This is a genomic window from Nocardia nova NBRC 15556 (assembly GCF_001613005.1).
Classification (GTDB): Bacteria; Actinomycetota; Actinomycetes; order Mycobacteriales; family Mycobacteriaceae; genus Nocardia; species Nocardia nova.
The window spans coordinates 1-56,685 of record NZ_BDBN01000050.1 but is presented as its reverse complement, the minus strand read 5'-3'; the positions used below and the strand labels follow the sequence as shown (position 1 = coordinate 56,685).

The following is a 56,685-nucleotide window of genomic DNA, read 5'->3' as shown; positions in this document are numbered from 1 at the left end:
GTGCCGGGCATTCGGACGCAGCCGGCACGGAGCCGGATCGCTCACGATCGGGGGGCCCGCCATCGGGAAACTCGGCGGGCTCGGCATCCCGGTCGTGGGGATCTCGTTGCGCCGCAGGGGCGCTCGGCTGGTCGACGGGGATTTCGTCGGCGAACTCCCCCGATGGGCACGGCACGCGCGAATGATCGACGGCCCGCCTTGGAAAGCGCTTAACAGCCGCTGATGGTTCCGGGCAAACGGCTCGCTATCCCTCCTCGCGGCCTAGACCGGAAGCAGCCTGCTCACCACACCGGTCAGCTGGCGCGCCGACCGGCATTCGTGCATCTCGACGACCTCGGCGTAGCGGTTGGCCGCCGAATCGCCGGTGCCCCACATCTTTTCGGCCTCCGGATTCAGCCAGTGCGCGTGCTTGGCCACCTGGACGAGTTCCCGCAGCGTATTCAGCGCCGGATCGCGATAGTTGGTGCGGGCGTCGCCGAGGATCAGCAGGGAGGTACGGCTGGTCACCACATCCGGCCAGTCCTCGGCGAAACCGCGCAGCGCCGCACCGTAATCCGAATGCCCCTCGAATCCGACCACCTTCGTCTCGGTGAAGATGCGCCGGGTCACCTGATCCAGCGGTGTGACCTGATCGAAGATGTGGGTCACCTCGTCCACCTGGTCGACGAAGGCGAAGATCCGCACCCGCGAGAACTGCTCACGCAGCGAATCCACCAGCAGCATGGTGAAACTGGAGAATCCGGCGACCGACCCCGAGATATCGCACAGCAACACCAGATCCGGGCGACCGGGCCGGGGCTTCCGGGTCTGCAGCGTGATCGGCACCCCACCGGTCGACATGGATTTGCGCAGCGTCTTGCGCAGGTCGATCTCGCCGCGCCGGGACCGTCTGCGCCGGGCGGCGAGCCGGGAGGCCAGCACCCGGGCCAGCCGCTGCGAACCGCGCCGCAGTTCGGCCAGTTCGTTCTCCGAGATCCGCAGGAAGTCGGCATCCTCGGCCTGGCGCTGAACACCGTAGGTCGCCACCCGCTCGCGGCCCAGCCGCTCGGCTACGCGCCGCCGGGTCTCGGCCTCGACCGTGCCGCGAAACGCCTTGACCCGTTCCCGGGCGGCGCGGCGGGCGACCTCGGTGTCGAACTCCGAATTGTTCTGCCCGGCGGCCAATCCCGCGAGGATCTTGCTGATCAGCACCTCGGGCTGCACATCCTTCAGCGTTTGATACGCCGAGAACGACGGCCCGTTCGCCGACTGGTACTGCCCCATCTGCTCGACCATCTGCGCGGCCAGATTCTGCAGCTGCCGGGTCTGGTCCCCGGTCGGCTCGGCGGCCAGCATCTCGGCCAGCATGCGCCGCAATTCGAACAGGTCGATTTCACCGTCGTCGCGCCGCGGGAGCTCGATGTCCTCGGCGCCCGCGCGCTCCCCCAGTGCGGCGGGGAACCACAGCTCGAACAAGCCGTCGAAGGTGGCGCGCTGGGTGGGCCGGCGCAGCAGCGCACAGGCCAGGCCCTCGCGCAGCATCTCGCGATCCATCAGATCGACCACGGTGAGCACTCGGCCGGCGTCTACCGTTTCCGACGGGCCGACCGGAATTCCCCTGGCGCGCAAGGCTTCCACGAAGCCGACCACATGCCCGGACAGTCCGTGCGGCGCGGTCTCGCCGGGTTGCGGGGCACCCTGCGCCGCGGCCGCGGACCCACCCCGCAGCGCCGCGGACACCAGCGCGCGGGGGGTGGTGCGCTTACCGGACACGGCTCAGGCCAATTTCAGCTCGGCCAGGGCGCGCTGATGGTCGCTCTGGTGTTTGAGCACCACGCCGAGCGTCGCGCGCACGGTCTTGTCGTCGAGATCCTTCAGTCCCAGCGCGAGCAGCGTGCGGGCCCAGTCGATGGATTCGGCGACCGACGGCAACTTCTTCAACTGCATCCCGCGCAGCACGTGCACCACGCGAACAAGCTGTGCGGCCACCGCCGGTTTCAGCTCCGGCACCCGGCTCGCGAGGATGCGGCGCTCGAGTTCCTCGTCCGGGAAGTCGATGTGCAGGTAAAGGCAGCGGCGCTTCAGCGCCTCCGACAGTTCGCGGGTCGCGTTGGAGGTGAGCACCACGAACGGGCGGCGGGTCGCGGTGATCGTGCCGAGTTCGGGGACGGTGACGGCGAAGTCGCTCAGCACCTCCAGCATCAGGCCCTCGATCTCGACATCGGCCTTGTCCGCCTCGTCGATCAGCAGCACGGTGGGGTCGGTGCGCCGGATAGCGGTCAGCAGCGGGCGCTGGAGCAGGAATTCCTCGCTGAACACATCGGCTTTGGTGTCGGCCCAGGCGTTCCCCGAATCCGACCCACCGGAGGTCGCGGACTGGATGCGCAGAATCTGCTTGGCGTGGTTCCACTCGTAGAGGGCCCGCGCCTCGTCGATCCCCTCGTAGCACTGCAGGCGGACCAGTTCGGCATCGGCGACCTGGGCCACCGCGCGCGACAGTTCGGTCTTACCGACGCCGGCGGGTCCCTCGATCAGCAGCGGCTTGGCGAGCCGGTCGGCCAGGAACACCGAGGTGGCGGTGGCCTTGTCGGCCAGGTAGCCGGTGGTGGCCAAGCGGTCGATCACATCGTCGACCGAGGCGAAAATCGGCTCGTGCACGGTCGTCTGCACAGTTGGGCCCTCCTTCGGGAACAGCGCAGCCCACTGCAGGTATGCACCGTAAAGTCCAGCTGCTCACGACGGTACACACCCGCGGGCCGGGTTCGATACTGCGGTGCCGGCGAGACCACAGGCCCGACCGGCACCGACGGTCACGGCCGGGGACGGGTTCAGCTCGGCCGAATCTGGCCGTCGCCCCACACGATCCACTTGGTGGAGGTCAGCTCCGGCAGCGCCATCGGACCGCGGGCGTGCAGCTTCTGAGTGGAGATGCCGATCTCCGCGCCGAATCCGAACTGCTCGCCGTCGGTGAAGGCGGTGGAGGCGTTGACCATCACCGCGGCCGCGTCCACCCGGGCGGTGAACTCGCGGGCCGCCTTCAGATCGGCGGTCACGATGGCCTCGGTGTGGCCGGTACCCCACTCGTTGATGTGGTCGACCGCGGCGTCGAGACCGTCGACGACCTTGAGCGCGATATCCAGCGACAGATATTCGTCGGCCCAATCCTCCTCCGTCGCGGGAACCAGGCCGGGCAGATCGCCGTGGATGGTGACCTGAGCCCGTTCCAGCGCGTCGATCAGGCGCGGGACCGCGGTCTCGGCGATCGCGCGGTCGATGAGCACCGTCTCGGCGGTATTGCAGACGCTGGGCCGGCGGGTCTTGGAGTTCAGCAGAATCGATTCCGCCATCTCGAGATCGGCGGCGGCGTGCACGTAGACGTGGCAGTTGCCGGTGCCGGTTTCGATGGTGGGGACCCGCGCGTCGCGCACCACCGCGTTGATCAGCCCGGCGCCGCCGCGCGGGATGACCACGTCCACCAGGCCGCGGGCCTGAATCAAATGAGTGACGCTCGAGCGATCCTCACTCGGCAGCAGTTGGACCGCGTCGGCCGCAAGCCCCTGGGCGACAAGGGCTTCGCGCATGACCTCGACCAGGGCGGCATTCGATCGGGCCGCCGAGGAAGAGCCGCGCAGCAGGGCCGCGTTACCGGATTTCAACGCCAGGCCGAAGGCGTCGACGGTGACGTTCGGGCGGGCCTCGTAGACCATGCCGACCACGCCCAGCGGCACGCGCACCTGCCGGATCTCCAGGCCGTTGGCCAGCGTCGAACCGCGCAGCACCTCGCCGACCGGATCCGGCAGGCCGGCGACCTGACGCAACCCGGAGGCGATGCCGTCGATGCGCGGCTCGGTCAGCCGCAGGCGATCCAGCAGCGAGGCCGCGGTGCCGCCCGCCTCCGCGGTCGCGATGTCTTCGGCATTGGCGGCCAGGACGGCATCCTTCGCCGCGAGCAGCGCATCCGCCGCGGCGTGCAGGGCCGCATCCTTCTGCGCGGTCGTCAGCTGTGCCAGCGTCCGCGACGCCACCCGAGCCCGCCGCGCCGCCTCGTGCACCGCCTCGCGCACGGTATCCACTTCGCCGACAGTTCCAGCAGTCATGGTGAACAGCCTACTGACCGGGACGCGGACGCCGCCGCCGGATAACCACCGAACGCCCGCTGTGCGTCGGTGCCCGCCGCTACCGTGTCCTCATGGTCGCCACCATCCGGTTGTCGTCGGGTTCGGGTCGCTGGGTTCTGCTGGCCACGGTGCTGGGCTCGGGAATGGCGATGCTGGACGCGACCGTGGTCAATGTGGCACTCCCCCGCATCGGCGAGGAATTCGGCGCCTCGATGGCGGGCCTGCAGTGGACGGTCAACGCCTACACGCTCACGCTGGCCGGGCTGATTCTGCTCGGCGGCTCACTGGGCGACCGATTCGGGCGGCGGCGGATCTTCGTCGTCGGCGTGGTGTGGTTCGCGCTGGCCTCGGCGATCTGCGGTGCGGCCCAGGGTATTCCGATGCTCATCGCCGCCCGCGCGCTGCAGGGCGTGGGTGGCGCGCTGCTGACGCCCGGCTCACTGGCGATCATCCAGGCCTCTTTCGCGAAATCGGATCGCGCCCGCGCGGTGGGCGCGTGGTCCGGCCTCGGCGGAGTCGCCGGCGCGATCGGCCCCTTCCTGGGCGGATGGCTGGTCGGCGCGGCCGGATGGCGCTGGGTGTTCCTGCTGAACATTCCGCTGGCCGCGGTGGTGGTGCTGGTCGCGGTGCGGCATGTGCCGGAGACCTACGGTTCCGGCACGTCCGACGGCTCGGCGACCACCCGCCCGGCTCCCGAATCCGGCGGCCGGGCACACGAGGGCTTCGATGTGCTGGGGGCGTTCCTCGCGGCACTGTGCCTGGCAGGCATCACCTACGCACTGACCATGGCACCCGAACACGGGAGCAGCCGGGCGGCCGTGGTGGCGACGGCGGTGATCGGCGTGCTCGCCGGGGTGGCCTTCGTCGTCGTCGAGCGGCGGCGCTCGGCGGGGCACGACGCGCCCGGACACCACGGGCCGCCGCCGATGCTGCCGGTCGAGATCTTCGCCTCGCGGCAGTTCAGCGCGATCAACGCGGTCACCTTCGTGATGTACGGCGCGATGGGCGTGGTGTTCTTTCTGCTGGTGCTGACCCTGCAGGTGGTGGCCGGTTTCAGTCCGATGGCGGCCGGGACCGCGATGCTGCCCGCCACCGTGCTGATGCTGTTGTTCTCGGCCCGCTCGGGCGATCTGGCTCAGCGCATCGGACCGCGCATCCCGATCACCGCGGGTGTGCTGCTGGCCGCCGCCGGGATGTTGCTGATGATGCGGATCGGCACCGACGCCTCCTACGTCACCGATGTGCTGCCCGCCGCCCTGGTGTTCGGCCTCGGACTCACCCTGGCCGTCGCACCGCTGACCGCGACCGTGCTGGCGACGGCCGACGAACAGCACGCGGGGGTGGCCAGCGGCGTCAACAATGCCGTCGCCCGAGCGGCCGGATTGCTTGCGGTGGCGGCTGTCCCACCGCTCACCGGACTCACCGGTGCCGCCTACACCGACCCCGCCGCCTTCGAGCGCGGGTTCCACCAGGCCATGCTCATCTGCGCGATCGTGATGGCCGCGGCCGCGGCACTGACCGTGGTCACCGTCCGCGACGACGCGCTCGAGAGCGCTGGTCCCGAGGCCGCGCCGCAATGCAAGGTCAACTGCCCGGTCGCGGGGCCGCCCCTGGAGCCCCGGCATGCCGAATCCACGTCCGGCCCGGTCGAGAGCCAGGAGTGAGCCGCACGCACGGAACAGCCTGTGTCCGAACACTCTTCGCGGCCGCGTTGTCGCCGATTCCCGCGGATGATTCGATGGTGTCATGGCAGATATCGACAGGGTGGTGTCGGCGGAGCGTGAGGTCGCCGCGCCGGCCGGGCACATCTTCGAATTCATCGCCGATCCGGCGCAGCAGCCGCGATGGGACGGGAACGACAATCTCGACCGGGCGGAGATCGGGCAGCGCGTGCGGAGCGTGGGTGATGTCTTCGCGATGACACTCACCAACGGGAGTGTGCGCGAGAACCACGTGGTGGAATTCGAGGAGGGACGCCGGATCGCCTGGCTGCCCGCGGAATCCGGGCAGCGGCCGCCGGGACATCTGTGGCGCTGGGAGCTCGAACCCGTCGACGAGAGCCGGACCCTGGTGCGGCACACCTACGACTGGACGCGGCTGACCGACGAGGTCCGGCTGCCCAGGGCCCGGGCGACGACCTCGGACAAACTACTCGGGTCGCTCGACCGGCTGGCCGCGGCGGCGACGGCGGCCGACCACGCCTGACGGCGGCGACGTTCGAGCCCGCACCCGCCGCGGCGGGTTACGGTGCGTGCATGGCACGGATCGCAGTGGTCGGCAGTATCAACATGGATCTGGTGACTCGCACGCCGCGGCGGCCGCGGCCCGGTGAGACCGTCCTCGGCACCGCCTTCGATACGGTGCCCGGCGGAAAGGGCGCGAACCAGGCGATCGCCGCTCGGCGTGCGGGCGCGGCGGTCGATTTCGTCGGCGCGGTCGGAACCGACGTCTTCGGCGTCGAGTTGCGAAAAGTGCTCGAGGACAACGAGATCGGGACCGCCGGACTGCGCACCGTCGAGGGGGCCAGCGGGACCGCCACCATCGTGGTCGACGACGCCGGCGAGAATACGATCATCGTCGTCGGCGGAGCCAATGCGGAGCTGTCCGGGCTCACCGACGGTGATCGCGCCCTCGTCGGCGAGGCAAATATTCTGCTGTGCCAGCTGGAAATTCCGGTGGAGACCGTGCTCGGCGCCGCCCGCTGCGCACGTGAGCACGGCACTCTCGTTCTGCTCAATCCGTCCCCCGCGCGGTCACTGCCACCACAGCTGTGGGAGGCGGTCGACATCGCGGTGGTCAACGAGGGCGAAGCGGCGCAATTGGATTCGGAACTCCGCGCGGTCCCGCATGTGCTGACCACCCGCGGCGGCGAGGGCGCGCGCTATCGCGGCCCCGAGGGCGAGCTCGCTCATCCGGGCGTGCGGGTCGAGGTGGTCGACACCACCGGCGCCGGGGACACGTTCACCGGCGCATTGGCCGCACACTGGCACGAGGGCCCCGCGACCGCTCTGGCGTGGGCCTGCACCGCCGGCGCCCTGGCCACCACCGTCGTCGGCGCCACGGCGGCGATCCCCACCGCGGCGGCGATAGAGCGGGCACTCACTTCGCGGTGTGGCGAGCGATGAGTTCGGACATCTGGGCGCCCACCCGTTCCAGCGGTGCCATCGAACGTGTCGCCAGGGACAGGATCACCGCCCCCTCGAGCGCCGCGACCACCGTGGTGGCCAGCGATATCGCGAGATCCGGTGCGACGTCCTCGGTTTCGAGACGTTCGGCGAGGATGGTCTCCCATTCGGTGAAGGTCGCACCGGCGGCGTCGGCGGCTTCGGGCGCTTCCGACCGGCCCAGCGCGGCCGCGACGATCGGGCAGCCGGCGGTGAAGTCGCTCGCCGCGAGCTTCTCGCGCCACAGCGCCGGGAAGGCGCCGACACACGACGCCACGTCGGCCCCGGCGGTGATCGTGCGCAGCAGCGCGCTGTAGGTGGCACCGGCCGCGCGGGTCGCCTCCGCGATCAGTTCCGATTTACCACCGGGGAAGTTGAGGTACACCGAGCGGCGCGAGATGCCGCTGTGGTCGAGCAGCTGCGCGATGCCGGTGCCGGCCACACCGTTGCTGCGCATCAGATCCACGGCGCTGTCGATGAGCCGGTCGCGGGCTCCCATGATGCGACCCCTTTCCTCGTGCACCCTGCACGGTCCAGCCTACCGTTGCCCTAGACCGATCGGTGTACTACTGTGCCGACTATACCGATCGGTATACCTCATTTCCGATCCGCGCCCTGGAGGATAGGCATGACCGGACTGCACGACCCACTCCCCCTGCCCTGTGGCCAGGTACTGCCCAACCGGATCATGAAATCGGCGCTCAGCGAGGGGCTCGGCACCGCGGCACATGCTCCCGACGACCGGCTGGTCCGGCTGTATCGCCGCTGGGGAGCGGGCGGCTACGGCCTGATCGTCACCGGCAATGTGATGATCGACCGCACCCAGCTCGGCGAGCCGGGCAATGTGGTTATCGACGACGATCGCGATCTCGCCGCGCTGACGCGCTGGGCGAAGGCCGCCAAGGACGGCGGCACCCCGATCTGGATGCAGCTGAATCATCCCGGCCGCCAAGCCAATCCGCTGGCCACCCGGCAACGGCCGGTGGCGCCCTCGGCGATCGCGTCGGGAGTGCCGGGCCTGCCCACGCCGCGAGCGCTCACCGAGGCCGAGATCCACGATCTGATCCGGCGCTTCGCCGACGCGGCGCGGATCGCGGAATCGGCAGGCTTCGACGGGGTGCAGATTCACGGCGCCCACGGCTATCTGGTGTCGCAGTTCCTGTCCCCGCTGGCCAATCAGCGCACCGACGACTGGGGCGGTGACGGGCAGCGCCGCGCCCGCTTTCTGCTCGAGGTGGTCGGCGCGATTCGCGCGGCGGTCCAGCCGGGCTTCGCGGTGGCCGTCAAGCTGAATTCGGCGGATTTCCAGCGCGGTGGTTTCACCGAGGAGGAATCGCGGGAGGTGGTCCGGCAGTTGGCCCGGCAGCCGCTGGATCTGATCGAAATCAGCGGCGGCAGTTACGAATCCCCGGCGATGATGGGCCGGTCCCGCAGCGCGGCGGCGAGTACCCGAGCGCGGGAGGCCTACTTCCTGGAGTACGCGGAGACCGTGCGGCGGGTCGCGGCCGCGGTGCCGCTGGCGGTCACCGGCGGGTTCCGCAGCCGGACGGCGATGGGCGGTGCGGTCGACTCCGGCGCCTGCGATGTGGTCGGACTCGGCCGCCCCACCACGGTGTACCCGGCCGCTGCCGCCGACCTGCTCACCGGCGGGACCGAAGTCCTCCGCCCGCCGTCGATTTCGCTCGGCCTGCGCGGCCGGATCGCGCGCAGCGGTACGTTGCGCGCGGTCGACGGCGCCCTGGATCTGCAATGGCACACCGATCAGCTGCATCGCCTCGGCGCCGGGCTGGATCCGGATCCGGCCCGGTCACCGTGGTCGACCGCGATAACCATGCTGCGCCGCAACGGACTCGACGCTTTCCGATCCCGGCGCACGACAGCCGGCACCGACCGTAAGTCGACGAAGTTCCGGATCGAACGCGCCGTCGGCCGCTATCTGGTCAACCCCGGATTCGCCGCACTGGACCGGGTGGGTGTGCGGTCCACCTTCGCGACCGAACTGGAGACCATCGGCCGCAAATCCGGCCAGCCGCGCCGGGTCCCGGTATCGGTGCTGTTCGACGACGACGGCGCGTGGATCATCTGCCAGCACGGCATGCGGTCGGGCTGGGGCAACAATGTGCGCGCCGATCCTTCGGTGCGCCTGCGGCACAACGGAACCTGGCGCGCGGCCACGGCGGAGTTGCGCCCGGACGACGACGTGGTCGCCCGGGCCCGCGCCTTCGCCCCGCACCCGGCGCTCGCACCGCTGACCGCCGCCGGATTCGCCGCGTTGCAGACCGATCCGATCTCGGTGCGGGTCACGTTCACCGACGTGCAGGAACCAGACCTGTAACTACTGTGGTCGCCGGTTCGCCTCACCGCGTGCCGGCCGCCATACGGTGGTGACGGCCGCTCAGCCGCGCGCCCATTCGTGGCCCCAGTAGCTGTCGGCCGTCATCTCCTCCGCGACGTAGTCCTCGCCCACGAGCATTCCCTCGCAACCGAATTCGAGGTCCCAGCCGCCCGGGGTGCGGACGTAGAAGGAGATCATCTTGTCGTTGGTGTGGCGGCCGAGTGTCGAGGACAGGTGATAGCCCGCCTTGGTCACCCGGTCGAGAGCCCGGCCGACATCGTCGAGCGCATCGACCTCGACCATCACGTGCACGATCCCCGGACCGTCGCCACGGCCGCCCGGAATCAGCGCCAGGCTGTGGTGGCGGGGATTGACACCCATGAACCGGATCCAGATCGGATGTTCGGGGGGACCCACCCGGAACGAACCGCGCGAGGCGAAGTCCAGTACCTCGGTGTAGAACTGCCGCGCGGCCTCGATATCGGGCACCGGCAGGACGACGTGGCCGAGACCGAGATCGCCGGAGACGAAACGGTTTCCGTACTTTCCGACCACCGGGCTGTGATCGAGCAGAGGTCCGTGAAAGACCTCGACGGTGAATCCGGCCGGATCGGTGAAGCTGATCGCCTCCTCGACGTGACGCGCGGCGGATTCGGCCAGGGTGAGTTCGGTGACCTCGACACCGGCCGCGGTGAGCGTTTCGCGCACCAGCGTCAGCGAGCGCCGGTCGGCGACCTGCCAGCCGACGGCGATCACCTCGTCACGATCGCCCGGTACCAACTCCAGGCGGTAGGTGTGCTCGTCGGTGCGCAGATAGACCGACTCCGGATTCGGGCCCGACCCTTCGGCGAATCCGATGATGTCGAAGGCGAATTCACGCCACGCGGCGATATCGGCGATCCGCGCTCGGACATAACCGAGCGAGCTGACGGCGGCCATTTTCTCTCCTCGAAGAATGGGGTTCAGGAATAGCTGATCGAAACGTCGTCGGTGGCCGGTACCGCCTGACAGGCGAGCACGTAGCCCTCGGCGAGATCCTCCTCTTCGAGAACCTCGTTGCGGCGCATGGACACCTCGCCGGACACCACCCGGCACACACACGCGCTGCACGCGCCCTCGCGGCACGAATACGGCGCCTCGAGTCCCGCTGCCAGCAAGGTATCCAACAGGACCTGGCGTCGCGGCCACGCCATCCGGTGATGCTCGCCGTCGAGCTCGACCTCGACGTTCGCCGAGTCGGCGGGGTCGGCGTCGTCGCTCGCGGGGGGTGCGGCCTCGAACGGATTGCCGGTCAGGGAAACGAACTTCTCCATGTGCACGCGCCGCCGGTCGGCGCCGTGCGCGGCCATCGCGGCGGCGACGGCGTCCATGAACGGCCCCGGACCGCAGACGAACGTCTCGCGATCGGCCCAGTGCCGCACCAGCGCGGACAGTTGCGGCACACTCGGCAGGCCCTGCACCGATTCCAGCCAGTGCAGCACCTGCAGCCGATCCGGATGGGCCCCCGCGAGTTCCGCGAGTTCCGCGGCGAAGATGACCGACGATTCGTCGCGATTGGCGTACACGAGGGTGCAGTGGCCGCTGCCCTGCGCGAGCACCGATTTCAGGATCGACAACACCGGGGTGATGCCGCTGCCACCGGCGAACAGCAGCAGATCGGTGTCCAGCGAGGCCGGGGTGAACAGTCCGGCGGGCGGCAGCACCTGCAGGGTGTCACCGGCGACGGCGTTGTCGCACAACCAGTTCGACGCATATCCGGCCGCTGTGCGTTTGACGGTGACCTTCAGCGGCCCACCCTCGTGCGGTGCGCTCGACAGCGAGTAGCACCGGCTCACCGAACCGGTCAGCTCACTGGGGATGCGCACAGTGAGGAATTGCCCGGGCCGATAGCCGAACCGCTCGGCGTGTTCGGGCTGCGGCGCCAATTCGAGTGACACCGCGTCCGCGGTTTCGTGCACCACACGGACGATCTCGACCACGACCGGATCGGCCGGCGACCCGGCGGCCGCCACGACGCCGTCCGCGGATTCGCCACCGGTTGCCGAGTCACGAGGGCCGGCGTCCTCGCGCGACGTGCGCGGCTCACGCACGTCGAGTTCGATCGCGGCATCCATCGAGCACCACCACATCCATTCCTGTGCCGTTCATCCAGCTTCCTGCCCCTGTCATGCCACCGTCCGGCCGCGGGTGCGCACATCGACATCGCGGGTACTCACGCTCAACTGGCCCGACTGCACCGCCGCGTCGATGCTCTCGCGCAGGGCGGTGCAGGTGTGCGCATGCGTGCCCGGCTGCGACAGTTCGGTGCACGCGTGCATCGCCGACCGGCTCCACTGCACGCTCGTATGCTGCGGGCTGAACTTCTCCACCAGCACGCACGTTCCGCAGGATCGGCACGAAACCTCGTCCATCGCGATAACTCTCAGCCCGCCACGGCCTGTTCGGCCCGCTTGGCGAGGTTCTCGGCGACCTCGGCCTCCCAGGCGGTGACCGCGCGGGTGGTGTCGACCTCGAATTCGAAGCGCGCGGTCATCTCCTCCGAGATGTCGGCGACGTCGGTGTAGAACTGCTCGTACCATCGGCGCAGCTGATAGACCGGTCCGTCCTCCTCGCACAGCAGCGGATTGTTGATGCGCGACTTGCGCTTCCAGATCGCCGCGTCCTGTTCGAACCCCTTGCCGAGACCGCCGACGAAGGAGGCCGCGATCTGCTCGGCCCGCTCCGGCGAGACGCCCTGCGGCTTCTTCGCGATGGCCCCGTACTGCAGCACGAACCGGTTCTCGGTGATCGGGTAATGGCAGTTGATCAGGTAGCCCTCGACCGAGAGATCCGCGCTGTCGCTGCGCAGGTAGTCGATCATGTAGGAGGGCCCGTAGTAGGACGCCTCCGAATGCAGAGTGTTCTTGCCGCCCAACGCCTTCGCCGTCTCGCCCATCATGTCCTCGCGCGAGATGGAGGTCATGTACTGACTGGCGATGTGGCCCTCGAAGACGTTCTTGAAGAACGTCGGGAAGCCGTAGTGCACGTAGAAGAAGTGCGCCATGTCGACCACGTTGTCGACCACTTCCCGGCAGTTGGCCTCGACGATCATCGAGTTCCAGGTCCAGTCGGTCCATTCGTCGTCGAAGGCGGCGTCGATGCGCGGGATGGTGATGTCCGCGGGCGGCTGCTTGCCCTCCGGATCGTTCCAGACGAACAGCTGCTTGTTCTGCTCCAGCGTCGGCCACGCCTTGGTGCGCGCCAGCGGAGGCACCCGGCGCGCGTACGGGATTCCGGTGCATTTGCCCTTGCCGTTCCACCGCCAGTCGTGGAAGGGGCAGGCCAGCGAATCGCCCTTGACGGTGCCGTCGGCGAGATTGCCGCCCATATGCGGGCAGTAGGCGTTGAGGACGTTGAGCGTGCCGTCCTCGGCGGCGAACACGACCAGTTCGGTGCCGAAGGCGGCGACGGTGTGCGGCGTGCCGTCGCGGAAGGAGTCCGCCAGGCCCAGGCAGTGCCAGCCGCGGGCGAACCGGGTCGGCGGTGCGCCGGCGTCGATGACCCGCACTTCGCTGTCGCTGTTCATGATTCCTCCGTCTCGAATGCGATCGGCCTCGATTGCGATCGGCCTCGACTACCCGCCGGCCGAACCCGCCCCGGGTGATGACTCGATGCTCGCCATCGGGACGGGGGCCCGGCACGCGTAGTCCCACTGGCCGGGAGATCCGCTCCGGCCATCGGCAGTGACGGGACGCCTCGGCGGCGCGGGCGGGTACGCACCGGGCTCGTCACCACCGGCATGCCTGTGGACCCGCGTCAGTGCCCGTGCAGACGTTCGAACGAGGAGCGGTAGAACAGCAGCGGCGCCTGTTCGGAATGTTCGGCGAGTGCGGTGACTCGCGCGATCACGATGGTGTGGTCGCCGCCGTCCACCTCGCGATCCAGTTCGCAATCGATACTGGCCAGCGCACCGCTCAGCCGCGGCGACCCGTTTCCGGAGACCTCCCAGTCCACGCCGGCGAATTTGTCGGTGCCGCTGCGGGACAGCGCGCGGCAGATGTCGGCCTGATCGTGGGCGAGGATGTTCACGCAGAATCGTCCTACCTCGCGGATGCGCGGCCACGACGTCGAGGTCCGCGCGGGGAAGAAGCAGACCCGGGGCGGATCGAGGGACAGCGACGAGAACGACTGGCAGCTGAATCCGATCGGCTGGTCGCCGGACAGAGCGGTGATCACCGTGACCCCGGAGCAGAACCTGCTCAGCACGGATTTGAAGGTCGCCTCCGAGATCTCGTCCACCTGTACTACCGGCTCCACGGCCACTCCTTGTTTCGGACAGACATATAGCTGTAAGTCATGACACCAGGTCGGCCCCGGCGCCCGTCAACGGCCAGGTCCGGTGAACGGGAGAGATTTCGGTAGCACTTACGTAGTTCCACCGATTCGCGATCGGTGTGGTGGCAGCCACTGTGATAGGTGACACAAATGCCGAAACCGAACATGCCTAGTCGAAATACTTCTAGTCTGCATATGAGCCAACGGAGGTACATATGACCGTCACCGTGCTGCCCTCCGCGGAACGCACCACCACGGCCGCGCGTCACGCGACGACGGGCGCCAGGGCTCATCGCGCCGGTGCGCCGATTCCGGTGTCGATGATCGAGCGAATGACGTTGATCCTGGACGCCTTCGACGCGAACACCCCGACTCTGACACTGCTGGAACTGGTCGAGCGGACCGGACTTCCGCGCTCGACGGTCCACCGCATCCTGGATCAGATGATCCGGCTGCGCTGGCTGGCGCATTCCGCCGGCGGCTACCGCCTCGGCATGCGCACGCTCGAACTGGGCGGACTCACCGCGGACCACAACGAGATTCGCGATGCGGTGAGTCCGCTGCTGCACGAACTGTCGCAGCGGACGGGCATGGTGGGCCACCTGGCGGTGCTCGACGGTCGCGAGGTCGTCTACCTGGACAAGGCCGGCGGCCGGTTCGCCGCGGCGCTGCCGACCCGGCTCGGGGGCCGGATGCCCGCGCACGCAACGGCTTTGGGCAAGTCGATGCTGGCGGCGCTGGAACCCACCATCGCCGAGGCCGCCTTCCGCGGCCGGCTGCCCCGGCTCACTCCGCGCACCCTGGCCGAGCCCGACGCGCTGCATCGCGAACTCGGGCAGATCCGGTTGCGCCAAGGCGTGGCGATCGACCGCGAGGAGGCGATGGTCGGCATCGCGTGTGTGGCCGCGCCGCTGCGTGGCCGCGGCGCCCCACCGGCCGCACTCTCGCTCTCGGGACGGGCCGAGGCGATGAGTTACGACCGGCTGGCCCGGGTGGTCCTCGAGGTCGTGCACGAGGCCGGGCGAGCGCTGTTCCCGCACCGCACCCGCTGGCGCTGATTTCGGATCCGCATATGACTGGACGGTATAGTTCGGCGATGACATCTGGCACCGATCTGCCGACCACTTCGTGGGCCGTGCTCGGGATGCTTTCGCATGCGGACGAATTGTCCGGCTACGACCTGAAGAAGTGGGCGGACTGGAGTTTGCAGTTCTTCTACTGGAGCCCGTCGTTCAGCCAGATCTACGCCGAACTCAAACGCCTCGAGAAGCACGGGTACGTCACTTCGCGCACCGTGACCTCCGAGGACGGTGTGCGCGGCAAGCGGATGTACGCGATCACCACGAGCGGCCGGGATGCCGTGGCGCATTGGGTCAATCATTCACCGGTGGAAGCGCCGGTGCTGAAACACAGTGTGCTGCTGCGGGCCTGGCTCGGTCATCTGGCCGAGCCGGAGCGGCTGCGCGAAATCCTCACCGCGCATATCGATTACGCGGAGAAGATGCGCCGCCGCGCCGCCGCCGACGCCGAGGGGTCCGACGCCAACCCGGATTGGGCCTTTCCCAGTGCCGTGTTGCGGTGGTGCATCCGCCACTACGAGGCGGAGCGCCAACTGGCCGAGGATCTGCTCGACGACCTGGAGGCGTTGAACAAGCGCGGGCGGCTGCCCCGCAATCGCGAGGCGCCGCTCGCACCGCCGAAGTCGAAGTCTCGTCCCCGATAGCTTCACCGCGGGACACGCGGTACCTACCGGGTCCGTCGCTACACTCGCCGGATCCGGGCCAGCCAGGCGGCGGTATCCACGGTCCCGTTCTCGGCGACGTTCAGCCCGGCGACCTGATCGGCGACCACCGGGGTGACCCGGCCGCGATAGGACGCGGGCCGCAGATCCTCCAATTCCCAACCGGCGCCGAAGGATTCACGCAGCATCCGATCGCTGATGCGGGGCCCGAAGCCCGGGTCGGCGTCGGACAGCGCCAGGACGTGCACCAGACCGCCCGGAGCGCACAGGGTGTGCAGCGACCGGACGTAGGCGGCGCGGGTGCCGGGATCCTCGCGGAAGATGTGGAACAGGGCGCTGTCGACGATCGTGTCGAAGACGCCGAGTTCGGCGGCCGCGGCGGGATCGGCGCCGAGCCGGACGGCGTCGGCTACCCGGAAACGCGCCGCGGGCACCCCCTTCGCGGCGGCGTTGCGCCGCGCGTACTCGACGGCGCTCGGCGACAGGTCGAGACCCAGCACATCGTAGCCCAGGGCGGTGAGGGCGATGGTGTGCTCCCCCGCACCCGTTCCGACATCGAGCACCCGCCCCCGGATCAACCCCTCGCGTTCCACATCCACGATCGCGGGCTGCGGCTCACCGATCACCCAGGGAGCGGTGTCGTCGTCGTAGACGGTGTTCCAGAACTCTGCGGCCTGTGTCATGACCCCAGCGTGCATCCTCAACCGCACTCGAGGTCAACGCCGACGCCGGGTTCCGGAAAATCGACGTCCCCAGAATCTCACTGAGCGGAACCCTTCCTAGCGGGAGGCCTTTCGGAATATTTCTATTAGGCATACAGGAGGTGCACGATGACCGGTGAACTCGATTCCATCCAGAACGCACTCGACGCCTTGGCCGCCGGCCGGCCCGTCGTGGTGGTCGACGACGAGGATCGGGAGAACGAAGGTGATCTCGTACTGGCCGCGGAATTCGCGACCGCGCAGACCATCGGATTCCTGATCCGCCACACCAGCGGCGTGCTGTGCGTGCCGATGCCCGGCGCCGATCTCGACCGGCTCTCGCTCCCCCCGATGACGGCGGTCAACGAGGATCCCAAGGGCACCGCCTACACCGTATCGGTCGATGCGGCCGCGGGCGTCAGCACGGGTATCTCGGCGGCCGACCGCGCCCACACCATGCGGCTGCTGGCCGATCCGCGCACCACCCCCGCCGATCTCACCCGGCCCGGGCACGTCTTCCCGCTGCGGGCGCATCCGCGCGGCGTGCTGGGCCGCGCCGGGCACACCGAGGCGACCGTCGACCTGTTGCGCGCGGCCGGGTTACGGCCCGCGGGCGTGATCGCGGAGGTCGTCAACGACGACGGATCGATGGCCCGGCTGCCGCAGCTGCTGACCTTCGCGCGCGAGCACGAGCTGCCGATCATCTCCATCGCCGACCTCGTCGAGTACCGAAAGCACCGCGAGCACACCGTCACCCGGCTCGCGCAGACCCGGCTGCCCACCCGCTACGGCGATTTTCAGGTCTTCGGCTACCGCGACGCCGACTCCGGCACGCAACCGGTCGAACATCTCGCCCTGGTCTTCGGCGATCCGTCCGGAACCGACGTCCTGGCCCGGCTGCACTCGGAATGCCTGACCGGCGACGCGTTCGGCTCGCTGCGCTGCGATTGCGGTGAACAGCTCGACGCCGCCCTGCGCGCGGTGGCTGCCGAGGGACGCGGTGTCGTGGTGTATCTGCGGGGCCAGGAGGGCCGCGGCATCGGCCTGCTGAACAAGTTGCGCGCCTACGAACTGCAGGACGCGGGCGCCGACACCGTGGACGCGAACCTGCGTCTCGGCCTGCCGATCGATGCCCGCCGCTACGGCGCGGGCGCGCAGATCCTGAGCGATCTGGGTGTCGAATCGGTGCGGTTGCTCAGCAACAATCCAGACAAGCAGGCGGGCCTGCAAGCACACGGCATCGCGGTGACGCACCGGATTCCGCTGCAGACCGACCCGACCGAACACAACGTCCGCTACCTGCGCACCAAACGCGAGCGCATGCGCCACCAGCTGGCCGGGCTCGACGTCGCCTCCGCCGCGGCGAACTGACATATCTTGTGCCGCAACGGTTGTCGCCGAGATCAGAGCCGATGTTCGGCGAGCCAGCGCCGGCCGCGCGCCGCTGAGGCCCGCGACAGCCAGGCGTCCTGGACGATTTCGCGCAGTTCGTCGAGGTCGAGTTCACCGATGTGGGCCCCGCGCAGCAGCACCGACAGATGCCCGTCGAAATGAGCGGTGGTGAAGAACGGCGAATCCGGATCCTGAACGAGCGCACGCTTGTCCGACTGCGACGGCACCCAGAAGACGATCACGTCCGGGTACCGTTCGCCGGTGTCCGGATCGACGGCGTCCGGGCGCGGGGTGCGGAAGAAGATGAACGACTTGCCACCGACCTGGAAGACCGGATTGCCGCTGGACCCGCGCACCACGGTGACGTGCGGCATCGCCAGGGCGAGTGCTTCCACGTCCTCGATCCGCGCCCGGCGTGCCACCGTCGCTCAGTCCGCCAGCTGGGTGAGCAACTTGCGGGTGCGCTCGGCGGCCTGGCCGCCGACGAAGGGCGCGGCCACGAATTCCGTGGCACCGGCGGCGAACACCTTCTCGATGCGGGCGGCGACCTGCTCCTCGGTGCCGATGATCGCCAGATCGGCCGGCCCCTCGGCGCCCTCGCGATCCATCATGGCCCGATACGAGGGCAGCGAACCGTAGGCGGCGAAGACGGTCGCGGCCTTCTCCCGGCCGCGATCGATATCGTCGGTGACCAGCACCGGCAGCGAGCAGACCACCCGCGGCGCGGGCCGGCCGGCCTCGGCGGCAGCCGCGGTGATGGTCGGTGCGATGTGGTCGGCGATGGTCGCGGGGCCGGTCATCCACAGCACGGTGCCGTCGGTGCGGCGCGCGGCCAATTTCAGCATCTGGGTTCCCATCGCGGCCACGAGCACCGGGATCCGGCCGGTCTCCCCCGCGGTCAGGCCGAGGTTCGCGCTCAGGGTCTCGCCCTGGTACGACACCGGTTGTCCCTCGAGCAGCGGCCCGAGAATCGACAGGTACTCCTTCATGTGCCGGGCCGGACGGCCGAAGTCGTAGCCGAACATGTTCTCGATGACGATCTGATGCGACAGCCCGATCCCCAGGGTGAGCCGTCCGCGACCGACGGCGAGCGCGGTGGTGGCGGCCTGCTGGGCCAGGGCGCCCGGGTGCCGCGGATAGGTCGGCACCACGGCCGTGCCGAGTTCGATATTCGGCACCTTGCTGCCGGCGACGGCGAGCGCGGTCAGCGCGTCGAGACCGAAGATGTGCGACAGCCACGCCGATTCGAAACCCTCGTCGGCCACCTGCTGCAGTTCGTCGGTCAGGCGCACGAGCGCATCCGGTCCGGTCTGTTCGCTGAGCATGATGCCGATCCGCACTGCGGGCCTCCTGGGGACGAGGGGTCTGTGGGTCCGCGGCCCCGACGGACCGCGGGTCGAATATCGGTTCGCCGTCTCAGCCTATTCCCGTTTCCACCGTCCGCGGGCACGTGGGACCGACATCGCCGATGTGGTCCGCACGCGTTTCGATCACGATAGGGTTGGCGATCATGGCGCGGCGTGTCACCGGGAATCTTCCCGCCGAGGTCACCAGTTTCGTCGGCCGCCGCGACGAACTGGCCACCGCGAAACGGCTGCTGCCCGCGACCCGGGTGCTGACTCTGCTCGGCCCGGGCGGCGTGGGCAAGACGCGGCTGTCGCGACAGGTCGGCGCGGCGATGGCGCGCGCCTTCCCGGACGGGGTGTGGCTGGTCGAACTGGCCGATGTGCACGATCCCGATCTGGTCACCCTCAGCGTCGCCGAGGCGTTGGATCTGCGCGACGACACCACGGCGCCGCTGGACCGGCTCACCGAATTCCTCGCCAGCAAACGACTCCTGCTGATCCTGGACAACTGCGAACATCTCATCGACGCGTGCGCGACCCTGGTCGCCCATCTCGTCGCCGCCACCCCCGAGGTGCGGGTGCTGGCCACCAGCCGCGAGGTGCTGGGCATACCCGGTGAGCAGGTGATGCCGATTCCGCCGCTGTCGGTCGCCGACGTCGACAGCGATGCGATGCGGCTGCTGGTGGAGCGGGCGACCGCCGCGAATCCGGATTTCACCTTCACCCCCGCCAACCGCGACACCCTCGCCGCGATCTGCCAACGCCTCGACGGCATCCCGCTGGCGCTGGAACTGGCGGCATTGCGGTTCCGGGTATTCACGCCCGAGCAGATTCGCGACCGGCTCGACGACACCATGGACCTGCTCAGCGCCGGACCACGCACCGCACCGCAGCGTCAGCAGACCATCGAGGGTGCGATCCGCTGGAGCTACGAACTGTGCACACCCGCGGAACAGCAGCTGTGGCAACAGTTGTCGGTCTTCGCCGGCGGTTTCGACATCGAGGCCGCCGAGGCCGTGTGTCAGCTGCCACCGGGGCCACAGGGACTGCTCGACGCGCTGACCGGTCTGGTCGACAAGTCGGTGCTGCGATTGCGCTACGACGCTGCCGCGCCGCGCTATTCGATGCTGGAACCGATCCGGCAGTTCGGCCAGGACCGCCTCGTCGCGCACGGTGACGAGCGCCGGGTGCGGGCCCGCCACCGCGACCACTACCGCGGGCTGGCCCTGCGCGGGCAGACCGCGTACTGGAGTTCCGACGATCTGGCGTGGTTCCGCGAATTGGCGCGCGAACACGCCAATCTGCGCTCGGCCCTGCAATTCTCGATGCTCGACGCACCGCAGCTGGCGATGGAGACCGCGACCGTGCTGCGCCCGTTCTGGGAGCATTACCGGTTCCTCTCCGAGGGGTATCGGTGGCTGACCGACGCCCTGGCCCGGAATCCGGAACCGAGCTGGGAACGAGCGCGCGCACTGTCGTCGGCGGCCTCGTTGGCGGCACTGCTGTCGGATCGGGAGTCGGCGGCGCGGCTGGCGAGCGAATGCGTCACCGTCGCCACCGATCTGGGCGCGTCCGACATCCTCGCCGAGGCGGAACTGGACGCGGCACTGATCGATTTCACCGACGCCGATACCGCGGGTGCGCTGCGCCGCTCCGAGGAGGCGGTCCGGCTGGCCCGCGCCACCGAGCATCACGCCACCGAAATGGACAGTCTCGCTTTCGGTTTCATGTGCGCGACCCTGCTGGAGGAGCCCCGATCGACCGAGATGGCCCACGAATTCCAGGTGCTCACCCAGCGCTACGGCCCGCATATGCTGGGTGGGCTGGCGTTGTGGACGCTCGGCATCGATCAGTGGCGGCTCGGCGATCAGGACGCCGCCGACGACTACCTCGGACGCGCGATCGAGGAATTCGCGCTGTTCGACCGATGCGTATGGCTGGCTTCGGGTTTCGACGGCATGGCATGGTCGGCCGCCGCCCGTGGCGATGTGGAACGGTCGGCGCGGCTGATGGGCGCGGCCGAGACGCTGCAGCGCAGCACGGTGCGCCTGGCCCATACGATCACCAGCGCGGTGGGCGAAAAGGTGCGCGACGAGGTGCGGAACGCGCTGGGCGACAGCGGTTTCCGCGCCGCCTATGACGCGGGGGCCGCGATGACACTACCGGCGGCGATCGATTTCGCCCTGGGCCGCGGGCCCGCCGCCGAGGAACCACCGGCCCCGCCCGCGCGCCCCACGCCCGTCGACACCGCGGCACTGTCGCTGCTCACCCGCCGGGAGAAGGATGTGGCGCGGCTCGTCGCCGCCGGACACAGCAACAAACGCATCGCGGCCGATCTGGTGATCTCGGTGCGCACGGCCGAGACCCATGTCGAGCACATCCTGACCAAACTCGGCTTCACCTCACGGACCCAGATCGCGGGGTGGGCGCGCGATCACGGGTTGTAGCCGGCCACGACCTGCGGCCGGCGCGGCCCGGAGACGACGGTGGCCGCCGCACCCTCGTGGGGCGCGGCGGCCACCGCGGCGTCGGCGCGAAAGGATCAGCGCGCGTTCACAATCCGTTCCGCAGGAAATCGATCACGGCGCGATCGAACGGCCCACCGAATTGCCGAGCAGGTGCGCGGTGTCGATGCCGAGTTCGTCCAGCAGGCCCAGGACCGCGTCGACGGCGATCCGCAGATAGTTGCCGTCGTAGGTTTCGGGCCGTTCACTGGCGCCGAATCCCGGCTGATCCAGCACCAGGCAGCGGAAGTGCGGAGCCAGCGCCTCGAGATTGGCGCCGAAGTTGGCCCAGCCCGAACCCCGGCGCCGGAACCGTGCAACAGCACCAGCGGCGCACCGGAACCCGCCTCGTGGTACCGCAGTTTCACGCCGTCGACGGTGACCCAGCGGGTGGTCTCCTCGGCAGTGAAACCCATCAGACCATCCGCTCCGTGACCTCGACACCCATCTCACCCTGACCGTACATCGCCAGCGCTCGCTCGACATCGTTGATCACGTGCGCGTTGCCGGCGTGGGCGTCGCGCCAGTTGCGTTCGATCACATTGGGTTTGCGGATCGAGTGGCCGCCGGAGTTCTCGAACAGCAGATCGATCGCGTAGATCGCGCGTTCGGTGCCGCGCACCTGATCGCGGCGGGTGCGCAACCGGAGCTCGTACGGAATCTCCTCGCCCGCTTCGGCATAGCGCAGCTGCTCGGTGATATTGCGTTCCTGCTGCAGGATGGCCGCGTCGATCTCCGAAGCGGCACGTGCGATCCGCACCTGCGCGAACGGATCCTCGGCCACCTTCTGCCCGCCGTAGGACAGCCGGACCCGCTCGCGCTGACGCCGCAGATGCGACTCGTAGGCGCCCTGCGCGGCGCCGATGATCGGCGCGGTGATGGTGTTGGAAAACACGCTGGCGAACGAAATGCGGTACAGCGCAGCGGTGTTCACCTCCTGCCCGGGGCCCACGAGCGCGGACTGATCGGCGGCGCTGTACGCGCGATACGCCGGGATGAAGGCCTTCTCGACGATGATGTCGTTACTTCCGGTGCCCGACAGGCCCGATACATGCCAGACGTCCTCGATGCGGTAGTCGGTGCGCGGCACCAGCACCGTCAGGTAATCGGCTCCGCCCTGATCGTTCGGCACCACCGCGCCCAGGAACGCCCAGTCGGCATGATCGCAACCGGAGGAGAAACTCCACCGGCCACTCATCTCGAAGCCGCCGTCGACCGGAGTCAGCTTGCCGGTGGGCGCATACGACGAGGAGACCAGCGTGTCGGGATCCTCACCCCACACATCCTGCTGGGCGCGCGGGTCGAACAACGCCAGCTGCCACGGATGCGCACCCAGCACCGAGGCCACCCACGCGCTCGACGGGCAGACGGTCGCGATCGCGCGAATCACCTCGTAGAAGGCGACCGGCGACTCCTCCGCACCGCCGAAGCGGCTCGGCTGCAACATCCGGAACACGCCCGCCTCGGTCAGCGCGCGGATCGTCTCGGCAGGCACCCGCCGCTCCTGCTCGGCCGTCACCGCCCGTTCCCCGATCGCCGGGAGCAGGTCCCGCACCCGATCGAGCACCTTGTTCGCCATTGCCGGTGTTCCTCCCTGCCTCTGCGCTGTCACGCACTGGGTCGATGCCTCGACGGTAGGGGCGGGCTGGAGTGGCGGGCCCGAGAAGTCCCGATCATCGGAATGCAGGTGCCGAGACCCCGCCAGAGCGAAGCGCGGGCCGAAACCCAACTCCACTCAGCGAAACGCCGCGCCCGCTGACCGGGACTTCGCGCGGGCACCTTGCAATCCACTCGTCATGGTGTGTGAACGGCGTCACGTTCGTGGGTGGCGCACGCGAGGAGGAAGAGTCGATGCGGGTCCTGATCACCGGAGTCACCACACCCACCGGTCGCGCGGTGGCGCGCATGCTGGCGGCCGCCGGGCACGACGTCGCCGGAGCGGACCGGGTTCGGCACCGGTATGTGGATCCGCGGATCGAGGTGCATATCGCCGATCCCGGCAGTGCCGGCGCCTACCGCGGCATCGTGGACGGCTGCGACGTGGTGCTGGACGTTTCGGACGGACCGGTCGCGGCGGTTGCCGCCGCGGCGCAGGAGGCGGGTGCCCGGCTGGTAGTACTCGCCTCGCCCGAGCGGGAGAGCCTGGCGCGCACAGCCATTGCGGCCACCGGCGCGCGGGCGCTGCTGGTTCGTCCCGCCTTGGTGGCCGGTCGGCGCACCACGGAGGGAAGCCGCGCGGTGGTCCGGACACTGCTGAACGCGAGCGGCTCTCAGCGGATTCCGCTGGTGCACACCGACGACGTGGAACGCTTCCTGGTACTGGCTGCGATTTCCGATCGCATCGGCGCGGTGGACCTCGTTGCGCCCGAGCTTGTTTCCGGTTCACAGGCGCGGACGATGCTGCGGGAAGCCGGTCTGCGGATTCCGCCTCGCGTCCCGGGCACCGGCGGAGTTCGCCTGCGGGATCTCGACCCCGCTGCGGCACAGCATGATTGGGATTTCCGTTACGGCTGGACCGGCACCGAAGTGGTCGAGGACATGGCGCGTGGCCTGGTCGGCCGCCGCGCGCACGGCACCGGCTTCCGCGCCCGCCGCGGCGCGATCCCGCTGACCGACTATGTGATTCCCGCCCGCGCGAAGACTTCCGACGGGCATCCGCTGGAGGTGGCCGCGCCGCAGGGGCTGGAGGGCGAATTCGACGATCGCGTCGACCCGCGCATTCCCGTGCACACCGCCACCAACACCTCCGAGGCGCTGCCCGGCCCGATGAGCCCACTCACCATCGACCTGCAGGCGGGGGCCATCCGGCTCGCCAATGCCGCGATGGGTCAGATGATCGCCCTCGAGGGCATCGCCCTCGAGCATTGGACCAGCCGCGTCACCTCGGTGCTCGGCCACCACATCTTCATCAACGCCTCGATCGGCGTCCTCGCCGCTGACAATATGCCGGGCTGGGACGAGGACAGCATCCGCCGCGACGTGTACGGCGCCATCCCGCCCGAGGTCCCGTTGCAGCCCCAGGGCCGTCCGCCGATGCCGACCGGACTGGGCAGCACCTGGGGGACGGCCAAGGCCACCGGCCGGGTGCTGGCGACGGCACTGCGCTTCGGCACCACCACCGAAACGATCAACGCCGCCTCACATCGGGAGGCACTGTCCCGCAACGACATCGAGAAGCTGACCGATGCCCGGCTGCATGCGCGGGCACTGCTGTGGCGGGATCGGCTCAATCAGTCGTGGGCGGCGGCCTCCATCGGCGTCATGCTGGTCGGCGCCGCGACCGCCATGCACGCACGCGGCAAAGACGACCCGGACGTTCCGATCGATGTGAACCGCCTCGAATCGGCGCGACCGATGCTGGCGGTGGAACGGCTGGCCGCGGTCTGCCGCGCGGAACCCGCCGTGCACGAGGCCGCCCGGGCGGGCGACGTCGCCCTGGCCCGCAGCCGCTCGCCGCGCTTCGCGCAGGCCTTGGACGCCGAGCTGGCGGTAGTCGGCCATCGCGGGCCGGGCGAATGCGAATTTCTCAACCCGACCTTCGGCGACCGCCCCGAGTTGCTGGTCACCGCCGCGGCCCGGGCCGCGGAACTCCCGGCGCCGAAGCGCGACGCGGTCGCCGAGCCGACCGCCCGCACCGCGCGGATGGCCGTCGGCGCCACGGTCTCGCGGGAACGTGTCCGCGATGCGGTGGTGCGGTATACGAACTGCCTGCGCATGGCGGCCCGCGAGCTGGCGGCGCGCCTGGTCGACCGGCACGAACTCAACAATGTCGACGACGCCTGGTTCCTCACGCTGGACGAATTGCTGTGGGCCCCGGCGGATCTGAAGGATCGCGTGGCACGCCGACGCGAAGAGCGGGTGCGGCTGCAGGCGGTGCGGATGCCGGATCTGGTGGTCGGCCGCTGGGAACCGCAGCCGGTCTCGGGTGCGCTCGCCGTCGGCGAGAGCCTCACCGGCACCGGAGTGAGCGCCGGTGTCGTGGAGGGCACGGTGAAACTGGTGCTGAGCTCCGACGACGATATCGAGCCCGGCGACATCCTGGTCGCCTCTGTCACCGATACCGGCCATACCGCGATGTTCGCCTACGCCGCCGCGGTGGTCACCGATATCGGCGGCTCGGCCTCGCATGCGGCCATCGTGGCCCGCGAGTTCGGCATTCCGTGCGTGGTGGACACCAAGACCGCCAGCACGGGTCTGTCCGACGGTCAGCGGGTTCGGGTCGACGGCGCCGCCGGAACCGTGACGCTACTGGCCGACGCCGACGCCTGAGGCTCGCCGAAACGACGCCGCGCGAACGAATCCCGCGGCTCAGGACGTGGTCCGTCGTCGATCCGGCGGACCTCGAGGAAAGGAACACCACCCGTGCCGATTTCGCATGTCCTGCGGGGGTCGGTGGCCGGTTTGGCCGCCGCGCTCATCGCCGTCCTCCCCGCCGCGACCACCCCGGCGTTCGCCGCGCCGCCACTGGTCCACACCTCGCCGGCCACCTCGGATCAGCAACAGTCCCTGGGCATTTCCGCACCCAACGCCCGCGATATCGGTGGCTATCCGACGCAGCACGGAGGCGGGAAGATTCGGTTCGGCCTGGTCTACCGCTCCGACGCGCTCAACCGGCTGACACCGGCGGATCAGCAGAAGCTGGCCTCGCTGCAGATCGGCAAGGCCATCGACTTCCGCAGCCCGAACGAGATGAAGGCCGCCCCGGATCAGCTGCCGTCGTCGATCCCCTACAGCGCGCAGTCGGTCTGGGATCCGAACAACGATTTCTATCTCATGGTGTCGAGCATCATCGCCGGCGGACCGCAGGTGCAGCAGGACAAGCTCGGCGACGGGAAGGCCGCGCAGATCATGCGCGACTACTACCGCTGGCTGGTCACCGACGGTTCGGCCCGGGCGCAGTTCGCTTCGGCGCTGAAGGAGATCGCGAACTCCCCGAATGCGGTGCTCTACCATTGCACCTCCGGTAAGGACCGCACCGGCTGGATGACCGCGATCCTGATGTCGGCGCTGGATGTGCCCAAGGGCCAGATCTACAAGGACTACCTGGCGTCCAACGACTATCTGGCCGCGAGCAACAAGGCACAGATGGATGCGCTGGTGCAGCGGGGTCTGGTCACCGATCCGTCGCTGTTCGAACCGATTCTGGGTGTCCAGGCCGATTATCTGGACGCCTCCTTCGACCAGGTCCAGCAGTCCTACGGCTCCTTCGATCGGTTCCTGTCCGACGGCTTGGGCGTGGACTCGGCGACGGTCGACGCCCTGAAGGCCAAGTTGCTGGACAAGCCGGGCCGCTGAGCCCACCCGCACCCGACCACCGGCACGCCGCGCTCACCGTCGAGCGCGGCGTCCCGCCGAGGAGAGGCAGACCATGCCGGATCACGCGGTGACGCCACGATCGTCGACCGAGATCACCCGCTACGACCTGGACACCGACGTGCTGGTCGTCGGATACGGATGCGCCGGTGCCGCAGCGGCATTCGAAGCCGCGCGCACGGGAGCGCGAGTCCTGGTGCTCGATCGCGCGGGCGGTCCGGGCGGCTCGTCGGCGATGTCGGGCGGTGAGATCTACCTCGGCGGGGGCACCCCGATCCAAACCGCCTGCGGCTTCGACGACACCCCGGCCGATATGGCCGCCTACCTGACCGCCGCCCTCGGCCCCGGCGCCGACACCGCGAAGATCGCCGACTACTGCGAGCACAGTGTCGAGCATTTCCACTGGCTGGTCGACCGCGGCGTGCCGTTCGCACCGTCGCTCTGGGATGCCCCGGCGTGGGTGCCGCCCACCGACGACGGCCTGATGTGGCTCGGCGAGAACAGCTGGCCCTTCACCGAGATCGCCCGTCCCGCCCCGCGCGGGCATCGGCCCACCGCCAACGACTTCGGCGGTCGCCTGCTGATGCAATGCCTCAGCGCGGCGACCGAATCGGCCGGTGTGACATCCCTTTTCGACACCGCCGCCACCGCGCTGATTCTCGCCGGCGACGGCACGGTCACCGGCGTGGTCGCCCGGCAGTACGGCCGCGAACTGACGATTCGAGTCCGGCGCGGATGTGTCCTCACCACCGGCGGATTCGTCGACAACGACGAGATGCTCGCCGCGCACGCCCCGCTGCTGCTCGGCCATACCAAGGTCAGCGCCGGTACCGACGACGGCAGCGGCATCCGCATGGCGCAGGCCGCGGGTGCGGCGGTGCGGCACATGTCGACGGGGCAGGTGGGGATTTCCCTGATTCCCGGACTGGCAGCGCGCGGAATCGTGGTGAACGACAAGGGACAGCGCTTCGTCAACGAGGACACCTATCCGGGCCGCATCGGCCAGGCGGCGTTGTTCACGCAGGGTATGCGGGTGTGGGTGGTGGTCGACGAGGAAGCGTTCGAGGCCGTGCCGGAAGAACAACGCTGGGGTGTGCAGCCGACCCATCTGGCCGAAACCGCCGACGAACTCGGCGCCGCGATGGATCTGCCGCCGGGCGCATTGGCGGCCACACTGTGCCGCTACAACGAATTCGCCGCTGCCGGAACGGATCCCGACCAACACAAGGCGGCGCGGTGGTTACGTCCGCTGCGCGCCCCGCTGGCGGCCATCGATGTGCGCGCCGGCATTCGCCCGCCCGCCGAAGCCGGCGACCGCCGCGGCACCGGCGCCTCGGTGTTCACGCTCGGCGGTTTGCACACCGACAGGCACGGCCGGGTCCTGGATATCGATGGCGCCGTCATGCCCGGACTGTTCGCCGCCGGCCGCGCGGCGGTCAATCTGCACGGGCAGGGATATATCAGCGGGACGTCGCTCGGTGACGGGACGTTCTTCGGCCGCCGCGCGGGAATTGCCGCGGCGCAGGGTTAGTCACGATCATCGGACCCCTGCGCTGCCGGCGCACCGGTCTACGCCTGTTGCGCCGCCACGACCACCTCGTGCCGATTGCTCCGGTGCGACCGACGGTATTCGCTCGGTGACACACCCACCTCACGCCCGAAGTGGGCGCGCAGATTCGCCGCACTGCCCAGGCCACAGCGCTCGGCCACCACGTCGACGGCGAGGTCGGTGGTTTCCAGCAATTCTCGCGCTCGGATGATGCGCTGGGTGAGCAGCCAGCGCAGCGGGGTCGTGCCCAGTTCGGCATGGAATCGCCGGGCCAGGGTGCGCTCGCTGAGTCCGCTGTGCCGGGCCAGGTCACCGACGGTCAGTACGGTGTCGAGCCGGGTGAGCGCCCACTGCAGGGTCGCGGCCACGCCCGGATCGGCCGCGTCGACCGGCACCGGATTCCGCAGATACTGCGCCTGCCCGCCCGCGCGGTGCGGCGGCACCACCAGTCCGCGCGCGGCGGCATTGGCGACGCGGGAGCCGAGGTCCTTGCGGATCAGGTGGATACACAGATCCATCCCGGCCATGGTTCCCGCGCTGGTGAGAATCTGCCCGTCGTCGATGTAGAGCACGCTCGCGTCGACATCGAGGTGCGGATACCGTTCCAGCAGGGCCGGGACATGCTTCCAGTGTGTGGTCATGCGACGCCCGTCGAGCAGACCGGCCGCCGCGAGAACGAAAGCGCCCGAACACAATGCGGCGATGCGCGCTCCCGCCTCGTAGGCCGCGCGCACGGCCGCCACCAATTCGGCGGGTGGCTCCGCGCGCACGTTCGGGGTCGCCGGGACGACCACGGTGTCGGCCGCGATCAGATCGTCGTAGTCGTAATCGGTCAGCGTGACGAACGGATCGCGCAGCGTCGCATGCCGGGTGCCGCGGGGGCCGCACATGCGCAGTCGATACCACTGCTCGGCGTCGACCCCGGGCGGCGGTTCGAAGAACACCTGGTACGGGATCGCGACCTCGAACACCGGCTGACCCGGCGCCACCGCGACCGCCACTGTTCCGGCGTGTCCGGATTCGCGCATCACCTCGGCAGTCATGTCGGAAATCTAGCGCATGTTGGCGAATCTGCCACTCGATCCGATGGTTCTGCGACTGAATAGTTGCATACATGACAATTACGGCCAATGTTCGCGCGGATACGCCGATCACCCGATCGCCGCGGCGGTGGCGGATTCTGGCGGTGGCGAGCGTCGCGCAATTTCTCGCGATTCTCGACCTCTTCGCAGTCACCGTCGCCTTCCCGACCCTGCAGACCTCCTTCGCCGGCGCCTCTCCGAACACCGTGTCGTGGGTGCTCAACGCCTACACGATCGTGATGGCCGCACTGCTGGTTCCCGCGGGCCGTCTGGCCGACGACACCGGCCGCCGACGTGGATTCCTCATCGGGATGACACTTTTCGGCGTGGCCTCGATCGGCTGCGCGGTCGCGCCGACACTGGTGGTCTTGATCGCCGCGCGGGTCGTGCAGGCCGCGGCGGCGGCGCTGCTGGTTCCGACCGGCCTCGGACTCGTGTTGCCCTCCTTCGACGTTCGTGAACATCCGACGGTGATGGGGATCTGGACCGCGATCGCCGCGGCGGGCGCCAGTAGCGGCCCGGTGATCGGCGGTCTGCTGCTCGAATGGGGGTGGCGGTGGATCTTCTGGCTGAACGTGCCGATCACGATGGCGGCGCTCGCTGTCGGATGGCGGGTACTGCCCGACATCCGGGCGCGGGTGCGGCGCCGGCTCGACCTGCTCGGCGCCGCACTGATTCTCGGCGCCACCGCGGCACTGACGACCGTCTTCGTTCAAGCCGCAGCGTGGGGCTACGGGTCGGCGGCCACGGTCGCGACACTGGCCGCAGCGGTCGCACTCGCGGCGGCCTTCACCTACCACGTGCGACACCATCCCGATCCGGTGGTGAGCCCGGCTGTGTTGCGGCACAGCATGTTTCGCATCGCCACCCTCGGCGTGTTCTGCTACTACCTGGCCTTCGCGGCCCTCTTGCTCTCGGGCACCCTGTATCTCACCGCGCAGTGGCACTACTCCGAACTGGGAGCCAGCCTGGGGATCGCACCGATTCCGATCAGCTGCCTGCTGGTGTCACCACTGTCCGGCCGCCTCGTCGCTCGCATCGGCGCCCGTGCCTCCGCCGCGCTGGGTGGGCTCGCCATCGCGGCGGGCGCGGGGTGGTGGATCGCTCTGAGCGCTTGCGGCGCTTCGTATCCGCTGGTCTTCCTGCCGGGAGCCGTGCTCGCGGGCGTCAGTACGGCCCTGCTGCAACCGCCGCTGTTCGGCGCCTCGTCGTTGCTGCCGCCGGATCAACTGTCCCTGGGTTCGGGCACGTTGATGATGGCGCGCCAGACCGCGTCGGCACTCGGCGTCGCCGTGCTGACCGCGATCCTCACCCGCACCGCGGGCTACGACCTCGCCGATTTCCGCGCCGGCTGGCTCTATATGGCGGCGATGGGATTGCTGGCCGCGGCAGCGGGGTGGGCGTTCCGTCCGCGCACATGACCGGATCCGACAGTGATCCGTCGTTGCGATCGCCACGGGGCAACCCAGAGGATGGGAGCCATGTCATCGAAGCATCGTGTGGTTATCGCGGCCTTTCCGGACGTGGATCTGCTCGACGTCACCGGACCGGCGGAGGTGTTCGCACTAGCCAATCGGGAGAGCGGCGGTAGCGCCGACTACGAGGTGTTACTGGCGGGACCGGAGGGAGGTGTGGTGCGCACCTCGGCCGGCATCCGGCTGGTCACCGATCTGGCCTTCGACGACATCGACTCGGGCGTGGACACTCTCATCGTGCCGGGCGCGGTGGATCCGGCGCCGTCCGGCCCGCTCGCCCGCGTCGACGACGAGGTGGTTCGCTGGCTGCGCGAGGTCGCGCCGCGCACCGGCCGGATCGCCTCGGTCTGTGTGGGTGCGCATCTGCTGGCGGCCGCCGGACTGCTGGACGGGAAAACGGCCACCACCCATTGGTCGACGGCCGGACAGCTGGCCGCGGACCATCCGGCGGTCGTGGTGGATCCGGATCCGATCTTCGTGCGTGCGGGCCGGGTGTGGACCGGCGCCGGAATCAGTGCCTGCCTGGATCTCGCCATGGCGCTGGTCGCCGACGACCACGGCGAGGATCTGGCGTTGTCGGTGGCCCGCCAACTCGTCGTCTACCTGCGCCGGCAGGGCGGCCAGAGTCAGTTCAGCGTGCCGTTGAGCCGTCCGTCACCGGCCCGCCGCGATATCGAACAACTGCGTACCTACATCGCGGAAAATCTCGACGACGATTTGTCCGCCGCCGCACTGGCGAGCCGAATGTGCCTGAGCGAGCGGCATTTCGCGCGGGTGTTCCGGCAGGAGATGGGGCTCACCGTGGCCGCCTACGTCGAAGCCGCGCGCGTCGAGTCGGCCCGGCGGTTGCTGGAAACCAGCGACTTCCCGCTATCGCGCGTAGCCCGGTCCGCCGGACTGGGTTCGGTGGAGACCCTGCACCGGGCGTTCCTGCGACGGCTGGGTACCAACCCCGGCGCGTACCGCCGGCGGTTCCGCACCTCCGCCTGATCTTCCCTGCGACGACCGGACCGGGCGACCGCCCGGCCCGGCGCTCCGTCATGCCCGAAAAAGACTGTCCTCCAAGGAAAGAAGGTAGTCATGACCGCCGTCGCGACTGACATCATGGACCGATGGCGATCGGAACCGTGAAATTCTTCCGTCCGGCGAAGGGTTGGGGCGCGATCGCCGCGGCGGAAACTCCCGGACGGCTGCGACGCCTGGGTGCACTTCAGCGCTATCGAGGGCGAGGGCTTTCGAGAGCTGGCCGCGGGCGATCGCGTGGAATTCGACTACGAGTCCGCACAACAGGACCGCTTTCGATACCGGGCCACGTGGGTGCGGCGCATCGACGTGGACGGTCACCGCAGGTCAGCGGAGGGTTAGCCGGGGTTCAGACCCGGCCAGCCGTAGTGCGGTCGGCCGGTGACGGCGCCGGCGCGGGCCATCGGCGGGTTCGGTGCGGGGACGGCCGGGGTCCGGGCGCCGAGTTGCCGGCGCATCTCGTCCATGTCGAGCCAGCGGATCTGCTGGATGACCTCTTCCAGTTGGGCGGCGGTCCGGAAGCCCGGATCGGAGTAGACGAGCAAGCCCTCGCGGAAGGCGACGAGGGTCGGCAAGCTGGTGATCTGGGCGGCGGCGGTAAGGGCCTGCTCGGCCTCGGTGTCCACGGTGGCGTGCACGATCTCCGGGTGCGCGGCCGCGGATTCGGCGAAGATCGGAGCGAAGCGGGTACACCAGCCGCACCAGGAGGCCCAGAAGTCGACGAGCACGATCGCATGGCTCGCGATCACCTGCTCGAAGTTCTGCTGGGTCAACGGTTGGGTGGGCATGGGTTCCTCCCGGCGTCGGCCATCGTCGATTCCGGATTCTCCCATGGATCGCCGGTCACAGCAGGGTTCGAGCCGGCGGCTCATCGAGCGCTGTCGGGCGGCGGCCCGGCTGAGTATCGTGGAGTCATGGGTATGGGCGACCACCCGCAACGAACACCGCTCTACGGCGTGGTGCTGCTGTTGGGCGTTCTGTTCCTGGGTATCTGGGTGCACGAGCTGCCGTATGTCGGCCTGCAGGTCCTGGCCTACATCCTGCTCATCATGATTGCCGCACCCGCCTTCGTGATGACCTTCCGCGACTATTCGCGGTGAGGGCCTTCACCACCCGGTGACCAGAGCGGCTCGCAACATCGTCAGCTCCTCGGCCGTCAGCCCGTGCTCGCGCAGCCAGCGGGCGGCACCGCCGTGGTCGCGGCGCAGGTCGTCGAGGAACCGCAGCATCACGGCCGCTTCGACAGCCAGGATCCCGGTGCTCGTCGGCGGCAGCCCCGCATAGGAGTTCAGCGCGTCGAGCCGGTTGCGGACCCGCGTCATCCGCTCGTTGGTGAGGGCGTAGTCCGCGGCGATCACCTCCGGCGCCACCCCCACCGCATCGAGCAGTACCGCCGCCAATACTCCGGTGCGATCCTTACCTGCCGCGCAATGGAATACGACCGCCTGCCGGTTGGCATCGGCGACCAGCCGCGCCGCGGCGACGATCTCCTCCGGACTGCCGGCGAGCAGCTGTCCGTACAGCTGCGCCAGATCCACGCGGGTCTTGTCCGGCACCAGATCCCGTGCGGCGAGCGAGGATTGCGCCGATTTGCGGACCGGAAGGTTCACCTTCTCGATCGCCGCGGTGGCCAGGAGGCCGTAGCCTTCCCGCTCCACCTCGTCGGGTAGCCGCAGGTCGATCAGGGTGCGCATCCCGACCGAGCCCAGGAGCAACGCCACATCCGCCTCGGTCGCTTGCTGCAGGGTGCTCGACCGCAGCGCCACGCCGAATCGCGTCGTACCGCCGCCGACCGGCAGCCCGCCGAGATCGCGGACGTTGTCGATTTCCTCGAAGTCGACCCAGCGCCGGGTCGCGTCGAATTCCCGGACGATCGGATTACTCGGCACGGCCGGCCGCCGCTTCGTCGGCACGGCTGAGTCCGCACAACCCGATCAGATCTTCGTGCAGTTCGAACCACACGGTGTGATAGCTGTCCATGATCGGCCGCGCCACCCAGGCGTGGTCACCGTCGGCGATCCGCTCGACGGCCGTCTCCAGCCGTTCGCGGTACCGGGCCAGCCGCGGCGCGATCGATCCCAGCCGCTCGGCCAGCGGCCGCACCCGGGTGTGCAGGTCGGTGAGCCGGTCCAGCACCGCCGCATCGTATTCGGCGTCGCCGTGGTCGTTGGGTGTGGCCGCATCCTTCGTCTGCCATGCGGTCACGATCTGCTTCAGCTCCGCGTTGACCACGCAGAAGTCCTCGTAGGCGGCGGTCATGGCGGCGGTGTCGACCCCGCCGCGTTCGGCGGTCAGCAACTCGGCCAGGCGATTTCGCCCATCGGGTGTCAACCGCACACCCGCGGGCGTGTCGGCGCACAAACCGCCGGCCACCAGATCCGCGCAGCGCGCGCTCACCTCGTCCGCGTCGCCGCCCAGGCTCGCGGCCACCGCGTCACCGCGCACCCGGCCCTTCACCCCGATCAGCCGCAGCAGTTCCAGTTCACTCACGGTTCGGACAACAGCTTCTGCCACAACGACTTCCGCGTCACCGGCGAGCGTCCCCGCGAGTTCATCGGGTGCCGCATTCGCCCATTCAGCGAGCCTGCGCACATCGTCGAGGACCGCGCCGTCCACATCTCCACCGGCGACCTCGCCCGCCCACACCACGCCGGCGCCGCCGTCGACGGTGACAGTGCGCCCCGCGAGCGCGTCCACGACACCCGGGCCGCATCCGACGACACACGGCCGCCCGAGTTCCCGGCTCACCAGAGCGGCATGCGAGGTGGTACCACCCAATTCGGTGACCACCGCACGGGCCGCGATCATGCCGGGCAGATCATCGGGACTGGTCGTCGGCCGGACGAGGACGACGTCCTCCCCCGCCGCCGCGCGCGCCTCGGCCTCGTCGGGGTCCGCGACCGCGACACCGAAAGCCAAACCAGGACAGGCCGATTCGCCGCGAGCCAGCGCTTCGCCCGCACCCGCCGCCGTGGTCGCGGGCTGCAGGACGACGCGAATCTGGTCGGCTCCGACCCGCCGCAGTGCCTCCTCCGGGGTGATCAGCCCTTCCTCCGCCATCGCCACAGCGGCCCGCACCGCCGCCCGCGCCGAACGCTTCGCCGGACGCGACTGCAGCATCCACAGCGTGCCCGATTCCACGGTGAATTCGATGTCCTGGATATCGCGCCCGTCGCGTTCGAGCAGGTCCGCGGCGGCGATCAGCCGGTCGTGCACCTGTGGCTGGGTGGCGGCGAGGTCGCTCAGCGGCCGCGGCGTGGTGCGGCCGGACACCACATCCTCGCCCTGCCCACCGACCAGCCATTCCCCGTAGGCCGGCCCGTCACCGGTGTTCGGGTTGCGGCTGAACAGCACGCCCGTGCCGGACGCGTCGTCGAGGTTGCCGAACACCATCGCCTGCACGGTGACCGCGGTGCCGAGGTCGTCGGACACGCCGCGGTTGCGTCGATACGCCTTGGCGCGCACCGAATCCCACGACCGGAACACCGCGGTGATCGCCGCGCGCAGCTGTTCCCACGGGTCCGCCGGCACCACGCCCTCGGGCGTCTGCAGCACCGTCTCGCGATATTGCGCCCGGAAGCGCCGATGCGTGTCGGCGGCATAGCCGGCGCTGCCGGTCGCCGCGGCGAGCGCCTGTTCGACGCCGTCGTTGATGCCGAGGTTGAGAACGGTGTCCATCATGCCGGGCATGCTCACGGCCGCGCCCGAGCGCACGGATACCAGTAGCGGTCGGCGGATCGAGCCGAAGGTGCGGCCGGTGCCGTGTTCGAGCATGGCGACGCCGTCGCAGACCGCACGCCAGATATCGTCGGCGATCGCGCCCCGCTCGGTGAAATCACGCCACGCGTCGGTGGTGAGCACGAATGCCGGGGGCACCGGCAACCCGAGCCCGCTCATGTGGTTGATACTCCAGGCCTTGCCACCTATCCGGTCCCGCGACAACGGGCAGTTGCCGTCCAGTCCGACGACGGTCTCGGATCGTTGGGCCAGCTCCGCACCCGCGGTCATGTCACTCCTTCGGTCCATCCATCGAGGCATCGAACCCCCTGCCGCCCCGGTCATCCTTCGAGAGTGCCGCCGACCGGCTCGGGCCAGTAGCGATGGTCCCGCTCAGTGGATGCCGGACCCGCCGGTGCGCGCGCGATACCACTGACCGGGACTCGCGGTGTGCGAACGGCCTGTGCGGCACCTGCCTGCGGCACCATGGGCCGTGGACCGCCCGACCGGCGGCCGGCGAGGTGTGTTCGACAGGGTATATCCGGACAGCGATGGTGTGCGAAGAGATGACGGCGGAGCCGGAATTTCCGACAGCGTGGACGACGATCCCGGCTCTGGTATCCGAACAGGCACGCCGGAACGGGTCGACCGTCGCGATCGTCGAGGGCCGGACCCGCCTCACCTACGCCGAACTCCACGTCGAGGCGTCGCGGGTGACCCGTGCGGCGATGGCCTGCGGCGTGGCCGCCGGGGATCGCGTCGCGATCTGGGCGCCCAACAGTGCGCGCTGGATCGTGACGGCACTGGGCCTGCTCGGCGCGGGGGCCACCCTGGTCCCGATCGGCACCCGGCTGCGCGGACCGGAAGCGGCGGACATTCTGCGCCGCACCCGATGCCGTGGGCTGTTCACGGTGCGCGGATTTCTGGGAATCGACTATCCGAGCCTGCTCACGGATCAGGGCGTCCTGCCGATCCTGGATTTCACGGTCCTGCTGTCCGACACGCGCACGACGGACAGCGCCGGCGCCGCGCCCGAGATCGCCTACTCCCGCCGCACAGTGGCGGATCGACAGACAGCCGACGATGTGCTCGCATCCGCCGGAGCATCGGGGTCGCATCGGGACTCCGCCGGAACCGGTGCCCAGTCGTCCCCGGCCGGGCGCCGGTCGGGCAGCGCACCGACCGGCTGGCCGGAGTTCCTGGCCGAAGCCGAGCGAATCCCGTTGTCGGACGCGCGGTCCCGCACCGACGCGGTATCTGCGGAAGCAGTCTCCGACATTCTGTTCACCTCCGGCACGACCGGCAGGCCCAAGGGAGTCCTGACGACCCATCGGCAAACCCTGGCCGTGCTGGATCGGTGGGCGAGCGCGGTCACCTTGCGCCACGGTGATCGCTGCCTGCTGGTCAATCCGTTCTCGCACACCTTCGGATACAAGGCGGGCATCGTCGCCTGCCTGTTGCGGGCGGCCACCATGTTTCCGGTGGCGGTGTTCGATCCACGATCCGCGGCGGATCTCATGACGGCCGAGCGAATCACCGTACTCGCCGGCCCGCCGACGGTGTTCACCGATCTGCTCGCGGTGGAGCGGTCCTACCCGGAGCTGCGACTGGCCGGCACCGGCGGCACGGCGATCCCGGCGGAGCTGATCGCCCGGATGCGCGCCGACCTCGGCGCCGATCAGGTGTTCACCGCCTACGGTCTCACCGAATCCGTCGGCGTGGTCGCGGTCTGCCCGCCCGGCACGGATATCGAGCGCTCCGCCCACACCGTGGGTAAAGCTCTGCCGGGCAGCGAAATTCGCATCCTGGGTACCGATGGTCGCGAGGTGCCGGTCGGTACGCCGGGCCGGATCGTGGTGCGCGGCCCGAATGTGATGGACGGATATCTCGACGACGCGGACGCCACTGCCGCCGCGGTCGATCCGCGGGGCTGGCTGCATACCGGTGACGTCGGCGCTCTCGACTCCGACGGTTATCTGCGGGTCACCGATCGGCTCGAGGATATGTTCATCGTCGGCGGTTTCAACGTCTCTCCGGCCGAGGTCGAACAGACGTTGCGCGGCTTTCCGGGGATCGCGGAGGTCGCGGTCGTCGGCGTACCCGACGAGCGCCTCGGAGAGGTCGGCGCCGCCTTCGTGGTGCCCTCCGGGACGGCGCCGTTCGACGCGGACGATCTGCTCGCGTGGTGTCGCACCCGGTTGGCCGGATACAAGATTCCGCGCACGGTGCGGATCCTCGACCGGTTGCCTCGCACTCCCGCGGGAAAGGTGCACAAGCGCCGATTACGTTGCGCGCAATGATGTTCGCGGCCGGGCCGGTGATCGCCGGCCCGGCCGCGAGTGGGCTACTTGCCAACTTCGTTGCGCATCTGCGCGGTGAGGATCTTCTGATATCCGGAACCGAAGATCCGCGGCAGCAGGTCGATCATCCGGGCGTCGTTGCCGATCAGCACCTTCGCCTTGTCCTTGCGAATGCCGTCGACGATCGCCTTGGCGGCCTGCTCCGGACTGGTCTTGGCGAGCCGGTCGAAGTTGGCGGCCAGCGCATCGCGGTCCCGGGTGGCGCCCGCGCGCGCCTTCCACGCGATCTCGGTCCGAATCATGCCGGGATGGACGCAGCTCACCGCGACGTTGTGCCCGGCGATCTTCATCTCCTGGCGCAACGCGTCGGTGAAGCCCCGGATCGCGAACTTCGTCGCGTTGTAGGCACCCTGGGTCGGGCACGCGGCCAGGCCGAACATACTCGACACATTGACGATCGCGCCGTCACCGGACGCGATCACGTGCGGAAGAAAGGCTTTCGTCCCGTAGGCCACGCCCCAGAAGTTGATGTTGACGATCCATTCGAAATCGTCCCAGCTGACCTCTTCGGTGCTGGCGGTCAGCGACACACCCGCGTTGTTGACCACGATGTTCACCCCACCGAAATCGCCGGCCACCTGGTCGGCGTGGGCGTACACCGCGTCGCGGTCGGTGACGTCGAGACGGTAGGCGCGAGCGTGTGCGCCCTTCTTCTCACACAGTGCGGCGGTCTCGGCGACATTGTCGATATTGCGGCCGGACAGGGCCAGGCGCGCGCCGTGGCCGGCCAGCTCCAATGCCACCGCACGGCCGATGCCGGCGCCGGCGCCGGTGATCACGGCGGTCTTACCTGCGAAATTCTTCACCGCGGAAATCCTTTGTGTCAGTGGGAGGTGAATCCGCCGTCGGCGACGAATTCCGAACCGGTGCTGTAACCGGACTCGTCGGAAATGAGGAACAGCACGAGATTCGCCAATTCCTCGGGAGTGCCGGGACGCGCCAACGGCTGATCGTGGAACATCGAATTCGACCGCGCCGAATCGGTGGTCATTTCGGTCATCACCACACCCGGATGCACCGAGTTGACGCGAATTCCCATGGGGCCGAACTCTTGTGCCGCGGTTTTGGTCATGCCGCGCACCGCCCATTTGGAGGCGGTGTAACCGAGGATGTTGGAGAAGCCGATGATCCCGCCGACCGAGGAGATGTTCACGATCGACCCGCCACCGGCCCGCCGCATCGATCCGACAACGGCCTTCATACCCAGGAAGACACCGACCTGATTGACGTCGATCACCTTGCGGTAGTCGGCTTCGGCGAGGGTTTCGATCGGATCCACATGCACGATGCCGGCATTGTTGACCAGGCCCGAGACGGGTCCGAACGCCGATTCCGCCTGCGCGACAACGTCGTTCCACGCGGCTTCGTCGGTCACGTCGTGGGTGAGGAACAGCGCCGCCTCGCCCAGTCGTGCGGCGGTCTGCTTGCCCTCCTCCGCCAGCACATCGGTGATCACGACGGAGGCGCCTTCGGAGACGAGCCGCTGCGCGAACGCCGCGCCCATTCCCCGGGCTGCGCCGGTGACGACGACCGTTTTACCGTCGATCCTGCCCATGGTCACTCCTGTCCCGTGCGTGCGGCGGGCTTGCGGCCGTTGGTCACCCGCTTCGAGGCCGATGCGGCGGCCGCGGTCTGCGGTTCGCGGGCGTCGGCGAGATGGTTGGCGGCGATGTACCCGAAGACCATGGCGGGCCCGATCGTCGCGCCCGCGCCCGCGTAGTCGTTACCCATGACCGACGCCGAATTGTTGCCCGCCGCATACAAACCCGCGATCGGCGCGTTCTGTCCGTCGAGCACGCGGGCATATTCGTCGGTGCACAGCCCGCCCTTGGTGCCCAGGTCGCCGGGCACCATTTCCACGGCGTAGAACGGCCCTCGCTCGAGCGGGGCCAGACAGGGATTCGGCTGCACGGTGGGATCGCCGTAATACCGGTCGTAGGCGGAATCGCCGCGACCGTAATCCTCGTCGCGCCCGCTGCGGGCGAAACCGTTGAAGCGCTGCACCGTGGCCGCCAACGCCGCCGCGGGAACGCCGATCTTGTTCGCCAGCTGCTCGAGGGTATCGGCCTGGGTGATGATTCCGGCGTCGAGATACTTCCGCGGAATCGGGCGCTTCGGGAAATTGCCGAGGAACAGATACCGGTCCCGGAAGGTCTGATCCATGATGAAGTACGCCGGGATGTGGTCCACCCCTGCGGCCTGCTGCTCGTACATGGTGTGCACGACATTCACATACGGCGCCGACTCGTTGACGAACCGTTCCCCGGCGTGATTGACCATGATGCCGCCGGGTTGCGCGCGTTCGGCGAGGCAGAAGAACGGCGGCCCCTCGGGGTTGCGCACCGAGGGTCCCCACCACGCGTCGTCCATGAGATCGACCGCGCCGCCCGCCTTCTGGCCCGCGACGATGCCCTCGCCGACGTTCTCGGTGGCGCCGACCGTCCAATCGGTGGACTGCGGCCCGGAGATGTACTGCTTGCGCATCTCCAGGTTGTGTTCGAAACCGCCCGCCGCCAGCACCACACCACGACGCGCCTTGATCAGCACCGGAACGCCCTGGTGTTCGGCGCGCACCCCGACCACCGCGCCGGCCTCGGCGACCAGCTCGGTCAGCGGGGTGTTCAGCCACACCGGCACCCCGGCGTCGCGCAGTGACAGCCACAGCCGCGCGGCCAGGGCCTTGCCCAGGCTCAGCGGCAGCCGGCCGCGCAGCTTGTTCGCCACGGCCTGCGCCCCCACCTTCATCGCGGTGCGCTTACCCGCCCAGGTACGGGCGATCATGTTCAGATCGTGGAAGTCGCTGACGGTGAAGGCGATTCCCTTCGGCCCCGACATGGTGGGCTGGTTGATCTTGTGCAGATCACCACCGAGCAGCCGGCCGTCGATCGGAGCCGGTTCGATGCTGCGTCCCTGAGCCAGCCCGCCCGGGAATTCGGGGTGGTAGTCGGAGTAGCCGCGGTCGTAGACGAACTGCCAGTACTTGCTGCGCGCCCCGATGTAGCGCATCATCTCCGGCCCGTGATCGAGGAAGGCACGCTGTTTTTCCTCCGGAACGCGGTCGCCCACAACGGCTTTCAGATATGTCCGAGCCAGTTCGGGACTGTCCGGCACACCCGCGGCCTGCAACACCGGATTGTTCGGGATCCAGATACCGCCACCGGAGCGCGCGGTGGATCCGCCGAAGCTGCGGCTCTTCTCGATCAGCGTCACCGACAGCCCGCGATAGGCGGCGGTCAATGCCGCGGTCATACCGGCCGCGCCCGAGCCGACGACCACCACGTCGAATTCGAATTCCTGTGTCATCCGTCCTTCTTCCCCGTCGTTGCATTCGACGCTATGGCCGCTCGGCCGCGCCGACACGGCACGGTCCCGACCAGCGGGACTTCGGGCTGACCAGTGCGGGTCCGGAAAGGACTATTTCGATTAGGCATACTCGCGACGACAGGGAGCACGCGGATGAAGTTCTCGATGATCTTCGAAGCCCAGATGACCGATCCGACCGCCGAGCACGAGGCGCAGGTGCTGCGCGACTGTGTGGAGCAAGCCGTGCTGGCCGACGAGATGGGCTTCGACACCGTCTGGGCCGTCGAGCACCACGGGCTCAAGTGGTACGCGCATATGAGCGCCCCCGAGATCTTCCTGACCTGGGTGGCGGCCAAGACACAGCGCATCCGGATCGGCCACGGCGTGGTGTGCATGCCCTTCAACTTCAACCATCCGGTGCGCGCGGCCGAGCGTGCGGCCATGCTGGACGTGCTCTCCGGCGGCCGGCTGAATCTGGGGGCCGGGCGCGGTGCGACACCGGTCGAGACCTCCATGTGCGGGGTGGACCCGGCACGCACCTATGCCGAGGTCGAGGAGTCGCTGCGGATGATCGGCACCGCGTGGCAAGAACCCGAAGGCGACTTCGAGTATCACGGCGACCTGCTCGACATCGAGCCGCACGCGCTGCTGCCGCGTCCGGTGCAGCGACCGCATCCGCCGCTGTTCATGGCATGCACCAAGAAGGACACCCTTAAGCTGGCCGCCGACTACGGAATCGGCGCTCTGGTACTGGGTTTCGCGGGTGTGGCGGAAATCGCGGAACTGCGCCGCACCTACGACGAGGCGATCGCGGCCCGCACCGGTGAGCGGTTCGTCTCGACGGTGACCAACGACCACTTCGCCGCCCTGTGCCCCACCATCGTGCTCGACGACCGGGAGCGGGCGCAGCAGATCGGCGCGCGCGGCCAGCGGTTCTTCGCGCAGTCGATCAAGCACTACTACGGCGCGGGCCCGGTGCCGGACGAGGCCGTCGATCCCACCGTGGACGAGGTGGCGCGGATCAAGGAGGCCGCCGACGAGCACGTCGCCTACCTGCACGAGGCCAAGATTCCGGTGAATGCGGGGTCGACCTCGGTGTTCAACGCCGACCACGCCTACGGCAGCCCGGAGGACGCGATCGCCTACGTCGAACGCCTGCGCGATGCCGGCGCCGACGAGATCCTGTGCCTGATCCAGATGGGCACGGTGCCTCAGGAGGCATGCCTCGAGACGATCCGGCACTGGGGCGAAAAGGTCATCCCGCACTTCCGGAATCAGTGAACCCGTCACAGCCGAACCACGCGCCGATCTCGCTCATCGAGACTGCCGCGAGCCGAGTACGCCGCATGCGGCGCAGGATCTCGGCATATTTTCGAGGAGGAGAAGTCGAATGGTCGATCTCACAGGCAAAGTCGCGTTGATCACCGGCGCGGCACGCGGGCAGGGCGCGGCGGAGGCACGCCTGTTCGTCGAACGCGGTGCGCGGGTCGTGCTCACCGACGTTCTCGACGCCGACGGAAAGCAGTTGGCCGACGAGCTCGGCGAGGCGGCGCGCTTCGTCCGCCACGACGTCACCTCCGCCGACGATTGGAATGCCGCTGTCGCCGTGGCTCTTTCGGAATTCGGTGCGCTGAACGTACTGGTGAACAACGCCGCGATCTACACCGCGAAACCGCTCACCGACACCACGCCGGAAGAGCTCGAGAAGATTCTCCAGGTCAATCTGGTGGGCGCGTTCCGAGGCATCCGGTCGGTCGTGGGGCCGATGTCCGGGGCGGGCGGGTCGATCGTGAACATCTCGTCGCAGGCCGGGCTCGAGGGGCTGATGGGCCACTCCGCGTACGGCAGCTCCAAATGGGGGCTGCGCGGTCTCACCAAGACCGCGGCACTCGAACTGGGGCCCAAGGGAATTCGCGTCAACTCCGTCCACCCCGGCCCGATCGCGACCCCGATGGTCCCGTATCTGACCACCGGCCCGGGCAGCTTCCCGACCCTGCCGCTGCAGCGCACCGGCGTGCCGGAGGAGGTCGCGGAACTGGTCGCCTTCCTCGCCTCGGACGCATCATCGTATGTCACCGGCGCGGAAGTCACCGTCGACGGCGGACTCGCCGCCGGAAAGTTCATGCCTCCGGAGCCGCAGGAGGCGCCGTGAGCAGGCCGAACGCTTACGGGGCGACGGGCGGTAGCCCATGCCGATGACGCCGCATACACGCGCGGTGGTCGATGCGGCGACCGCCGCGTTTCCCAAGCTCGGGACCGAAGTGCTCGACGCGGTCCAGGCCCGGCGACAGCTCGCGTCTCGCCCCGCTGCGCCGGTTGTGCCGATTCCGGTTGCGACGGTGCGGGATTCGACCGTCCCCGGCCCTGGTGAGGTCGACATCCCGGTGCGGGTGTACACCCCGCGGGGTGGCGCCGAGCCGCTGCCGGTCGTGCTGTTCTGCCATGGTGGTGGCTTCGTGATCTGCAGTCTCGACAGCCACGATCAGTTCTGCCGGACGATGGCGAACGAGACCGGCGCACTGGTGGTTTCGGTGGATTACCGGCAAGCCCCGGAACATCGGTTCCCGGCCGCCGCACAGGACGCGTACGCCGTGCTGTGCTGGATCGGCGCGGCCATCGCGCGATACGGCGGCGACCCCACCCGGATCGCCGTGGCCGGGGACAGCGCGGGCGGCAATCTGGCGGCGGTCGCGGCCCTGATGGCGCGCGATCTGGGCGGCCCGGCGGTGGCAGCGCAGCTGCTGATGTATCCGATGCTGGACCCGACGCGCGCCGGCGCGTCGTACCGGGACAACGCACAGGGCTATTTCGTCACCGACGATCATCTGCGCTGGTACTGGGAGCAGTACCTCGGCGATGCCGACGGCACCGATCCGTACGCGGCGCCCCTGCTGGCGGATCCGGCCGGGCTGCCTCCGGCGCATATCGCCACCGCGGAGTACGACCCACTGCGTGACGAGGGCGAGGCCTACGGCGCACACCTGGCCGCGGCCGGTGTCCCGGTCGAGGTGCACCGCTACGAGGGCATGTTCCACGGCTTCATGACCATGGGCGATGTGCTGCCCGACACCGCCACCGCGAACGAACGCGCCTTCGCGGCACTGCGCCGGGCGTTCGCTGCGCGCAGGGAGCACGCCGTGACCGTCCAGCGGAGGTTCCGGCCGATGGGCTGACGCGCGGTCGCCCGCGGCGGGCAACCGATCGAATATTCGAGTGCGTCCTCGCCCCGAGATCCCTACCGTGAACAGGGAGAGTTCGTTCACGAAAGGATCGGATCATGTTTCCCGTCGAGCTGCGCGGCACCAAGGCGCAGACGCTCATGTGGGCCCACGAGCACGAGGTCGAGCCGGCCGCGCTGCAGCAGCTGCGCACCCTCGCCCAACTGGAATGGGTCTACGGCGTCCGCGTGATGCCCGACGTGCATCTCGGTAAGGGAGCCACGGTCGGGTCCGTCATCGCCATGAAGGACGCCGTCGCCCCGGCCGCAGTCGGCGTCGACATCGGCTGCGGGATGGAAGCGGTCGCGACCTCGCTGACCGCCTCCGATCTGCCGGACGATCTGCATTCGCTGCGTTCGCGCATCGAGGCGGCCGTTCCGGTCGGATTCAACGCGCACAAGGAGCCGGTGAAGGTCACTCGCCTGCAGATGGACGTGCACGGCCGCCGGGCGACCGGCGCCACGCTGCGGGCCGGATGGTCCGCGTTCTGGAGCCGGTTCGGCGATCTCGACCCGGCGGTGCAGCAGCGAGAGTCCAAGGCGCACAAGCAGATGGGCACTCTCGGCGGCGGCAACCACTTCATCGAGGTCTGCCTCGACACCGAACAGCGCGTGTGGATTCTGCTGCACTCCGGAAGCCGCAATATCGGCAAGGAACTGGCGGAGCGGCATATCGCCGTGGCACGCACCCTGCCGCAGAACCGGGACCTGCCGGATCGCGATCTGGCGGTATTCCTTTCCGGCACACCGGAAATGGATGCCTACCGGCGCGACCTCACCTGGGCGCAGGAGTACGCGGCGCGCAATCGGGCGGTGATGCTCGACCTGGTGTGTGGTGCGGTGCGTGACGAATTCGATTCGCTGGCGGTACGTTTCGACGAGCCCATCTCCTGCCACCACAACTACGTGTCGGAAGAGATCATCGACGGCATGCCGATGCTGGTGACCCGCAAGGGCGCGGTGCGGGCCGGGGCCGGTGACCTCGCTCTGATCCCCGGATCCATGGGTACCCGCTCGTATGTGGTGCGGGGCAAGGGAAATCCCGCCTCGTTCCAGTCCGCATCGCACGGTGCGGGCCGCCGCATGAGCCGCAATGCGGCCAAACGGCAGTTCACCGTCGCGGATCTGATCGCGCAGACCGACGGCGTGGAGTCGCGCAAGGACGCCGGGGTGATCGACGAGATCCCCGCGGCCTACAAGGACATCGACACCGTGATCGCGGCGCAGAGCGATCTGGTCGACGTGGTCGCGACGCTGCGTCAGGTGCTGTGCGTGAAGGGCTGAATGCGGATTCGTTCCGGCATGCCGGGTCGGCATGCCGGAACGACCGGAGTCATTTGCGCAGCACTCCGACCATGCCCGCGCCCAGCAGCATCATGCCCGAGATGAGGGCGAAGCCGTAGGTCACCCAGGAGTGCAGCGCCACCTGCATCGTGGCGTCGGTGAAGGGGAGGTCGCCGATCAGGCGGAAGGTGTCGTCCGGGTACAGCAGGTGCAGCACACCGGGGAAGATCCCCCACACCAGACTGGCCACGATCGTGCCGACCGGCGAGAAGGCTGCCATCGCGGCGACGAACAACAAGAGCAGGGAACCGCCGAAGATCTCCAGCGCCGCGGTCCAGCGATCGGTCACCGCACCGACGATGACCCAGTATCGGATATCGGCTCCCCCCTTGGCGGCGAACGCGATTCCGATGGGCGTCACGATCAGCCCGAACAACACGCCCGAGAGGGTCCGGCTGGTGACACCGCGGCTTTGGAACTGCGCCCCCGGTGGGGCCCAATCCGCAGGTGATTCGAACTTCTTGGCCATCGCCCGTTCCTCCCGCATTCCCGCGCATGCCAGTGGACCTCGCAGTCCGATCGCCCTCATTGTCCTGCCTCGCGGCCGAAAATGCCCGACGCCGGGCGGAAAACGTTCGTGGCGTGGCGGTCCCGGGTTGCCGATGGTTAGCATCGGCTATGCCCTCGACATCCGGATCTGCCCGACCGCCCGAAATTCCCGGAGTGCGCCGCAGTTTCATCGAGGCCCGCGGCGTGCGATTCCACGTCACCGAGGCCGGTGTGCCCGACGGCCGGCCGGTGCTGCTGCTGCACGGATGGCCTCAGCACCACTACGCCTATCGGCATCTGCTCGCCGATCCTCCCGCCGGGCTGCGCCTCATCGCCCCGGATCTGCCGGGGTACGGATGGTCCGGACCACCTCCGCATCGCTGGGCCAAGGAGGACGTCGCCTCCGATCTGCTGGCGCTGGTGGACGAGCTCGAACTGTCCCGGCTGCTGCTCGCCGGTCACGACTGGGGCGGGTTCGTCGGATTCCTCATGGTGCTGCGGGAGCCGGAGCGGTTCGAGGGCTATCTGCCGCTCAATATCGCGCACCCGTGGATCACCGCCAAGACCTTCGCGCCGCATGCGTGGCGCTTCCTGATGTACCAGCCGCTCGTGGCCACATTCGGCGTGCCGTTGCAGCGGTACACGCCGTTCGTCGATCGCCTGTTGCGGCTCGACGCCGAGGCCCGGCGCACGTTCACCCCGGAACTCGCCCGGATCTACGGCGAGCGGTTCCGCGATCCGGCGGTGGCCCGCGCGGCCACCGACACCTACCGCACCTTCTGGTTGCGGGAACTTCCCGCCGCCCGCCATCCGGAACGCCGCCGCGCGACGATCCCGATCCGGGCGCTGTTCGGCACCGGCGACGCGGCCATCCACCCGGCGCTGGCGGCCGCGGAGACCGCGCGGGCCGACGACTACACCGTCGAATATGTCCACGGCTGCGGGCATTTCATCCCGGAGGAGCGACCGGACCTCGTCCGGGACCGGCTGCTGGCGCTGGCCGCCGAAACCGGTTAGATACCGCCGTGACCGGGCGGTCCTCCGCCAGGCCGGCCGGTTCTCGGACCGAGTTTCCGGGCACGGGGTGCGGCTGTAGCCGGATGGTGGCCAGGTGTCGGAGGGGTCGGGCACGATGGAGCGCGTGACTACCACCGAGCTGCGCGAATCCGCCGAATCCCTGCTGCGCGAGCTGGCCGGGCCCGAGGCGCGGCTGCGCGAGGATCAGTGGACGGCCATCGAAGCGCTGGTCGTCCAGCGGCGGCGGGCGCTCGTCGTCCAGCGCACCGGCTGGGGCAAATCGGCGGTGTACTTCATCGCCGCCCGGTTGCTGCGGTCGCAGGGGCGCGGGCCGACGGTGATCGTGTCACCGCTGCTGGCGTTGATGCGCAACCAGGTCGCCGCCGCGCGCCGGGCGGGCGTGATCGCGGAGACGATCAACTCCGGCAACGTCACCGAATGGGACGAGATCCATCAGCGGGTCGCCGCCGGTGAGGTCGATGTGCTGCTCGTCAGTCCGGAACGGTTGAACAATCCCGATTTCCGCGATTCGGTGCTGCCCAAACTGGCCGCCGACGCCGGCCTGGTCGTGGTCGACGAGGCGCACTGCATCTCCGACTGGGGCCACGATTTCCGCCCCGACTACCGCCGCATCCGCACCCTGATCGCCGACCTCGGCGAGGACATCCCGGTGCTGGCGACCACCGCGACCGCCAACGACCGCGTGGTCACCGACGTCGCCACGCAGATCGGCACCGACACCCTGGTGTTGCGCGGCACCCTGGACCGGGAGTCGCTGCATCTGTCCGTCGTGCGGATCGACGACGCCGTCCAGCGCACCACCTGGCTCAGCCGGCAACTGGGCGAGCTGCCCGGCTCCGGAATCATCTACACCCTCACCGTCGCGGCCGCCCACGACTTGGCCGACGTCCTCGCCGACCACGGCTACCCCGTTGCGGCCTACACCGGCCGCACCGAACCCGGGGAACGCGAAACCCTCGAACAGGCCCTGCTGGACAACGACGTCAAGGCGCTGGTCGCCACGTCGGCGCTCGGCATGGGCTTCGACAAACCCGACCTCGGCTTCGTGGTCCACGTCGGCGCCCCCTCCTCCCCCATCGCCTACTACCAGCAGGTCGGCCGCGCCGGACGCGGACTGGTCGCGAGCGGTTCCGGCCCTTCCAACCGCGCGGAGGTCATCCTGTTGCCCGGTCCCGAGGACCGGCGGATCTGGAATTACTTTGCCTCCGTGGCCTTTCCGCGGGAGCAGGTGGTGCGGTCGGTGCTGGCCGCGCTGGACTACGAACGGCCCCTGTCCACGGTGGCCCTCGAACCGCTGGTGGAACTGAGCCGGTCGCGGTTGGAGATGGTGCTCAAGGTGCTGGATGTGGACGGCGCCGTGCGGCGGGTGCGCGGCGGCTGGCTGGCCACCGGGCAACCGTGGACCTACGACACCGAGCGCTACGAGCGCCTCGACCGGGCGCGCGAAGCGGAACAGAACGCCATGCTCAAGTATCAGAGCACCACCGAGTGCCGGATGAACTTCCTGCGCCGCCAACTCGACGATCCGGGCCTCGCCCCGGACGCGCCCGGGTGTGGTCGCTGCGACAACTGCACCGGTCGCCGTTTCGACGTCTCGGTCGACGCCGCCGAGGTGGCCACCATCCGCGCCCGGCTGGACCGGCCCGGAATCGATCTGCTCCCCCGCAAGCAATGGCCGACCGGGCTGTCGAAGCTGGGAGTTCCGTTGTCCGGCAAAATTTCCGACGGCCCCGAGGTGGGCCGGGTGCTGGGCCGGCTCAGCGATCTGGGGTGGGGCCAGCGCCTGCGAACGCTGCTCGACGCCCCCGACGGCCCCGCACCCGACCACATCGTCGACGCCTGCATCGCCGTTCTGCGCGAATGGAATTGGACGCAGCGCCCGGGAGCGGTGATGGCACTGCAATCGGCGACGCATCCCGCGCTGGCCGCCGACCTGGCCGCCCGCCTGGCGCGCATCGGCCGTCTCACCGACCTCGGGGTCCTGCACACCCGGCCCGACCGGCCACCGGTGTCGGCGGCCAACTCCGCCCACCGCGTCGCAGCCCTGTTCGACTCGTGGGAAACCCCCGACCTCACCGGGCTCGACACTCCCGTCCTGCTGGTCGACACCCACACCGACACCGGCTGGACCCTCACCCTCGCGGCCCGCACCCTCCGCCACGCCGGCGCCCCCGCCGTCCTCCCCTTCGCCCTGGCGACCCCGACGTGAGGCCCGCACGCGGCGCGTACAGTGCCCGGCGATCGATCACCCACTATCGTCGATCCGGTGACCAGTAAGTCGACGCCGGCGGTGGAGTTGACGGTCGGCGAGCATACGGTGCGGGTGTCGAATCCCGATCGGGTGTACTTCCCGGAACTCGGGGCGACGAAACTCGATCTGGTGCAGTACTACCTGAGCGTCGGCGACGGGATCGTCAACGCCCTGCGGGACCGGCCGTGCATGCTGCACCGCTTCCCGAAGGGATTGCCGGGCGGGAAGGTACATCAGAAGCGGCTGCCGGCGGGGGCGCCGGACTGGATTCCGACCGTGCGCGTGCACTTTCCGCGCTACAACCGGTATGCGGACGAACTGTGCGTGCGGGAACTGGCGGACGTGATCTGGGCGGTGCAGATGTCGACGGTGGAGTTCCATCCGTGGAACTCGCGCCGCTTCGACACCGAGAAGCCGGACGAATGGCGCATCGATCTGGATCCGATGCCGGATTGCCCGTGGTCGCGGGTTCAGCGCGTCGCGGAGGTCGCGCACGAGGTTCTCGACGAGCTGGGCGCGGTCGGCTGGCCCAAAACCTCCGGCGGACACGGCCTGCACATCTACGTGCGCATCGCCCCCGAGCACGGCTTCCAGCAGGTGCGCCGCGCCGCGCTGGCCTTCGCGCAGGAGGTGGAGCGCCGCGCCCCCGATGATGTGACCACGACGTGGTGGCGCCGCGACCGCGATCCGGCACTGCTGTTCGTCGACTACAACCAGAACGCCCGCGATCACACCATCGCCGCCGCCTACTCGGTGCGCGGGAATGCGGCCGCGACCGTCTCGACCCCGGTGCGGTGGAACGAGATTCCCGATATCGAACCGAACGACTTCACGATCAACACCGTCCCCGCCCGCTACGCCGAAGTCGGCGATCTGCACGCGGGCATCGACGACGCGGTCTTCGACCTGAATACGCTGCTGGAATGGGCGGACCGCGACCGGGTCGAGGTGGACCTCGACGAGGACGAAGGAGCACACGAGGCATGACGGGCGCACCCCGCATCGCACTGGCACCGATAACCGACGACCGTGTGGCACAGGCGATCACCGGCGCGGGAGCACAACTCGCGGAGCTGGGTGAGGCCAGGGCGCTGGTGTGGGACGGCGGTCCGAACGGATTCCCCGACCTGCCCGCATCGATCGAATGGGTGCAGCTGTACTCCGCCGGGGTCGAGGAGTTCTTCGCCGCCGGCATCTTCGAACGCTGCCCGAATGTGGTGTTCACCTCGGCCGCGGGTGCTTTCGCGAAAAGTGTTGCCGAGGGCACGATGGCGCTGCTGCTCGCCGGTGTGCGGTATCTGCCGGAACATATCCGCGCCCACAGCTGGCGGCAGGGCGAATTCTTCCCCCATATCGGGACCCTGCGCGGGGCGACCGTCGCGGTGGTCGGCGCGGGCGGTATCGGTCGCGAGGTCATCGCCATGCTGGAGCCGTTCGGGGCCCGGGTGATCGCCGTCAGCCGCTCCGGCCGGCCGATCGAGGCTCCCAATGTGGCGGACACGATTCCGGCGGAGCGGCTTTCGGAGGTGTGGGCTCGCGCCGATCACGTGGTCGTCGCCGCCCCCGCCACCGACGGCACCCGGCACCTGATCGGCAAAGACGAACTCGCTCAGCTGAAACCGCATTCGTGGGTGGTCAATGTCGCCCGTGGCTCGCTCATCGACACCGAGGCTCTGGTCGCCGCACTGCGGCAGGGCGCCATCGGCGGCGCGGGCCTGGACGTGACCGATCCCGAACCGCTCCCCGATGGCCATCCGCTCTGGGACCTCCCGAATGTGATCATCACCCCGCACGATTCCAACCCGCCGCAGCTGCGGACGGCCGCGTTCGCCGAACACGTCGCCGAGAACGTCCGCCGCTTCGCGCAAGGGCGTGAGCTCATCGCCCGAATCGATCCGGCCGCCGGTTACTGATCACCGCCGATGGCTACCGCAGGGGGATGTCGACCCCGTGCTGCTCGGCCGGGCGCGGACCGAATATCCGGCGTTCGGCCTCGGTGATGGGCACGTCGTTTATGCTCGCCTCCCGGCGTGCCATCAACCCCTGGTCGGTAAATTCCCACAGCTCGTTGCCGTAGCTGCGCCACCACTGACCGGTACGATCGTGCCATTCGTACTGGAACCGGACGGCCATGCGGTTTCCGCGGAAGCCCCACAGGCTCTTGCGCAGCGCGTAGTCGAGTTCGCGTTCCCACTTCGCGGTCAGGAATTCGACGATCTGCTCCCGGCCGGTGATGAATTGGTCCCGGTTCCGCCAGGCCGAGTCGGGGGTGTACGCGAGCGCGACCCGCTGCGGGTCGCGGGTGTTCCACGCATCCTCGGCCGCCTGCACCTTCTGTGCGGCGGTTTCCAGGGTGAACGGCGGATAGGGCGGGCGTGTTTCGGACATCGGATTCCTGCCTTTCAACGGAGAACGTTCATTCTCCACCGATGCGTTACAGTAGGGAACGTACGTTCTCGATGTCAAGGGAGTCCGGTCCATGCCCGCCGCGCTCAGCGCCGAACGCAATGCCTCCGACCGCACGGCGCTGCTCGACGCCGCCGAGCGGTTGATGTACGCGCACGGCGTGCAGGCGGTGGGCATGGACCGGATCCGCGAAGTGTCCGGCCTGTCGCTGAAGCGGATCTACTCCATGTTCCCCACCAAGGAGTACCTCGTCGTGGCGATGCTGCGCCGCCGCGACGAGCGGTGGCGACAGGCGCTGGCCGAGCATGTCGAACGGTACGAGGACCCCACGCGGCGAGTGCTCGCGATCTTCGAGTGGCTTCGGGAGTGGTTCGGCGAGAACGGGTTTCGCGGCTGCGCGTGGATCAATATCCACGGTGAGCTCGGCGCCGACTCCCCGGCCGTGCTGGCGGAAGTGCGCTCGCACAAGGCGGCGTTTCGCACCATGATCGCCGAATGGGTGGACGCGACCGGGACCGACGCCGCCGACGCGATCTACCTGCTCGCCGAGGGGGCCATCGTCACCGCGGGCATCACCGGAGACCCCGAGATCGCGTCGGTAGCGGAATCCTCGGCCGCTCGGACACTTTCGGCCGCTCGGCCCGGCGAACCGAACGAACGACGGGCGCGCCGGGGCTGAGTTCAGCTCCAACCATTCGGCGTCCCTCGTTCCGACTGGCAGCCGCGCCCTTACGATCGCCCGCTTGCCGCCTCGGCCCCCGCCTCCGCGGCCGCCGCCACCCAGGCTGCGATGTCGGCGACCACAGCCTCGTCGACATGTTGTGGCGCTTCGTAATCCGACGGCGTGGACGGACCGCTTCCCGCGAAGAGCATGTGGTCGTCGGATTCGTAGACGCGAATGTCCACGTCGCCTCGGCCGTCGAAAGCTTGCCGCCATCCGGCCAGATCGTCGGCGACGGTGACCTGATAATCGCGTCCGCCCTGAGCGATGAACATGGGCTTGCGCACCGCGAGCGCGGTGGCGACCGGGTCGTATTCGCGCAGGTCCAGCCAGGTGCCGGCCGCCAGCCCCAGGGGCAACTCACCGGCCGGAGTGGATTCGGACAAATCGGCGCGTTCCACTCGTTCGGCCTGGACGAGTAGTTCCCCGGGATCCGGCAGCACCGCTCGCGCGGACTCCGGCGCGACCGCCGTCAGATAACGGGCGACGCGCACGGCCGCGCGCTGCATCGGCTGAGTATCGGCGGCCAGCAGGATCACACCGGCGATCGCCGGTTCGGCCGCCGCGACGCGCGGGGCGTATCTGCCACCCATGCTGTGCCCGAGGACGAAGATCCGGCACGGATCGACATCGGCACGCGCCCGCAGGGCCCGCACGGCCGCGACCGCCGGCGGCACGTAATCGGCGGTCGGAGTGATGTCCGCCCAGTTCCCACCGCGCGCCGCTTCGAGATGACTCGGCTTGTCGAAGCGCAGCACGACAAGCCCGCCGGTCGCCAGGCCCCAGGCGATGTCCTTCATCGTCTTGTTCGCACCGGCTGTACCGTCTCGATCGAAAGGTCCACCGCCACTGAGCAATACGACCGCAGGATGCCGCGTGGCGGTTCGACGCGGAACGCTCACCGTGCCCGGGACCGGACCGACCGCGGTCTCGAGGGCGATCTCCTCCTCGTCGAACGCCGCCGAGTCGGCGTAGTGCGGCGGTTGCCACGGCGGCACATCGTGCGCGATGCGCAGGCCGCTCAGTTTCCCGCGCACGACCGACATGAGGATCGTCGCCTCCCGGTCCGGGACCGGCACCGCCACTACGCCGTCGCGAACCTCCGCGGCACCGGGCGTCGCACCCGGCCCGATCTCCCGATGCCAAGCGGCGGTGAGGTTTTCCGGCGACAGCAGTGCGCGCAGCGGAGTCCCGAAATGCTCGTAGGCCTCGCCGAATCGGCCCGCGCACAGCATCCGGACCACGGCCTCACCCACTGCGGCATCGTTGCGGTTCATCGGGTCCTCCCTTACACCGCAGATCGCGGCGCTATTGTTCTCAACTTTGAGAAAGATAGCAAGAATGAGAAGATTTGCCAATGGGACCGATCGAACTGCTGGCACATCCGGTGCGCCTGCGCATCGTGCACGCGATGTCCGGCGGCCATACGCTGACCACCGCGCAGTTGTGCGCGCGCCTTCCCGACGTCTCGAAGGCCACGGTCTATCGCCACGTGGATCTCCTGACCGGCGGCGGGATTCTCGAGGTGACCGAGGAGCGGCGGGTGCGCGGGGCGGTGGAGCGGCATTACCGGCTGCGCCGCGAGCGGGCCGTCATCGACACCGACGCGGTGGCCGCCGCGAGCCATGACGAGCATCGCGCCGTCTTCACCACCGCGATGACCACCCTGCTCGCGGAGTTCAACGCCTATCTCGATCGCGAGAACGCCGATCCCGCAACCGACTCCGTCGGGTACCGCCAGCATGCCCTGTGGCTCGACCCGGACGAGCTGGCGGACCTCATCGCCGATTTGCGTGCCGCGATCGTTCCGCGCCTGCACAACGAGCCGGCCGACGGCCGGACACAATATTTGTTGAGCCCCATACTTTTTCCGATCGGCCACCCGCACACCGAGAGCCGGAACGGGGTCGGCACCACCGAGTGAGGCGCAGCGGACACCGCATGGGGTGCCATGCCCCGGCCACTCCCCGATCCGCGCGCACTGCCCGAAATCGCCCCCCGATGAGGGCCCTGATCCGACCAACACCGACGCCGGAGCCCCCGCAGTCAGCTTCATCCCGACCACAAGCGCCGACAACACCTGACCGAGGAGAGCCTGCCGCTACGCGCAGTCTCCACCGTCCCCCGCGGTACGGTGGCCGCGTTTCCGTTTTACGCCGTAGGCTGCGGAGCGCGACCCTGTCCGCCTATCGGAGGAGTTGTGCATGGTGTTCGGGTTACCGAAATTGCCGCCGCTGCCGGTGGTGCGGGCCGTCGAGACCGTTCGCTACGCGCTCGGCGAAGCCTATCGGCGGTTGGCGCCGGCGCCGCTGTCGTTGATGGAGTTGCTGGCGGCGGGGTGGCTGGCGCAGGCGATTCACGCGGCGGCGGCACTGGGGATCGCCGATGAGCTGGCGCGGGGACCGCTCACCGGCGCCGAGCTGGCGCGGCGTGTGGGAGCGGACGAGGACGCGCTGCGCCGGCTGTTGCGGCTGCTCATCAGTCACGGCATCTTCGCTCAGCGGCGCGACGGACGGTACGGGCTCACCGCGCCCGCTCGTGCGCTGTGCAGCGGCTCCCCGGAATCGCTGCGTGATGCCGCACTGTTCTTCGGCTCGGCCACGCACCGGGCGCATTGGACACATGTGGTCGATGCGGTGCGGACCGGCAAGCCGGTGGGGCCACAGCTGGACGGGGCGCCCTTCTTCGAATACATCCGCACCGACCGTCGATTCGGTGATCTGTTCGACCGCGCGATGACCAGCATCGGATCGCTCACCACGGAATCCTTGTTCGCCGCTTACGATTTCGGGCGCTTTGCGACGATCGTGGACGTCGGCGGCGGACGCGGCGCGATGCTCTCCGAGATCCTCTCGCGCGCACCCGGCACCCGGGGCATCCTGTTCGACCTGCCCGATGTGGTGGCCGGTGCGGCGGAGCGGTTCGCGGCCGCCGGGTTCGACGGGCGAGCCCAGGTGGCGCCGGGGTCCTTCTTCGAATCGGTTCCCGCGGGCGCGGACGCGTATCTGCTCAAACACGTGATTCACGATTGGCCGGATGCGCGCGCCGAGCAGATCCTGCGCACCGTACGCGCCGCGATGGCCCCGGCCGCCCGGCTGATCATCGTGGAAATCGTGCTGCCCCAGGACAATCGGCCGCATCCGGGCAAGTACACCGACCTGGAGATGTTGATCAACAGCGGCGGCCGCGAGCGCAGCGCCGGTGACTACCGCGCTCTGCTCGCGCGCTGCGGTTTCGAGCTGACCCGCATCACCGAGACGGTGTCACCGGAATCCGTGATCGAGGCGCGACCGGTATAAGGGCCGCCCGCGCTATCGCGGACCGCGCGGCCGCCGGCGCGGATACGGGCGGACATTGCCGACATGCTGCTCGACCAGTTCGCCCCACCAATTGGCGAGGGAGCCGACCAGAAACCATGCGGCCCGGATTCGTTCGTCGTCGAGCGTCTCGGCGTCGCACAGCAGGACCGTGGCGCGCACCTGCGCGGCGGCGAGTCCGTCGACGGCCGCGCCGAGGGACCGCGCATGCGCCGGGGCGCCGGTGCGGTCGCTGACCCAGCGGTCGATGTGGACGACGATTTCCCTTCTACGGCAGTCGATCTCCGCTACGCGCACCGGGGAGCGACGGCGGACGAGGTGGAGTTCGGCCAGTTGGCGGGCGGCCCGGGTGACCGGATGGTCGTCGGCCTGGTCGCCGATATGGCCGCAGCAGGCGGCGAGTAGTTCGTGTCCGTCGGGTATTCCGGGGTGCAGTTCGGCGGCCGTGCCCGGGGCGCCCGTCCCCACGGCGCCCCGGTCCACCGC

At 69.1% G+C, this 56,685-nt stretch carries 52 protein-coding genes and 1 pseudogene (1 of these 53 only partly in view); 27 read left to right on the top strand and 26 right to left on the bottom strand.

The window, feature by feature from the left end:
• The 4 genes from NN2_RS20430 to NN2_RS20415 all read right to left on the bottom strand — a co-directional run.
• A protein-coding gene (locus NN2_RS20430; RefSeq protein ID WP_156511382.1) for a hypothetical protein crosses the window boundary here: on the bottom strand, nt 1-28 show its start. It extends 617 nt beyond the left edge of the window; only the first 28 of its 645 coding nucleotides appear in the window; it begins with the start codon at nt 26-28; its stop codon lies beyond the left edge, outside the window.
• A 233-nt stretch (nt 29-261) separates the two neighbouring features.
• The gene (locus tag NN2_RS20425; protein ID WP_063015531.1) at nt 262-1,707 is read right to left on the bottom strand and encodes a vWA domain-containing protein; all 1,446 of its coding nucleotides are present in this window, start codon (nt 1,705-1,707) and stop codon (nt 262-264) included.
• Nucleotides 1,708-1,755: 48 nt separating this feature from the next.
• The gene (locus tag NN2_RS20420; protein ID WP_030512810.1) at nt 1,756-2,649 is read right to left on the bottom strand and encodes an AAA family ATPase; all 894 of its coding nucleotides are present in this window, start codon (nt 2,647-2,649) and stop codon (nt 1,756-1,758) included.
• A gap of 158 nt (nt 2,650-2,807) precedes the next feature.
• Entirely contained in the window at nt 2,808-4,076 is a 1,269-nt protein-coding gene (locus NN2_RS20415) for a glutamate-5-semialdehyde dehydrogenase (RefSeq protein ID WP_063015519.1), read from the bottom strand.
• Nucleotides 4,077-4,168: 92 nt separating this feature from the next.
• Between NN2_RS20415 and NN2_RS20410 the strand changes: the two genes are divergently transcribed.
• The 3 genes from NN2_RS20410 (at nt 4,169) to NN2_RS20400 (ending at nt 7,222) form a co-directional block, all read left to right on the top strand.
• Nucleotides 4,169-5,761, top strand: coding sequence for an MFS transporter (locus NN2_RS20410; RefSeq protein WP_063015518.1), 1,593 nt, complete (start codon nt 4,169-4,171; stop codon nt 5,759-5,761).
• 82 nt (nt 5,762-5,843) lie between these two features.
• Nucleotides 5,844-6,302, top strand: coding sequence for an SRPBCC family protein (locus NN2_RS20405; protein ID WP_063015517.1), 459 nt, complete (start codon nt 5,844-5,846; stop codon nt 6,300-6,302).
• A 50-nt stretch (nt 6,303-6,352) separates the two neighbouring features.
• Nucleotides 6,353-7,222 carry a ribokinase gene (locus NN2_RS20400; protein WP_063015516.1) on the top strand — a complete coding sequence of 290 codons (870 nt, stop codon included), beginning with the start codon at nt 6,353-6,355 and terminating at the stop codon, nt 7,220-7,222.
• On the opposite strand, the gene NN2_RS20395 is transcribed toward NN2_RS20400, so the two are convergent.
• Complete coding sequence (locus NN2_RS20395) at nt 7,197-7,760, bottom strand: TetR/AcrR family transcriptional regulator (protein WP_063015515.1); 564 nt, start codon at nt 7,758-7,760, stop codon at nt 7,197-7,199. The genes NN2_RS20400 and NN2_RS20395 overlap by 26 nt on opposite strands.
• 129 nt (nt 7,761-7,889) lie before the next feature.
• Here NN2_RS20395 and NN2_RS20390 point away from each other — a divergent pair, with 129 nt between their 5' ends.
• Nucleotides 7,890-9,596 (top strand): nitroreductase family deazaflavin-dependent oxidoreductase, encoded by a 1,707-nt coding sequence (locus NN2_RS20390; protein WP_063015514.1) that lies wholly within the window; start codon nt 7,890-7,892, stop codon nt 9,594-9,596.
• A 60-nt stretch (nt 9,597-9,656) separates the two neighbouring features.
• Here the strand turns inward: NN2_RS20390 and NN2_RS20385 are convergent, their stop codons facing one another.
• The 5 genes from NN2_RS20385 to NN2_RS20365 all read right to left on the bottom strand — a co-directional run bounded on the left by NN2_RS20385 (nt 9,657) and on the right by NN2_RS20365 (nt 13,892).
• The gene (locus NN2_RS20385) at nt 9,657-10,535 is read right to left on the bottom strand and encodes a VOC family protein (protein WP_063015513.1); all 879 of its coding nucleotides are present in this window, start codon (nt 10,533-10,535) and stop codon (nt 9,657-9,659) included.
• A gap of 23 nt (nt 10,536-10,558) precedes the next feature.
• Nucleotides 10,559-11,710 (bottom strand): ferredoxin--NADP reductase, encoded by a 1,152-nt coding sequence (locus tag NN2_RS20380; RefSeq protein WP_082857133.1) that lies wholly within the window; start codon nt 11,708-11,710, stop codon nt 10,559-10,561.
• Between the two features lie 51 nt (nt 11,711-11,761).
• On the bottom strand, nt 11,762-12,007 hold the full coding sequence (locus NN2_RS20375) for a hypothetical protein (protein ID WP_063015512.1): 246 nt from the start codon (nt 12,005-12,007) through the stop codon (nt 11,762-11,764).
• Between the two features lie 11 nt (nt 12,008-12,018).
• Nucleotides 12,019-13,161 carry a 3-ketosteroid-9-alpha-monooxygenase, oxygenase component gene (locus NN2_RS20370; RefSeq protein WP_063015511.1) on the bottom strand — a complete coding sequence of 381 codons (1,143 nt, stop codon included), beginning with the start codon at nt 13,159-13,161 and terminating at the stop codon, nt 12,019-12,021.
• Between the two features lie 230 nt (nt 13,162-13,391).
• Nucleotides 13,392-13,892 carry a flavin reductase family protein gene (locus NN2_RS20365; RefSeq protein WP_063015529.1) on the bottom strand — a complete coding sequence of 167 codons (501 nt, stop codon included), beginning with the start codon at nt 13,890-13,892 and terminating at the stop codon, nt 13,392-13,394.
• 233 nt (nt 13,893-14,125) lie between these two features.
• Between NN2_RS20365 and NN2_RS20360 the strand changes: the two genes are divergently transcribed.
• Both NN2_RS20360 and NN2_RS20355 read left to right on the top strand, forming a co-directional pair.
• A complete protein-coding gene (locus NN2_RS20360) occupies nt 14,126-14,968 on the top strand; it encodes an IclR family transcriptional regulator (protein ID WP_063015510.1) in 843 nt (280 codons plus the stop codon).
• A gap of 38 nt (nt 14,969-15,006) precedes the next feature.
• Nucleotides 15,007-15,633 carry a PadR family transcriptional regulator gene (locus NN2_RS20355; protein WP_063015509.1) on the top strand — a complete coding sequence of 209 codons (627 nt, stop codon included), beginning with the start codon at nt 15,007-15,009 and terminating at the stop codon, nt 15,631-15,633.
• A gap of 38 nt (nt 15,634-15,671) precedes the next feature.
• On the opposite strand, the gene NN2_RS20350 is transcribed toward NN2_RS20355, so the two are convergent.
• Nucleotides 15,672-16,334: a class I SAM-dependent methyltransferase gene (locus tag NN2_RS20350; protein WP_063015508.1), complete on the bottom strand. Its 663-nt coding sequence runs from the start codon at nt 16,332-16,334 to the stop codon at nt 15,672-15,674.
• Nucleotides 16,335-16,481: 147 nt separating this feature from the next.
• Here NN2_RS20350 and NN2_RS20345 point away from each other — a divergent pair, with 147 nt between their 5' ends.
• A complete protein-coding gene (locus tag NN2_RS20345) occupies nt 16,482-17,723 on the top strand; it encodes a bifunctional 3,4-dihydroxy-2-butanone-4-phosphate synthase/GTP cyclohydrolase II (protein ID WP_063015507.1) in 1,242 nt (413 codons plus the stop codon).
• Between the two features lie 32 nt (nt 17,724-17,755).
• Here the strand turns inward: NN2_RS20345 and NN2_RS20340 are convergent, their stop codons facing one another.
• Both NN2_RS20340 and NN2_RS20335 read right to left on the bottom strand, forming a co-directional pair.
• Nucleotides 17,756-18,118: an MmcQ/YjbR family DNA-binding protein gene (locus tag NN2_RS20340; protein WP_063015528.1), complete on the bottom strand. Its 363-nt coding sequence runs from the start codon at nt 18,116-18,118 to the stop codon at nt 17,756-17,758.
• A 54-nt stretch (nt 18,119-18,172) separates the two neighbouring features.
• A complete protein-coding gene (locus NN2_RS20335) occupies nt 18,173-19,084 on the bottom strand; it encodes a TIGR03564 family F420-dependent LLM class oxidoreductase (protein ID WP_063015506.1) in 912 nt (303 codons plus the stop codon).
• Nucleotides 19,085-19,254: 170 nt separating this feature from the next.
• On the opposite strand from NN2_RS20335, the gene NN2_RS20330 reads away from it, so the two are divergent.
• Nucleotides 19,255-21,537, top strand: a complete 2,283-nt coding sequence (locus NN2_RS20330) for a LuxR C-terminal-related transcriptional regulator (protein ID WP_063015505.1) — start codon at nt 19,255-19,257, stop codon at nt 21,535-21,537.
• A 132-nt stretch (nt 21,538-21,669) separates the two neighbouring features.
• Here NN2_RS20330 and NN2_RS36435 read toward each other — a convergent pair whose 3' ends face one another.
• Both NN2_RS36435 and hsaA read right to left on the bottom strand, forming a co-directional pair.
• Nucleotides 21,670-22,080 (bottom strand): alpha/beta fold hydrolase, encoded by a 411-nt coding sequence (locus NN2_RS36435; RefSeq protein WP_245658791.1) that lies wholly within the window; start codon nt 22,078-22,080, stop codon nt 21,670-21,672.
• Complete coding sequence (gene hsaA / locus NN2_RS20325) at nt 22,010-23,173, bottom strand: 3-hydroxy-9,10-secoandrosta-1,3,5(10)-triene-9,17-dione monooxygenase oxygenase subunit (RefSeq protein ID WP_063015504.1); 1,164 nt, start codon at nt 23,171-23,173, stop codon at nt 22,010-22,012. Before hsaA ends, NN2_RS36435 begins: the two co-directional genes overlap by 71 nt.
• Before the next feature lie 272 nt (nt 23,174-23,445).
• Between hsaA and NN2_RS20320 the strand changes: the two genes are divergently transcribed.
• The 3 genes from NN2_RS20320 to NN2_RS20310 all read left to right on the top strand — a co-directional run bounded on the left by NN2_RS20320 (nt 23,446) and on the right by NN2_RS20310 (nt 28,438).
• Nucleotides 23,446-25,863 carry a PEP-utilizing enzyme gene (locus NN2_RS20320; protein WP_146100999.1) on the top strand — a complete coding sequence of 806 codons (2,418 nt, stop codon included), beginning with the start codon at nt 23,446-23,448 and terminating at the stop codon, nt 25,861-25,863.
• Between the two features lie 93 nt (nt 25,864-25,956).
• Nucleotides 25,957-26,889, top strand: a complete 933-nt coding sequence (locus tag NN2_RS20315; protein WP_082857132.1) for a tyrosine-protein phosphatase — start codon at nt 25,957-25,959, stop codon at nt 26,887-26,889.
• Nucleotides 26,890-26,962: 73 nt separating this feature from the next.
• Nucleotides 26,963-28,438, top strand: coding sequence for an FAD-dependent oxidoreductase (locus NN2_RS20310; protein WP_063015502.1), 1,476 nt, complete (start codon nt 26,963-26,965; stop codon nt 28,436-28,438).
• A 38-nt stretch (nt 28,439-28,476) separates the two neighbouring features.
• On the opposite strand, the gene NN2_RS20305 is transcribed toward NN2_RS20310, so the two are convergent.
• Nucleotides 28,477-29,499, bottom strand: a complete 1,023-nt coding sequence (locus NN2_RS20305; RefSeq protein WP_218022043.1) for a GlxA family transcriptional regulator — start codon at nt 29,497-29,499, stop codon at nt 28,477-28,479.
• A gap of 71 nt (nt 29,500-29,570) precedes the next feature.
• Here NN2_RS20305 and NN2_RS20300 point away from each other — a divergent pair, with 71 nt between their 5' ends.
• The 3 genes from NN2_RS20300 (at nt 29,571) to NN2_RS39115 (ending at nt 32,378) form a co-directional block, all read left to right on the top strand.
• Nucleotides 29,571-30,959, top strand: coding sequence for an MFS transporter (locus tag NN2_RS20300; RefSeq protein ID WP_104407839.1), 1,389 nt, complete (start codon nt 29,571-29,573; stop codon nt 30,957-30,959).
• Between the two features lie 60 nt (nt 30,960-31,019).
• Nucleotides 31,020-32,003 carry a GlxA family transcriptional regulator gene (locus NN2_RS20295; protein WP_063015501.1) on the top strand — a complete coding sequence of 328 codons (984 nt, stop codon included), beginning with the start codon at nt 31,020-31,022 and terminating at the stop codon, nt 32,001-32,003.
• A 213-nt stretch (nt 32,004-32,216) separates the two neighbouring features.
• A complete protein-coding gene (locus NN2_RS39115; protein WP_369689966.1) occupies nt 32,217-32,378 on the top strand; it encodes a cold shock domain-containing protein in 162 nt (53 codons plus the stop codon).
• An 83-nt stretch (nt 32,379-32,461) separates the two neighbouring features.
• On the opposite strand, the pseudogene NN2_RS20285 reads toward NN2_RS39115, so the two are convergent.
• Nucleotides 32,462-32,824, bottom strand: a pseudogene (locus NN2_RS20285) (thioredoxin family protein); the annotation flags it as partial.
• Between the two features lie 126 nt (nt 32,825-32,950).
• On the opposite strand from NN2_RS20285, the gene NN2_RS20280 reads away from it, so the two are divergent.
• Nucleotides 32,951-33,136 carry a hypothetical protein gene (locus NN2_RS20280; RefSeq protein ID WP_063015500.1) on the top strand — a complete coding sequence of 62 codons (186 nt, stop codon included), beginning with the start codon at nt 32,951-32,953 and terminating at the stop codon, nt 33,134-33,136.
• A 6-nt stretch (nt 33,137-33,142) separates the two neighbouring features.
• Here the strand turns inward: NN2_RS20280 and NN2_RS20275 are convergent, their stop codons facing one another.
• Both NN2_RS20275 and NN2_RS20270 read right to left on the bottom strand, forming a co-directional pair.
• Nucleotides 33,143-33,949 (bottom strand): tyrosine-protein phosphatase, encoded by an 807-nt coding sequence (locus NN2_RS20275; protein ID WP_063015499.1) that lies wholly within the window; start codon nt 33,947-33,949, stop codon nt 33,143-33,145.
• On the bottom strand, nt 33,915-36,044 hold the full coding sequence (locus NN2_RS20270) for a pyruvate, phosphate dikinase (RefSeq protein WP_063015498.1): 2,130 nt from the start codon (nt 36,042-36,044) through the stop codon (nt 33,915-33,917). The genes NN2_RS20275 and NN2_RS20270 overlap by 35 nt, the downstream gene beginning before the upstream one ends.
• Nucleotides 36,045-36,319: 275 nt before the next feature.
• On the opposite strand from NN2_RS20270, the gene NN2_RS20265 reads away from it, so the two are divergent.
• Nucleotides 36,320-38,053: an AMP-binding protein gene (locus NN2_RS20265; RefSeq protein WP_082857136.1), complete on the top strand. Its 1,734-nt coding sequence runs from the start codon at nt 36,320-36,322 to the stop codon at nt 38,051-38,053.
• A gap of 44 nt (nt 38,054-38,097) precedes the next feature.
• On the opposite strand, the gene NN2_RS20260 is transcribed toward NN2_RS20265, so the two are convergent.
• From NN2_RS20260 to kstD, 3 genes are read right to left on the bottom strand one after another with little or no spacing between them, the layout of a single operon-like run.
• Nucleotides 38,098-38,919: an SDR family NAD(P)-dependent oxidoreductase gene (locus NN2_RS20260; RefSeq protein ID WP_063015496.1), complete on the bottom strand. Its 822-nt coding sequence runs from the start codon at nt 38,917-38,919 to the stop codon at nt 38,098-38,100.
• 17 nt (nt 38,920-38,936) lie between these two features.
• Nucleotides 38,937-39,668, bottom strand: a complete 732-nt coding sequence (locus tag NN2_RS20255) for a glucose 1-dehydrogenase (RefSeq protein ID WP_063015495.1) — start codon at nt 39,666-39,668, stop codon at nt 38,937-38,939.
• A 2-nt stretch (nt 39,669-39,670) separates the two neighbouring features.
• Nucleotides 39,671-41,416 (bottom strand): 3-oxosteroid 1-dehydrogenase, encoded by a 1,746-nt coding sequence (gene kstD, locus NN2_RS20250; protein ID WP_063015494.1) that lies wholly within the window; start codon nt 41,414-41,416, stop codon nt 39,671-39,673.
• A gap of 153 nt (nt 41,417-41,569) precedes the next feature.
• Between kstD and NN2_RS20245 the strand changes: the two genes are divergently transcribed.
• The 4 genes from NN2_RS20245 to NN2_RS20230 all read left to right on the top strand — a co-directional run bounded on the left by NN2_RS20245 (nt 41,570) and on the right by NN2_RS20230 (nt 45,917).
• Complete coding sequence (locus tag NN2_RS20245) at nt 41,570-42,697, top strand: LLM class flavin-dependent oxidoreductase (protein ID WP_063015493.1); 1,128 nt, start codon at nt 41,570-41,572, stop codon at nt 42,695-42,697.
• Nucleotides 42,698-42,806: 109 nt separating this feature from the next.
• Nucleotides 42,807-43,568 (top strand): glucose 1-dehydrogenase, encoded by a 762-nt coding sequence (locus NN2_RS20240; RefSeq protein WP_063015492.1) that lies wholly within the window; start codon nt 42,807-42,809, stop codon nt 43,566-43,568.
• A gap of 43 nt (nt 43,569-43,611) precedes the next feature.
• Complete coding sequence (lipP1, locus tag NN2_RS20235) at nt 43,612-44,589, top strand: LipP1 family hormone-sensitive lipase (RefSeq protein WP_082857135.1); 978 nt, start codon at nt 43,612-43,614, stop codon at nt 44,587-44,589.
• Between the two features lie 104 nt (nt 44,590-44,693).
• Nucleotides 44,694-45,917: an RtcB family protein gene (locus tag NN2_RS20230; protein ID WP_063015490.1), complete on the top strand. Its 1,224-nt coding sequence runs from the start codon at nt 44,694-44,696 to the stop codon at nt 45,915-45,917.
• 49 nt (nt 45,918-45,966) lie between these two features.
• On the opposite strand, the gene NN2_RS20225 is transcribed toward NN2_RS20230, so the two are convergent.
• Nucleotides 45,967-46,446: a hypothetical protein gene (locus NN2_RS20225; protein WP_030512770.1), complete on the bottom strand. Its 480-nt coding sequence runs from the start codon at nt 46,444-46,446 to the stop codon at nt 45,967-45,969.
• Between the two features lie 149 nt (nt 46,447-46,595).
• On the opposite strand from NN2_RS20225, the gene NN2_RS20220 reads away from it, so the two are divergent.
• The 4 genes from NN2_RS20220 (at nt 46,596) to NN2_RS20205 (ending at nt 51,668) form a co-directional block, all read left to right on the top strand.
• On the top strand, nt 46,596-47,483 hold the full coding sequence (locus tag NN2_RS20220) for an alpha/beta fold hydrolase (RefSeq protein WP_063015489.1): 888 nt from the start codon (nt 46,596-46,598) through the stop codon (nt 47,481-47,483).
• 115 nt (nt 47,484-47,598) lie between these two features.
• The gene (locus tag NN2_RS20215) at nt 47,599-49,713 is read left to right on the top strand and encodes a RecQ family ATP-dependent DNA helicase (RefSeq protein WP_063015488.1); all 2,115 of its coding nucleotides are present in this window, start codon (nt 47,599-47,601) and stop codon (nt 49,711-49,713) included.
• Between the two features lie 57 nt (nt 49,714-49,770).
• Entirely contained in the window at nt 49,771-50,742 is a 972-nt protein-coding gene (gene ligD / locus NN2_RS20210; RefSeq protein WP_063015487.1) for a non-homologous end-joining DNA ligase, read from the top strand.
• On the top strand, nt 50,739-51,668 hold the full coding sequence (locus NN2_RS20205; RefSeq protein WP_063015486.1) for a D-isomer specific 2-hydroxyacid dehydrogenase family protein: 930 nt from the start codon (nt 50,739-50,741) through the stop codon (nt 51,666-51,668). Before ligD ends, NN2_RS20205 begins: the two co-directional genes overlap by 4 nt.
• A 13-nt stretch (nt 51,669-51,681) precedes the next feature.
• On the opposite strand, the gene NN2_RS20200 is transcribed toward NN2_RS20205, so the two are convergent.
• Nucleotides 51,682-52,143, bottom strand: a complete 462-nt coding sequence (locus NN2_RS20200) for a nuclear transport factor 2 family protein (protein WP_063015485.1) — start codon at nt 52,141-52,143, stop codon at nt 51,682-51,684.
• A gap of 91 nt (nt 52,144-52,234) precedes the next feature.
• Between NN2_RS20200 and NN2_RS20195 the strand changes: the two genes are divergently transcribed.
• The gene (locus tag NN2_RS20195) at nt 52,235-52,840 is read left to right on the top strand and encodes a TetR/AcrR family transcriptional regulator (RefSeq protein ID WP_063015484.1); all 606 of its coding nucleotides are present in this window, start codon (nt 52,235-52,237) and stop codon (nt 52,838-52,840) included.
• A 50-nt stretch (nt 52,841-52,890) separates the two neighbouring features.
• Here the strand turns inward: NN2_RS20195 and NN2_RS20190 are convergent, their stop codons facing one another.
• The gene (locus NN2_RS20190; protein WP_063015483.1) at nt 52,891-54,159 is read right to left on the bottom strand and encodes an alpha/beta hydrolase family protein; all 1,269 of its coding nucleotides are present in this window, start codon (nt 54,157-54,159) and stop codon (nt 52,891-52,893) included.
• An 80-nt stretch (nt 54,160-54,239) separates the two neighbouring features.
• Between NN2_RS20190 and NN2_RS20185 the strand changes: the two genes are divergently transcribed.
• Nucleotides 54,240-54,806, top strand: coding sequence for a helix-turn-helix domain-containing protein (locus NN2_RS20185; protein ID WP_063015482.1), 567 nt, complete (start codon nt 54,240-54,242; stop codon nt 54,804-54,806).
• Between the two features lie 280 nt (nt 54,807-55,086).
• Complete coding sequence (locus tag NN2_RS20180) at nt 55,087-56,181, top strand: methyltransferase (protein ID WP_063015481.1); 1,095 nt, start codon at nt 55,087-55,089, stop codon at nt 56,179-56,181.
• A 12-nt stretch (nt 56,182-56,193) separates the two neighbouring features.
• On the opposite strand, the gene NN2_RS37790 is transcribed toward NN2_RS20180, so the two are convergent.
• A partial coding sequence (locus NN2_RS37790) for a hypothetical protein (protein WP_063015480.1) occupies nt 56,194-56,685 on the bottom strand: 492 nt, incomplete at its 5' end.

Coding starts and splice junctions, on each gene's coding strand:
- NN2_RS20215 (WP_063015488.1), top strand. CDS start 47,599: ATGGAGCGCGTGACTACCACCGAGCTGCGCGAATCCGCCGAATCCCTG.
- NN2_RS20240 (WP_063015492.1), top strand. CDS start 42,807: ATGGTCGATCTCACAGGCAAAGTCGCGTTGATCACCGGCGCGGCACGC.
- NN2_RS20370 (WP_063015511.1), bottom strand. CDS start 13,161: ATGAACAGCGACAGCGAAGTGCGGGTCATCGACGCCGGCGCACCGCCG.
- NN2_RS20230 (WP_063015490.1), top strand. CDS start 44,694: ATGTTTCCCGTCGAGCTGCGCGGCACCAAGGCGCAGACGCTCATGTGG.
- NN2_RS20360 (WP_063015510.1), top strand. CDS start 14,126: ATGACCGTCACCGTGCTGCCCTCCGCGGAACGCACCACCACGGCCGCG.
- NN2_RS20300 (WP_104407839.1), top strand. CDS start 29,571: ATGACAATTACGGCCAATGTTCGCGCGGATACGCCGATCACCCGATCG.
- NN2_RS20270 (WP_063015498.1), bottom strand. CDS start 36,044: ATGACCGCGGGTGCGGAGCTGGCCCAACGATCCGAGACCGTCGTCGGA.
- NN2_RS20195 (WP_063015484.1), top strand. CDS start 52,235: ATGCCCGCCGCGCTCAGCGCCGAACGCAATGCCTCCGACCGCACGGCG.
- NN2_RS20395 (WP_063015515.1), bottom strand. CDS start 7,760: ATGGGAGCCCGCGACCGGCTCATCGACAGCGCCGTGGATCTGATGCGC.
- NN2_RS20375 (WP_063015512.1), bottom strand. CDS start 12,007: ATGGACGAGGTTTCGTGCCGATCCTGCGGAACGTGCGTGCTGGTGGAG.
- NN2_RS20255 (WP_063015495.1), bottom strand. CDS start 39,668: ATGGGCAGGATCGACGGTAAAACGGTCGTCGTCACCGGCGCAGCCCGG.
- NN2_RS20405 (WP_063015517.1), top strand. CDS start 5,844: ATGGCAGATATCGACAGGGTGGTGTCGGCGGAGCGTGAGGTCGCCGCG.
- NN2_RS20305 (WP_218022043.1), bottom strand. CDS start 29,499: ATGACTGCCGAGGTGATGCGCGAATCCGGACACGCCGGAACAGTGGCG.
- NN2_RS20410 (WP_063015518.1), top strand. CDS start 4,169: ATGGTCGCCACCATCCGGTTGTCGTCGGGTTCGGGTCGCTGGGTTCTG.
- NN2_RS20400 (WP_063015516.1), top strand. CDS start 6,353: ATGGCACGGATCGCAGTGGTCGGCAGTATCAACATGGATCTGGTGACT.
- NN2_RS20245 (WP_063015493.1), top strand. CDS start 41,570: ATGAAGTTCTCGATGATCTTCGAAGCCCAGATGACCGATCCGACCGCC.
- NN2_RS20330 (WP_063015505.1), top strand. CDS start 19,255: ATGGCGCGGCGTGTCACCGGGAATCTTCCCGCCGAGGTCACCAGTTTC.
- NN2_RS20265 (WP_082857136.1), top strand. CDS start 36,320: ATGACGGCGGAGCCGGAATTTCCGACAGCGTGGACGACGATCCCGGCT.
- NN2_RS20310 (WP_063015502.1), top strand. CDS start 26,963: ATGCCGGATCACGCGGTGACGCCACGATCGTCGACCGAGATCACCCGC.
- NN2_RS20295 (WP_063015501.1), top strand. CDS start 31,020: ATGTCATCGAAGCATCGTGTGGTTATCGCGGCCTTTCCGGACGTGGAT.
- NN2_RS20280 (WP_063015500.1), top strand. CDS start 32,951: ATGGGTATGGGCGACCACCCGCAACGAACACCGCTCTACGGCGTGGTG.
- lipP1 (WP_082857135.1), top strand. CDS start 43,612: ATGACGCCGCATACACGCGCGGTGGTCGATGCGGCGACCGCCGCGTTT.
- NN2_RS20205 (WP_063015486.1), top strand. CDS start 50,739: ATGACGGGCGCACCCCGCATCGCACTGGCACCGATAACCGACGACCGT.
- NN2_RS36435 (WP_245658791.1), bottom strand. CDS start 22,080: ATGTCGAGCGAGCGCTGGCGATGTACGGTCAGGGTGAGATGGGTGTCG.
- NN2_RS20385 (WP_063015513.1), bottom strand. CDS start 10,535: ATGGCCGCCGTCAGCTCGCTCGGTTATGTCCGAGCGCGGATCGCCGAT.
- NN2_RS20185 (WP_063015482.1), top strand. CDS start 54,240: ATGGGACCGATCGAACTGCTGGCACATCCGGTGCGCCTGCGCATCGTG.
- NN2_RS20180 (WP_063015481.1), top strand. CDS start 55,087: ATGGTGTTCGGGTTACCGAAATTGCCGCCGCTGCCGGTGGTGCGGGCC.
- NN2_RS20390 (WP_063015514.1), top strand. CDS start 7,890: ATGACCGGACTGCACGACCCACTCCCCCTGCCCTGTGGCCAGGTACTG.
- hsaA (WP_063015504.1), bottom strand. CDS start 23,173: ATGGCGAACAAGGTGCTCGATCGGGTGCGGGACCTGCTCCCGGCGATC.
- NN2_RS20220 (WP_063015489.1), top strand. CDS start 46,596: ATGCCCTCGACATCCGGATCTGCCCGACCGCCCGAAATTCCCGGAGTG.
- NN2_RS20350 (WP_063015508.1), bottom strand. CDS start 16,334: ATGACACAGGCCGCAGAGTTCTGGAACACCGTCTACGACGACGACACC.
- NN2_RS20225 (WP_030512770.1), bottom strand. CDS start 46,446: ATGGCCAAGAAGTTCGAATCACCTGCGGATTGGGCCCCACCGGGGGCG.
- NN2_RS20320 (WP_146100999.1), top strand. CDS start 23,446: ATGCGGGTCCTGATCACCGGAGTCACCACACCCACCGGTCGCGCGGTG.
- NN2_RS20355 (WP_063015509.1), top strand. CDS start 15,007: ATGACATCTGGCACCGATCTGCCGACCACTTCGTGGGCCGTGCTCGGG.
- NN2_RS20380 (WP_082857133.1), bottom strand. CDS start 11,710: ATGGATGCCGCGATCGAACTCGACGTGCGTGAGCCGCGCACGTCGCGC.
- NN2_RS20345 (WP_063015507.1), top strand. CDS start 16,482: ATGACCGGTGAACTCGATTCCATCCAGAACGCACTCGACGCCTTGGCC.
- NN2_RS20340 (WP_063015528.1), bottom strand. CDS start 18,118: ATGCCGCACGTCACCGTGGTGCGCGGGTCCAGCGGCAATCCGGTCTTC.
- NN2_RS20415 (WP_063015519.1), bottom strand. CDS start 4,076: ATGACTGCTGGAACTGTCGGCGAAGTGGATACCGTGCGCGAGGCGGTG.
- kstD (WP_063015494.1), bottom strand. CDS start 41,416: ATGACACAGGAATTCGAATTCGACGTGGTGGTCGTCGGCTCGGGCGCG.
- NN2_RS20200 (WP_063015485.1), bottom strand. CDS start 52,143: ATGTCCGAAACACGCCCGCCCTATCCGCCGTTCACCCTGGAAACCGCC.
- NN2_RS20190 (WP_063015483.1), bottom strand. CDS start 54,159: ATGAACCGCAACGATGCCGCAGTGGGTGAGGCCGTGGTCCGGATGCTG.